We start from the raw sequence: 57,671 nt of genomic DNA, 5'->3' as shown, positions 1-57,671 counted from the left end.
ACCGGGTACGACGATCATGACCAGCAGCATCGGGACGGCGACGGCAAGGGCCGTGATGACCGAGAACGGACCCTTCAGGATGTTCAGGCCGAGGCTGAGGACGTATGCGGCGGCGAAGGTGCCGGCCGCCTTGCCGATTCCGTCGATCCGCCGCCCGGCCGACCAGGCGGCGACCACGACCAGCAGGCTGAGGCCGTCGAACTCGGCCATGCCGGCAGCAGTGATCAGCAGCACGGTTGCGGGGAGGACCCGGCGCAGGAGCGACAGCAGCGCAGCGGCCAGAGCCACGGCGACGACCCGTACGATCCCGGCGCCGGACACCCCCGCCCCCGCCAGGATCTCGGAAGCCGCCGCCAGCAGCCCGAGCACGACGCTCAGCAGCGTTTCGCCCACGATGCGCCCGGGGGTCCACATCCCCGGGGCGAAGAGCGCCCTGCCGGGATCGGTCAGCCGCCGCGGCGCCGAGCGCAGCGCCGCTGCCAGTGCCCGGCGAGCCGCTGCCGAAGAATCCGTACGTTCCACACGCGTCACGCGGCCACGTTAGGCAGCCGCACCCGGACACCGCACTCGCCATTGGTCGCAACGGCCGACGACGAAAGTTGCCCGTACGGCTGCGCCCGGTGCCGGGACGGCTGGGAGTGGCCGCAAGCTCACCCGGGACCTGGCGGTCACCGGCATCGGCGGCCGCGCGCTACTTCCGGGACGTCGTGAATCCGTCCGTGCACGTGTCGAAGAGGGGGCGGTAGGTGTCCCACTGCGCGTCCGGTGCCGAGAGGTAGATGTCGTACTCCCGGCCGCCCGCACGGCCGAAGCCCTGCTCGATGGCGCGGTACTTGCGCGACTTCCCCTGGAAGGTGAACTCCCACACCACGGCCGGCTGTTCCCGGAACGTGGTCTGCTGCATGCGCAGCCTCTGGTAGACGGCGTAGTTGGCCTTCGTGTTCGCCTCCATGTCCGCGAAGTGCGCCATGGGGTTCGAACCCGCGGGTTCCACCATCTTGACCGTGATGCCGACCCGGCCGGACGCATCGGCGTAGGTCACGAATTCGCCCGTCCGTTTGATGGCCTTCCAGCCGTCCGGCACGGGGAAGGAGGCGCCGATGTCGCTCACCTCGTGGAAGCCTTCGGGTACCGGCGGTGGCGTGTACGGGGAGGTGCCGGCACCGGGGCTCTTCCGGGCGCCGGTGCCATGGTCCGATGTCGCGTAGAGGGCGCCTGCGATGGCCGCTGCCGCTACCGCCGCGGCGGCCGTGGTCGTCACGAGGACGCGGCGCTTGCCGCCCCGGCGCCGTGCCCGGCCGCCACCGGCCCGGGTGGCTTTGGCCGTTACCGTCTCTCCGCCCGAGGGCCGGGCCGGGGCCTCCCCGTCCTGCCCGGCGGACGGGCCCGCAACGGAAGCCGAAGGCACGACCACCGTCGGTCCGGCCGGTTCGGTCGATCCACTGGCCTGCGTGGCCTGCGTGGCCTGCTCGGCCTGCTCGGCCTGCTCGGCCCGCGCGGCTCGCAGGGCCCGCTCGGTCTGCTCCGCCGACGGCCGCTCGTCCGGCTCCTTGGACAGCAGTGCTTCGATGAGCGGTGCCAGTGGCCCGGCCTGTCTCATGGGCTCCAGGGGGTCGACGGCGATGGCATACGCGGCCTCTATCGCAGTGTCCCGGTGAAACGGCGTCCGGCCCTCCACCGCCTGGTACAGCGTGGCGCCCAGCGCCCACAGGTCCGAAGCCGGTCCGGGTTTCTGCCCGCGTACGCGTTCCGGCGCCATGTAGGGGAGGGAGCCGACCATCTCGCCGGTCTTGGTCAGGGTCGAGGTGTCGGCGGTCATCGCGATGCCGAAGTCGGTGAGCACCACCCGGCCCTCGGCGCCGAGCATGACGTTGCCGGGCTTGACGTCGCGGTGCAGTACGCCGGCCGCGTGCGCGGCCCGCAGGGCGGCGAGCATGCCCAGGCCGATGCGGGCAGCCTCCCGGGGCGGAATGCTCCCGTGCTGCTTGAGGAGATCGCCGAGCGTTCCCGCCGGAACGTATTCCATGACGACGCAGGGCCGGCCGTCGTCGTCCACGACGTCATGGACCACGACCACATTGGGATGCACGATGCGGGCGGCGCTGCGCGCTTCACGGCGCATGCGCTCGTAGAGCGTGGCGAGCTCGCCGTCGGCCAGGTGCGGCTGCACGTGGAGCCGCTTGAGCGCGACCTGACGGCCCAGGACTTCGTCCTGCACGCGCCATACCGTGCCCATGCCGCCACGGCCGATCTGCTCGGTGAGCCGGTAGCGCCCGGCGACGAGCCGCCCCTCGTCCGTCACACCCTGCCTCCGTCGGCTTCGTCCCTTTCACGTCGAATCGCCACCATAGCTGTCCTCTTCCGACGGCCGAGCGAGCCGAATCCGCTGCCGGTGACAACGTCGAGTTCGCCGTCGTCCGCGTAGCCGAGGTCATGGTGGCCCCCCACCACATGACGTTGCCGAGACGGAGGCCGTTCCTGGTGTGACCTACGTCGCGGCGAGGCGCCTGAGGCCAAGACGGGTCCGTTCTGCCTGCTCAGGGGTCGGGTGTGGGACAGACCCCAGTGGTGCTTCGCGCCGCGCCCAGCGACCTTCTTGTAGGCGCGGCCGGGGGGATCTCGCGGGGGTCATCGTGACTCGTCATACATCTGGGAACCCAAGCCGGCGATCCCTCGTCTGACACGCCGAGCCGAACCGGTCACTACGGGCATGTATCGTCGCGGAGGCGCCCAAACCGTGAGAAATGATCTTCGGTGTCCCTCGCGAGAAGACACGCAACAAGACAAAAGACATGCAAGAAGACATACGCGTGCTCGTCGTCGATGACGAGGAACTGATCCGATCCGGGCTCACCATGATCCTCAATACCGCCCCGGACCTGTGCGTGGTGGCGGCCGTTGCCGGTGAGGCGGCACTGACCGCGATCACAGAACACCGGCCTGACGTAGTCCTGCTTGACATCACGATGCCGCACGTCGACGGCCTGACGATCCTGCGCCGGCTACAGGAGTGGCCGTCTCCCCCGCACGTCGCGATGCTGACCACGTTCGATACGGACGCCTACCTTGGAGAGGCGCTGGCTCTCGGCGCGGGCGGGTTCCTGCTCAAGGACACCGCCCCTGACCAGCTCATACGGTCGGTCAGGGCAGTGGCGACCGGCGCCGGATGTCTCTCCGCTTCGGTGGTCGCACGCCTGCGTCATGCCGACGGCGGCCCGGCCGCTCGCGCAGCGGACGCTGTGCACGGCACCTCTGGGGCCGCCCTCCTGGAGGCCACGGACGCAGTCCTGGTCCTCGACACGCTCTCCCCGCGGGAACGGGACATCCTCGGCTTCGTGGGCTCAGGGATGACCAACCAGGAGATCGCCGCACGTTTGCACCTCGCAGCGGCGACGGTGAAGGACCATCTGAGCGCGGTGTTCACCAAGCTCGATGTGGCCAACCGGGTACAGGCCGCCGTGCTCGCTGAGCGGGCCGGCCTGGTAGGTGACCTCGGTGACGTGGGCAAGTACGGATGATCATGCGGGCCCCACTCGTCAGGCGCCGGCTTCCCGCCCGCGTCCGGCGCGGACTCCTTGATGCCGGTCTGGTCGCGCTCGCAGGCGCCGACTCCTGTCTGGGCCTGTGTCTGGGCCCTCCCACGGTGTGGGACTGCACGTCCGTGCTGTCGCTGGCCGCGTCCGCTGTCCTGCTGCTGCGTCGACGCCACCCACGACTTACGCTCCTGCTGACGCTGCCGGGCCTGTTCGTGGGTACGTCCTTGATCGCTGCCATGGTCGCGCAGGCCACGCTCGCCCGGCGGCGCGGGCCGGACCGGCAGGTATGGGCCGCTTGCACGGCCGTGGTCGCCGGCAGTTTCGTGCCCTGGCCCCCTCGTGCCCTCGCCGGCATGGCGCTGGAAGCCATTGCGGAGCATCTCATCTACTCGGCGATGCTCGGCGTGGGTTCCACGGTCCTGGGGTTGCTTGCGCTCACACGGGCGGAGCTGTCGGCGCGCGTGACAGAGCTGGCCGCCGTCCGGCACGAGGAGCGAAGGCTGTACGCCGAGTCCGTCATCGCCCGGGAGCGGGCCCGGCTCGCGCGGGAGATGCACGACGTGGTCGCCCACCAGGCCGGGCTGATCGCGGTGCAGGCCGGCGCGCTCCAAGTCACCGCAGTCGATGACCGGACCCGGCACACTGCGGGCACCCTGCGGGAGCTTGCCGTGGCGACGCTGGAGGAGCTGCGCACCATGATCCTTCTCCTGCGGTCCTCGGACGCCGGGCCACCGGAGCTCGCGCCGCGGCCCCGCATGCGGGACATCCCCCGCCTGGTCGCCGAGTCAGGTGTGGAGGCGACCGTTGACCTTCGCGGCCTGTCGGGCCGCTCGCTGCCCGAAGCCGTGGAGCGCACCGCCTTCCGCACCGTCCAGGAGGCTCTCACCAACGTCCGCAAGCACGCCCCCGGGGCTCCGACGACGGTGACGGTGGACAGGGCGTCCGACACGCTCCGAGTCAACGTGTCGAACGCCCGGCCGACCGGCACGCCGCTGGAGCTACCCGGCGGCGGCCACGGGCTCGTCGGGCTGCGCGAACGCTCCGCACTGATCGGGGGAACGCTCTCGGCAGGTCCTGACGGCGACGGGGGATTCTCGGTACGCCTCGTGGTACCGCTGTCCCCTTAGGCCGCGTGGTCCGCGACGTCCTTGACGAGTTGGTAGGCGGCCGTGAGCGACAGGCTGGGAACAGCCTGCCGCAGCGACTTCACCGCAGCTTCCAGGTCCCGCTCGACATTGGCCCCCGCGGCCTCGAGGATGCCGCGCACCCAGGCCCGGCGCACCTGCTCATCAGCCAGGGCAGCGGTGGCCTCCGCGATCTCCAGGGCACGTTCCATGCCTGAGCGCTCCGCCGGGTCGGCGGACTCCAGCGCCTGGCGCAGCCGTGCCAGGACCTCCCGGCTGTCACGTACGACGACCACCGGTTCCTGCTGTGCCTTGCCCGAAGAGAACATTGCGCCTCCTTGCCACTCTCAGCTCTTCATGTACCGGATGTACGGGCATCTTGCTCAGAAACAGTTGCTCTCAATGGCCGAGATGCCCAGGATGTCCAAAGCAGCGTTCCCTGCGGCCTGCTTGAACTCGGCCATGCTGCCAGCCTTGACCAGGAGCTTCGCCGCCTGCGCTACTCCACCGAGGCCCTTGATCGCCTTGTAGCCCTTGGTCGCGGGGATGAACGCGGCACCAACCGCCGCGACGCACTTGGTGTACTTCCAGGCATCCCCCCAGAAGCCCTTCGCCTGTATCAGCCGGCCGTCCCCACCCTTGGCTGCCTGAGGGGCGCCGCCGAGGTGCGCCAGGGCCTCGCGCTGAGCCGCCGGATCGTCCGGATACATCGCGGCGACAACCTGTTTGGCCGTTCTGTCGTGCGGGAGTGCGGCGAGCCGCTGGTCAAGACCGTCCTCCTTGATCTGCGGTGCCCCCGTGGCGTCCGCGACCTGGACCGCCGCGGTGTGTTCGGCCGAGATCCGGGCGTGGGTTGCCTCGGTGGCCGACGCCATCGGCCCGGTGACCCCGAGGAAGACGGCGGCGCCGACCGTGACGGCGGCCATGCGAATGCCCTGACGATTCACGTGCGTTTCTCCTTGAAGTGGGGCCGTCGAGGGGCCACACGTCAACGGCCCCGTTCCGTGCCCCGATCGGGCGCGCGCCGTCGTTCGTCGCGCGCTCTTTCAGCGGCGCCGGTCATGCTGCCCCTGCTTGGCAGGACGACGACATCCGCCGACCAGCGGTGATCAGCCCACCGGTCGGAGGTTTTCGGCCACTGCCTGGGGGGCGTACCGGCAGACACCCGGCCGCGTCCTGCTCGGCGATGATCCCGCCGATGCCGGGGGCCGGGGCTAATCGCGGGTCCGCATGCTCGGAACGGGACGGAAACCACGGCCTGTGGACGGAAGGATTGGCACTGGACCGTCACCGGCGTCACTGACAGGCCGAGCCGCACCGCGCGCGAGCCGGTGGCGGGGCGGTCTCGGCCTGATCCAGAAGAAAGCGTCAAGTCCCGCACGGCCATGCCGCCTCCGGGGAGGTCGGTGATCTCGACGTAGTCGTGTCGGGGTCCGCCGGCTTGGCCGGCGCGCCGCGCCGCCTGTGGCTGTTCGTGACGCGGACCACATCGTCAACGTGGGTGGCGTGGCCCAGTACTTGGCACCGCGGTCGCGTCGCGCCGCCAGGAACAGCTGAGATCAAAACTGAGACCGGACTACGAAGCAGGGCCCGACCGGTATCCGGTCGGGCCCTGCGTCTGCCCTACTGGGCGAGTGCGGAGGATACGAGATTCGAACTCGTGAGGGGTTGCCCCCAACACGCTTTCCAAATGTTCGTCTGGGGGTTCGGGAGGGTGCGGGAACGTTCTGACCTGCGGCGGAGTGAGGGGTCGGGCGGGTGCTGGACGGTCATGAACGGGGGTGAATGAGACCAGAACTGAGACCAGACCTTGGGGTCGGTATTTGCTGGTCAGCGTTGCTTTGGCGGCGCATTGGTGGCGCTGTGCCCACGAGCTGTCGGCGCCTTCCGGGGCGATAGTGCTAACGCCTTCGCTCTTGGTAAAAGCGGCCATGCAGTGGCGAAGGCGATCACGTGTCCGCCGAGGGCGGCCGGCCATAACGGTGCCGATCAGTGGGCGGCGGAAGGGCCCCTGCTGCTCAGTTCCCCGAAGCCCCCTTGTAAGGAGGACGACGGGGCCCATGTGCCTGGCGAATCCGGGTTCGGTTCGCCCTTGACGTCCCATTCGCCGGGCGCGAGGAAGAGACTCACTTCATTCACCGCCCATGGATCGTTGTCGCTCACTTATGCCTCCACAGGGCACCTGCCGATCCTGGCTCGCGACATCGACGGCACTGTGCACCGGGCCACCGAGCCCGTCGGACATCGTCGAAGGCGTGGCTGCACTGGAGCGTGCCCTCGCTGGCACCGGGGCACCCCCGACATCATCTACGACCGCCTCATACGGGCCTGGGTGCTGATGCCGACCACGACGACGTCGCAGTGACGGTCCTCCAGCCCCTCATCCGCAGCAGCACGGACGCCGAGCTCTTCCATGACGCAGCGCTGGAACTCCTCGGTGACATGGGACCGCCCCACGAGCCAGGGCTTCGCCCAGAGCGTGCTCTCCTTCATGGCACCTCCCGCTGATGCGTGTGACTTCGGCCTCCTGGCTGCCAGCGAGCTAGTGACGAATGCTCTCCTGCACGGAGCCCCGCCTATGTGCCTCCGGCTGCGCCGCACCGACCGCCGGCTGATTGTCAAGGCAACGGACGGGGACGACCACCTGCCGAGTCGGCGGCAGGCTGGGCCGGCCACCGGGACCAGCCGCGGCATCTTGGTCATCGCCGCGATTTCCTCGTCCTGGGGATCGAGCCGCACACCGGGCGGTGGCAAGGCTGTCTGGTGTGAGCTGTCCTTGGATGACTACTGGAGTGTGCGGCTGGCAGCATCACCAGGGCGAGGGCACCGACCTCGTCCGCCCGTACCTCATCGCGTACGAGCGGATCGACGGGCTGGAGGTCGTCGCGTGAGTGGGTCGCGGTCCGCCACTGCCCGGCCGTTGTCCTGGGCGGGCATCGACGGGAAGCCCTGCTCTTTCCTGGGCGATGGAGGGGAATACGTCTCGCGCATAGCTGATGACATCGAGCGCTTGCAGCTCGGCATGGCGTACGAGCTTCTCGCTCACGTGACCTATCGACTCGACGGGTATAAGGCAACTTCCCGAGAACTACTTGTCCTGGCACGCGGGTTGGCCATCGCCCTGAGGACGTGCGGAGTGTTGCGAAGAGCCGGCTGCGCGGTTGTCGGCAACGGGATGCAGCCGTGGCGCGGACCGTCGTGAGATCAGTGAGAGCGAACAGGGATCCCGCCACTAGACGTACTAATGACCATTTGAGGGGTATATATTTGTGATTTCTTTACGTTCCCTTGAATAATGTCTGATGGGCTGTCGCGAGCGTTGCCGAGGGGGGAGCAGTATGGCGATCGAACTGCCCGGTCAAGTGGTGTCGTTCCTCCAGTTCATCGGGGTGAACTGGCCGGACATCAACGAGGACAAGGTCCGCGAATTCGGGTCCCATGTACGGGATTTCGCGCAGAAGGTGGATGACACCCACAGGGAATCCACCAGCACGATCAAGCAGCTCGAAGACGTCTACCAGGGCGCGTCATACGAGGCGCTGCTGGCCAAATGGGGCCAGATGTCCGACAGCCATATGACCGAGCTAGTCAACGCCTGTCATGTGGTGGCCGATGCGTTGGACATCGCTGCGGACACGATCGTGGCGATGAAGGTGGAGGCGATTGCCGAACTGACCGTTCTGGCCATCACGTTCGTCGCCGACCAGGCCGCGGCCGTCGCCACCCTCGGCCTCGCCGAAGCCGCCGAGGCGCTGGTCATCGAGGCCGCCGAGAAGCTCATGGACTACCTGGTCCAGCAGCTGGAGCAGTACATCATCGGCCAGGTCATCGAGGCGGCCGTCGATCCCCTCATAGAGACGGTGGGCAAGGCGGTGGGTGGTCTGGTCTTCCAGGCCGCGGAGTCCGCCCTCGGCGTCTCCGCAGGCGGCGGGGGCCGTGCTGGGGAGAGCTTCTCCATCCACCCGGAGGCGCTCCAAGCACGCGCGGAGAAGCTGCACGCACATGCACGGACGGTGGCCGGCCACGCCGCCGAATTCCAGACCAAGGCCGCGGGGGCGAGCTTCGAATGAGCAATCCGATCGTCAAGGCGCTGGAGCACGCGGCCGAGAAGCTGGGCAAGACCCTCGGCAAGGACGCGGGAAAGGCGGTCGAGGGCCTGTACCACGGGACAGGCCAGCGGATGAAGAAGGTCGCCACCCACCATGCGGAGAACGACAAGGGCCTTTCTGACCACTTCAAGGGCCTCGGCAAGGACGGGAAGAAGGATCTCAAAGCGCCGAACAACAGCGGTGCTAAGGGGCCAGGCGCGAAGGGCGTCAGCGGGTCCAAGGGGCCGGCTCGTCAAGCAACCGACGGCGATCCTCATGGCAACAGCCGGACCCAGGACAGTGTCTGTTCCAACGGCACCGACCCCATCGACCTGGCGACCGGGAAGATGTACCTGCCTCAGACTGACGTAGAGCTGCCCGGTGCACTCCCACTGGTGTTCCGTCGGCGCGTCGAGTCCGGATACCGCGCTGGCAAATGGTTCGGGCCCTCGTGGACGAGCACGGCAGACCAGCGTCTGGAAATCGACCCGCAGGGCCTTATCTTCGTCCATGAGGACGGCCTGCTGTTGGCCTATCCCCACCCACAAGACGGCACCTCGGTGCTGCCCTCTGAGGGGCCGCGCTGGCCCCTGGAGCGCACGGATGATGACGGCTACGTCATTAGCGATCCAGCCAGCGGAATCACATGGTGCTTCAGCGGTCACAGCGAATCCGTGGCCTTGTTGGATGAGATCTCCGACCGTAACGGGAACTTCCTTGTCTTCGGGTATGCCGCTGACGGCACTCCTACGGATATCCAGCACGGCGCCGGTTGCCACCTGAAGATCGCAACGGAAGGAGGCCGGATAAGTGGCCTCTATCTTGCGGGAGCTTCCCCAGAGGAGGGTGACCAGCTTCTCGCCACTTACGGATACGAGAATGGCAATCTCACCGCGGTTGCCAATTCGTCAGGGTCACCCTTGCAGTTCAGCTATGACCAACTCAACAGAGTCGAATCCTGGACTGATAGCAACAACAGCAGCTACCACTACACTTACGACGATCAGGACCGATGCGTCGCAGAGAGCGGCGAAGCCGGGCACATGAGCCTGCGCATCGACTACGGTGAGCCCGATGAGGCGACAGGGCTGAGGGTCACCACAACGACCAGCGGATCTGGCCACATTCAGCAATTCCATATCAACCGCGCGAACCAGGTAGTCGCAGAGATCGACGCCGCCGGTGGTGTCACACGCACCGAACGCGACCGCTATAATCGCTTGCTGAGCACGACCGACCCGCTTGGGCGAACGACTAGCTTTACCTACGATGAGGCAGGGAACACCGCATCGGCGACGCGCCCCGATGGTTGCACAGCAACCGTGGCGTACAACGATCTCAATCTGCCGGTTCAGATTGTGGGTCCCAACGGTGGTACATGGCGTTACAGCTACGACGAGCACGGCAACCGCACCTCCGTTACCGATCCCAGCGGAGCAAGCACCCAGTACACTTACGACGGTCGCGGAAACCTTTCCGCAGTCACCGACGCGCTGGGAAATGTCACCCGAATAGAATGCAATCGCGCGGGCCTTCCTGTCGTCGAAACGAACCCGCAAGGTGCGACCACCCGATACGAGCGCGATTCATTCGGCCGCATCACGGCTGTCATCGATCCTCTCGGGGCCACCACACAACTTGTATGGACCGTAGAAGGCAAGCTTGCGGCCCGGATCAAGCCGGACGGCGCACGCGAGTCGTGGGCCTACGATGCCGAAGGCAACTGCACATCACACGTTGATGCCATCGGCGGTGTTACTCAGTACACGTATACACACTTCGACAAGCTGGCAACCAAAACCAGTCCTGACGGAGCGCGGATCACGTACTCGTACGACGCCGAACTCCAGCTTGTCAAGGTAACCAATGCTCAAGGCTTCACGTGGACGTACACATATGACCCGGTTGGTCGGCTGATATCGGAGACCGACTTCGACGGCAGCACCATTACTTACTCTTATGACGCCGCCGGGCAATTGTCCAGCCGCACCAATGCACTCGGTCAAACCATTACCTATGGTCACGACGTGCTGGGACAGGTCACCGAAAAGGCGCTCAATGGCGTGCGCACTACCTTTGCGTACGACTCAGCCGGACACCTAGTACACGCAGTCTCGCCTGACGCCACGATGACACTGGAGCGCGACGTGATGGGGCGCGTCGTATCCGAGACCACCAACGGCCGTACCCTTGCGCACACCTACGACATCCTGGGACATCGCACTTCCCGACGTACGCCCATGGGGACAGAGTCGCACTGGCGGTACGACGCCGTGGGTAACCCAATCCAGCTGACCGCCTCCGGCCGGGATATGACCTTCCGGCACGATGCGGCCGGTCATGAGATTGGCCGCCACCTCGGAGACGACATCTCGTTCGATTCCGCCTGGGGCCCCGCCGGTCGCCTAATAAGCCAAACGGTGAAAACCTCTTCGCTGACGCTCCAGCAGCGTCATTACACCTACAGGCCCGACGGCCATCTGACCGCGCTTGAGGACAGCCTGAGCGGCACACATCGCTTCGACGTCGATGAAGTGGGCCGCGTCACAGGAGTCCACGCCCACAACTGGACAGAGTCGTACGCTTACGACGAGGCAGGAAACCAAATCAGCGCCGACTGGCCGGCCAAACACCCCGGTGCGGAGGCACGCGGCCCGCGCACCGTCGCTGGCACCAGGGTCGGCCAAGCCGGCAACGTCCGCTACGAGCACGATGCACAAGGACGCATCACTCTCAGGCAGAAGACTCGTCTATCCCGCCGTCCCGATACCTGGCGCTACGAGTGGGACGGCGAAGACCGCCTCTTCGCGGTTACCACACCCGACGGTACGCGATGGCGCTACGTTTACGATCCTCTCGGCAGGCGCATCGCCAAGCGCCGCTTGACAGCTGCGGGCGAAACAGCCGAGGAGACCGTTTTCACCTGGGATGGCGCCAACCTCGCCGAGCAGACCACCACCTCGCCGACGCACAAGTACCCCGTCACACTCACCTGGGACCACGACGGGCTACGCCCTCTAACACAAACCGAACGCATCACCGCGCCCAATGCCTCTCAAGAAGACGTCGACCAGCGTTTCTTCGCAATTGTCACCGACCTGGTCGGCACGCCGACCGAGCTGGTGGATCTCCGAGGTGAAATCGCCTGGCGAACCCGCAGCACATTGTGGGGAACCACTACTTGGACGAGTAGCAGCACTGCCTACACGCCGCTGAGATTCCCCGGACAGTACTTCGACGCCGAAACCGGGCTTCACTACAACTTCCATCGCTACTACGACCCAGAGACAGCTCGTTACATCACGACGGATCCTTTGGGTCTCACGCCAGCACCCAACCCCGCCACCTACGTCCCCAACCCGCAGACATGGGCCGACCCTCTGGGGCTGGCGCCCGAAGAGGGGTGTTCCGATCGGCTCAAACCCGGCGAGATGTACATTTACCGTGCTGTCCTGCCAGGAGAGTTGGGAGACATCATGGGGCCAGCCAACCGCCGTTACCGCAACGGGATGGGCCAAGAATCCAAATACTTCTCCGAAACCCCGGAAGGAGCGGCAGCCTACGCGCGAGGTGCGTACCGCGATTTCGCAAAATACGACGGCTATCAACCGTATACCCTGACCCGGGCGGTTATCCGACGCGACGTCATTCCGCCGGAGAATTATCTGCACCACCTGGCAGACGAGGGCGTGGAAAGCCCCTTTATCCTCAACTCCGACCAACTCAGGCATGCAGGGCGTGTGAGGGTCATTCCTTCCATGCCGCATCGGTGACTTGAATGAACGTGAACATCATCATTGCATCGGATAATGATTCGACGCTCGCCCTCTGGGAGGCGCATATCTTTCCGCTTGCGGAGGTTTCCTTCACCAAAGAGCGAGCTGCGCATATTGAGGCTGACGCCGTAGTCATCTCTGGGGTCTACGCATTTGAGCGGTATGGTGGGCGCCCGAACACGACCGCAGCGCAGATCGTCGCCAACATGACGGGCGATGGGCTTCCTGGCGTTGTTGTTATTCCGCCGAGTCTGCCTATGATCCTCAATTCAGAGAAAAGGCCCGTTGTTCATCCGGACTACGCGGAAGTGAGCCCGGCCTATCATGCAATTTCACACACGCTCAAGGCGATTGACGCTCTCAACGCGGAAGGTGAACGGGTGATTCGGAGAGTGATCTTTTCTCTTCCGCTGCTCGGTATGAACAGCCCCCGCGACGCGTCCACGCCTTCGTCGGTGAGGCGAGCCATCGAGGAGTACCTCACGGAATCGTGACTGCGCTCGTCTGACGTAGACCTGGGCAACGAGTACCTGAAGCTGCGGAGGAACCGTCTGCGCCCCAAGTACGAGCACGGGTGCCCGGAGGGCTCACCGTGCGGCCGGAAGGCGGGGTACTGCCCGGACAGGGTGCAGGCCCGGCGCGAGACCAAGAACACCAAGTCCCGGGCGGGCCGCCGCGCTGTGCCCCTGCCGGGCCCGGTGGTCGCCATGCTCCGTGCACACGCCAAGACGCAAGAGCGCGAGCGCAAGGCGGCCGGGGACCTGTGGGCCGAGTCGGACTACGTGTTCACCAAGCCGCTGGGTGGCCCACTGAGCCCGAACACGGACTACCACGACTGGAAGCGGCTGCTCGAAGACGCGGGGGTTCGGAGCGCGCGGCTGCACGACGCCCGGCACACGGCCGCCACCGTGCTCATGCTGCTCGGTGTCCCGGCCCGCGTCATTGATCAGATCATGGGGTGGGAGCCGGGCACCTCGGCGAGCATGCGGGCGAGGTACCTGCACGTGCCGGACGCCATGCTCAAGGACGTGGCCCGGAAGATCGCCGAAGCCATCTGGGGACCCCCGGACACACCCGCTGTGGACAAAAACCAGGACAACGGGGGCTGAGGACAACGTCGAAGGGCCCCACCTCACGGTGGGGCCCTTCGACGTATTGCCCGGTGAGAGCAATGGCGGAGGATACGAGATTCGAACTCGTGAGGGGTTGCCCCCAACACGCTTTCCAAGCGTGCGCCCTAGGCCACTAGGCGAATCCTCCGCCGCAAACAATACAAGACGTTGGGGAGTGCTCGCGAACATGATCCGGGGGAGGGGGCCGGGGCGGGGAGTGAAGTGGGGGACGGTTCGTTGCCGGGGTGGGGGATCGGCTAAGGTGGGGCTCAGCCCCTCACGTGGCGCTATCTGACTGAACTCCCCCAGGGCCGGAAGGCAGCAAGGGTAGGTCGGCTCTGGCGGGTGCGTGGGGGGCGCTTGCGTTTGCGGGGTGGGCCGGTTGTCAGTGGGGCCCGATATCGTCGTATGCGTGTCGTCCCTTGCGCTGTACCGCCGCTACCGACCCGAGACCTTCGCCGAGGTCATCGGGCAAGAGCACGTGACCGACCCGCTGCAGCAGGCGTTGCGGAACAACCGGGTCAACCACGCGTATCTGTTCAGCGGGCCGCGCGGCTGTGGCAAGACGACCAGTGCGCGGATCCTGGCGCGGTGCCTGAACTGTGAAAAAGGTCCCACTCCGACGCCCTGCGGGACGTGCCAGTCGTGCGTCGATCTCGCCAGGAACGGGCGGGGCTCGATCGATGTGATCGAGATCGACGCCGCATCGCACGGTGGCGTGGACGACGCCCGTGAGCTGCGGGAGAAGGCGTTCTTCGGGCCGGCGGGCAGCCGGTACAAGATCTACATCATCGACGAGGCGCACATGGTGACCTCGGCGGGGTTCAATGCCCTGCTCAAGGTCGTCGAGGAGCCGCCGGAGCATTTGAAGTTCATCTTCGCGACGACCGAGCCCGAGAAGGTCATCGGGACGATCCGGTCGCGGACGCATCACTACCCCTTCCGGCTGGTGCCGCCGGGGACGCTGCGCGAATACCTGGCCGAGGTGTGCGGGCGGGAGGACATCCCGGTCGAGGACGGTGTGCTGCCGCTGGTCGTACGGGCCGGGGCCGGGTCCGTGCGGGATTCGATGTCGGTGATGGACCAGCTGCTCGCCGGGGCGGGTGCCGACGGTGTGACGTATGCCATGGCGACGGCTCTGCTGGGGTACACCGACGGCTCGCTGCTGGACTCCGTCGTCGAGGCGTTCGCCGCGGGGGACGGGGCGGCGGCCTTCGAGGTGGTCGACCGGGTCATCGAGGGGGGCAACGATCCGCGGCGGTTCGTGGCCGATCTGCTGGAGCGGCTGCGGGATCTGGTGATCCTCGCGGCGGTGCCCGACGCGGGGGAGAAGGGGCTGATCGATGCCCCGGCGGATGTGGTGGAGCGGATGGCGGCGCAGGCGTCCGTCTTCGGGGCGGCGGAGCTGAGCCGGGCCGCCGATCTGGTCAATACGGGCCTGACGGAGATGCGGGGGGCGACCTCGCCGCGGTTGCAGCTGGAGCTGATCTGCGCGCGGGTGCTGCTGCCCGCGGCGTACGACGACGAGCGGTCGGTGCAGGCGCGCCTGGACCGGCTGGAGCGCGGCGCGAGCGCACTGGCCCTGGGCGGCGGTGGCGTGGGCGCGCCGTCGGCCGGTGGCCTCGGGGCCGGGGCGCCGGTGGTGACCTCCGAGGGCGGGCCGTCGGCCGGGTACGTCCCGGGGCCGGAGGCGCACCCGGTGGCGGCACCCGCGGGCCCGTCCGGACCGGCGGCCGCGCGGGCCGCGGTGCGGGGGGCCACGGGCGGCGGGAGCGGTACGGGGCCGGGTCCGGGCACGGGCACCGGGTCGGGCCCGGGTGCTGGGTCTGGTTCCGGTGCGGGCGGCGGTATGGATGCCGGTGCCGGGGCTGCGGCTGGTGCCGGCGTTCCGCGCGCGGGTGCCGATGTCGGTTCCGGGGCCGGTGTCGAGGGTGCCGGTTCCGGTCCGGGTACGGGCGGGCCCGGTGGTCAGGCGCCGCAGGTCCCGGGCCCGGGGCAGGCGTCGCCCGGTGGCGGCCCCGGTGGTGAGGAGCAGGGGTCCGATACGGCGGCCGCGCAGGGCGGTGCGCAGGCGGGTGCGCGGCCCGGGGCGTGGCCCGGTGGTACCGGCGGCGGCGCCGGTGGCGGACGGCAGCCCGGCGGCTGGCCGTCGGCCGTGGCCCCGGGGCAGGGCGGCCAGGGAGTGCAGGGCGCCGCGCGGTCGGTACCGTCCGGGCCGCCCGCCGGTGCGCCCGCGGCTCCTCCCGTACAGCAACCGCAGCAACAGCAACAGCAACAACAGCCGCAGGCCGCCGCCGCGCCCGGCATGGTGCAGGGGGCCGCGCAGGTACGGCAGATGTGGCCGGAGATTCTGGACGCGGTCAAGGGCCGCAGGCGCTTCACCTGGATCCTGCTGAGTCAGAACGCCCAGGTGTCCGGCTTCGACGGCACGACCCTGCAAATCGGCTTCCCCAACGCCGGTGCGCGCGACAGCTTCGCCAACGGCGGCAGCGAGGACGTCCTCAAGGACGTGCTGGCCGAGCGGTTCCATGTGCAGTGGCGGGTCGAGGCCATCGTCGATCCGTCGGGCGGCGCCAGTCCGCCGGCCGGCGGGGCGCCCCGCAGCGGCGGTGGCGGCTACGGCGGCGGAGCGCCCGCCGCTCCGCAGCAGTCCGTACCGCAGCCGGCCCAGCAGAGCGCCCCGGCGGCGCCCGCGGGTCCCGGCGGCCCGTACGGCCAGGGCGGCGGTCAGGGCGGTCCGGGTGGTCAGGGGGGTGCCCAAGGTGGTCAGAGCGCGCCCGGTGGCGGCGGCCAGGGCGCGCGGATGGCGCGGGAGGCGGTGGCCCCGGCGGCGTCGCCCGGTGGCGGCCGCAGCGGGCCCGCGGCGGAGCCCTCGTACACCCCGGAGCCCCCGCCGGTGTCGATCGAGTACGACATGCCGGCCGAGGACGACGCGGACCTGGTCGACTCCGCGCTCAGCGGCCATGAGCTGATCGTCCGCGAGCTGGGCGCAACGGTGCTGGAAGAGTTCAACAACAACGAGTGACGGCACGAGTGACAACGGGCGACCTGCGGCGAGTGCGCCGCGGGGCGGCAGCCCGTACGGGGTGCGGGGGCGCGGGGGCTGAGCAGGGGCGGCGGGCCGTGACGCCCGGTGTTACGGCCCGGTACGGACGGGTCCCGGCGCCCGACGGCGGCGCATATGTGCTCCTCCGTACGGCGTAGGGCGCGCTCGGCGGGAAACACGTAGGCTCGGGCTACCGCACCAATCGTTGTCGTACGGCAGGAGTCACGTCGTGATCCCCGGTGGTCAGCCCAATATGCAGCAGCTGCTCCAGCAGGCCCAGAAGATGCAGCAGGACCTCGCGGCCGCCCAGCAGGAGCTGGCGGAGACGCCCGTCGAGGGCTCCGCGGGCGGCGGTCTGGTCAAGGCCACGGTGACCGGCTCCGGTGAGCTCAAGGGCCTGGTCATCGACCCCAAGGCGGTGGATGTCGAATCCGCCGAGGAGACCGCGGAAACCCTCGCCGACCTCGTCCTCGCCGCGGTCCGGGACGCCAACGCCAGCGCCCAGCAGTTGCAGCAGCAGAAGCTCGGCCCGCTCGCCCAGGGACTGGGCGGCGGCAGTGGGATCCCCGGTCTCCCTTTCTGAGGAGTAGCCAACTAGCGTACGCAGTACGGCAGAAGAGAGAGAAGACGTTCCGTGTATGAAGGCGTGGTTCAGGACCTGATCGACGAGTTGGGCAGACTGCCCGGCGTCGGTCCCAAGAGCGCGCAGCGGATCGCCTTCCACATCCTTCAGGCCGAGCCGACCGATGTCCGCCGGCTCGCGAACGCGCTGATGGAGGTCAAGGCGAAGGTTCGGTTCTGCTCGGTGTGCGGAAACGTCGCACAGGAGGAGCAGTGCCGGGTCTGTCTGGACCCCCGGCGCGATCCGGCGGCCATCTGTGTCGTGGAGGAGCCCAAGGACGTCGTGGCGATCGAGCGGACCCGCGAGTTCCGCGGTCGCTACCACGTCCTCGGCGGGGCGATCAGCCCCATCGAGGGCGTCGGTCCCGACGACCTGCGGATACGGGAACTGCTGGCCAGGCTCGCGGACGGCACCGTCACCGAGCTGATCCTGGCCACCGACCCGAATCTGGAGGGCGAGGCCACGGCCACGTACCTGGCCCGCATGATCAAACCCATGGGGCTGAAAGTGACGCGACTGGCCAGCGGTCTGCCGGTCGGAGGAGATCTGGAGTACGCCGACGAGGTCACGCTCGGGCGGGCCTTCGAAGGGAGGAGACTTCTCGATGTCTGATGCCACGCTGCACAACGCTTCGCAGGACCCGGACGACTTCGCGGTATCCATCGCCGACTCGGTCGAAAGCTTCATCGTCGCCGTGACGGAGGTCGCCAAGGGTGACGAACCGGACAGCGCGGTGCCGTTCCTGCTGCTGGAGGTCTCCCAGCTGCTGCTCACCGGCGGCCGGCTGGGCGCCCACGAGGACATCGTCCCCGTCGAGCGCTACGAGCCCGACAGCGGCCCGGAGCCGGATGTGGACGAGCTGCGGGAACGCTTCGCGGAGCTGCTCGACCCGGTGGACGTCTACTCCGAGGTCTTCGACCCGTATGTGCCGCGTTCCGAGCCGGTGCCGTGCCGGATCTCCGATGATCTGGCGGACATCATCACCGACCTGCGGCACGGGCTCGCGCACTACCGGGCGGGGCGGGTCGTCGAGGCGCTGTGGTGGTGGCAGTTCTCCTACCTCACCAACTGGGGTCCGACCGCCTCGGCCGCGCTGCGGGCGCTCCAGTCGCTGGTCGCCCACGTCCGCCTCGACCAGCCGCTGGACGCGCTGGACGGCCTGGACACCGACAGCGGCTTCAGTGACGGCGACGAGGAGCGGCTCGCCGAGGAGGCCGGCAAGGTCATGGCGGCGGAAATCGCGGCGCCGCTGGGGCTGCGCGAGGGCTGAGTGGCCCTGGGCGGGCGCGGCGAGGGCTTCGTATGCGGTGGAGCGGAAGGCCCGGGGCGTGTGAGCTGGGTTACGTTCCCGTGTGCCCGGCCTCGTAGCGGGAAGGTGCTGGCCGAGCGGGCGTGACGATGCGCCCTGCGGAACCCGCCGCCGGACACGGCGAACGGTGTGATCACTACGTGAGTTTCGTGTCTCACGATGTGGTATGCACCGGGCGGACTCCGCTTGCTCGCTAGACTGAGCCGACCGCAGTACCCCCATTTCCGGGGGTCCGGGAGGAAACTCCCGAAGAGACAGTTGCGAGGAGCGCACGTGGGCCTTGTCGTGCAGAAGTACGGCGGCTCATCCGTTGCGGATGCCGAGGGCATCAAGCGCGTTGCCAAGCGAGTCGTCGAAGCCAAGAAGAACGGCCACCAGGTGGTCGTCGTGGTTTCGGCGATGGGCGACACGACGGACGAGCTGATCGATCTCGCTCAGGAAGTGTCCCCGATCCCGTCGGGGCGCGAGTTCGACATGCTGCTGACCGCCGGAGAGCGGATCTCCATGGCCCTGCTGGCGATGGCGATCAAAAACCTCGGCCATGAAGCGCAGTCCTTCACCGGCAGCCAGGCCGGCGTCATCACCGACTCCGTGCACAACAAGGCACGGATCATCGACGTCACGCCGGGCCGGATCAAGAGCTCGGTGGACGAGGGCAATATCGCCATCGTCGCCGGCTTCCAGGGTGTGTCCCAGGACAAGAAGGACATCACGACGCTCGGCCGCGGCGGCTCGGACACCACCGCCGTCGCGCTGGCGGCCGCGCTGGACGCCGAGGTCTGCGAGATCTACACCGATGTGGACGGTGTCTTCACCGCCGACCCGCGGGTCGTGAAGAAGGCCCGGAAGATCGACTGGATCTCCTTCGAGGACATGCTGGAGCTGGCCAGCTCCGGCTCCAAGGTGCTGCTGCACCGCTGCGTCGAGTACGCACGCCGTTACAACATCCCGATCCACGTCCGGTCCTCGTTCTCGGGGCTCAGGGGCACGTGGGTCAGCAACGAACCGCAAGGGGACCAGCCGATGGAGCAGGCAATCATCTCGGGCGTCGCACATGACACCTCCGAGGCGAAGGTCACGGTCGTCGGAGTCCCGGACAAGCCGGGCGAGGCTGCGCGGATCTTCCGTGCCATTGCGGACTCCGAGGTCAACATCGACATGGTCGTCCAGAACGTGTCGGCGGCCTCGACCGGTCTGACGGACATCTCCTTCACGCTGCCCAAGGACGAGGGCCGCAAGGCCGTCGCCGCGCTGGAGCGCACCCGTGCCGCGGTCGGCTTCGACTCGCTGCGCTACGACGACCAGATCGCCAAGATCTCGCTGGTCGGCGCGGGGATGAAGACCAACCCCGGCGTCACGGCGACGTTCTTCGAGGCGCTGTCGAACGCGGGCGTGAACATCGAGCTCATCTCGACCTCCGAGATCCGCATCTCGGTCGTCACCCGCGCCGATGACGTCAAGGAGGCCGTCCAGGCCGTCCACACCGCCTTCGGTCTCGACAGTGACCGCGACGAGGCCGTGGTCTACGGCGGCACCGGACGCTGAGCGGCGCCGAACGATGATTCCGGCCGAAGCGGGCCGTCCGTCCCTCGCCGATACGGCGGGGGCGGGCGCCCGCACGGCCGTCGCCAGACCGCATCTGGCCGTCGTCGGTGCCAGCGGCGCCGTCGGCTCGGTACTGCGCGGCATCCTGTCCGAGCACGCCGACGTCTGGGGCGAGATCCGGCTGATCGCCTCCCCCCGCTCGGCCGGCCGCAAGCTGACCGTACGGGGCGCGGAGACCGAGGTCGTCGCGCTGAGCGAGGCGGCTTTCGACGGTATCGACGTCGCGATGTTCGCCGTACCGGACGGCATTGCCGCGCGATGGGCGCCGGTCGCGGTGGCCAAGGGCGCGGTGGTGGTGGACAATTCGGGCGCGTTCCGGAGGGATCCGGACGTGCCCCTTGTCGTACCCGAGGTCAATGCGTGCGCGGCGCGGGTGCGGCCGCGCGGGATCATCGCGACCCCGAACTGCACCACCCTGTCGGTGATCGTCGCGCTGGGCGCGCTGCATGCCGAGTACGGGCTGAACGAGCTGATCGTCTCCTCGTACCAGGCCGTCTCGGGCGCGGGGCAGGCCGGTATCGACACGCTGCGGGCGCAGCTGTCCGCGGTGGCCGGTACGGAACTGGGCGCGACTCCCGGCGATGTACGGCGCGCGGTCGGCGACACGCTCGGGCCGTTCCCGGCGCCCGTCGCGCTCAATGTCGTGCCGTGGACGGACCGGGAGTCCGGGCTTTCCCCGTCCAACTCGGCCGAGGCGTCCCCGCCGGACCCGGAGGGCGGCTGGTCCTCGGAAGAACTCATGGTCCGTCTTGAGTCCCGCAAGGTCCTCGGGCTGCCGGATCTGCGGGTGACGGCGACCTGCGTACGGGTGCCGGTCCTCACCGCGCATTCGGCGAGCGTGCATGCGCGGTTCGAGCGTGAGGTGACGGTGGCCGGCGCGCACGAGATTCTGGCCGCGGCGCCGGGCGTTGTGCTCAGTGACGATCCGGCGGCGGGCGAATTCCCTACGCCGTGCGATGTGGTGGGGACGGACCCGACGTGGGTGGGCCGGGTACGGCGGTCGCTGGATGATCCGCGGGCGCTGGAGCTCTTCGTGTGCGCGGACAACCTGCGCAAGGGTGCGGCGTTGAATGTGGCGCAGGTGGGGGAGTTGCTGGCGAGAGAGTGGGAGGCGGGGGAGCAGGGGGCGTGAGGGGGGCCGGGGGCTCGGCGGGGCGCTTGGCGGGGGCTGGAGCCAGGGCCGGTGCCGGGGATCTGTGCCGTGCCCGGGGCGACTTGGCGGGAGGGGGTGTCGCGACCCCGCTCTCTCAGCGATACTTTGTGGACGCCCTGTGTGACGTGTGAAGATCGTGTGAGTGATTATCGGTCGGGAGCGAGTGATCTGGGCTGACGATTCGTTCAACCGTTCGACCCCGTCGCACTGCAACCGGCAGTTGGGCGGGAATCGTCTTTCCGGCCACTCCGCGCGGACCGGCTCGGAGGGGCCGCGGAACATCTCGGGGACCTCGGGCGTTGGGGCGAATGCGTCGGAAATATGGGGCATTGGGGAAGAGCTGGTACGCATGAGGGCATTTGATGCATCGTCACAAGCGGTGCCTTGCGCGTACAACCCTTATGGGGGGAAGCGTGTCCAACAGGCGTGGCAGAGGTACTCGGATTCACCATCGCCCCCGCGGGCGCAGCAGGCGCGGCAGTGCGCCCGCCACGCTCCCGTCTCGCCGGGGGCATGCCGGTGATCGCCCCCTGGCCCACCGCCGGCCCCGCGCAGATTCCTTCTCAGCGTGGGGACACTGACGACGCGATGGCAGCGGGCACCACAGTCGATCACCTCACCGAGACGTATCGCGCGCACTACCGTTCCCTGCTCGGACTCGCCGCGCTGCTCCTCGATGACACCGCCTCGTGCGAGGACGTCGTCCAGGAGGCGTTCATCCGCGTGCACTCCGCGCGCGGCCGGGTGCGCGAGCCCGAGAAGACCCTCGCCTATCTGCGCCAGACCGTCGTCAATCTCTCGCGCTCCGCGCTGCGCCGCCGCATCCTCGGGCTGAAGCTGCTCTCCAAGCCGATGCCGGACATGGCGAGCGCCGAGGAGGGCGCGTACGACCTGCTGGAACGGGATCAGCTGATCCAGGCGATGCGAGGGCTCCAGCGGCGCCAGCGCGAGGTTCTGGTGCTGCGCTATTTCGCCGATATGACCGAGGCGCAGGTCGCCGAGACGCTGGGGATATCGCTCGGCTCGGTCAAGGCGTACGGGTCCCGGGGAATCGCGGCGTTGCGCGTCGCGATGGAGGCTCCGGCATGAGTGGCAAGGTGTTCGGCCCGTACGACGTGAACCGTCGACTTCATGGGTGCGATCTCCCCGATCTCTCCGATTCCTCCCCTCGGCCGGGACGGCTCGGCCGGTGCGGGGTGCCGGGTGATGTGGTGCGTGAGTTGTACGTGGTGCGTGAGGGGCAGGGAGCCGGGGCGTCCGGGGGCGGTGCCGATGGTGGTGCCGAGGCCGGTGGGGGTTCCGAGGTTGGTGACGGCTTCGGGGCTGGTGAAGGTGCTGCGTTCCCTGAGGGGGCGGTGCTCCGCGACGGCCCTGTGCTCGGTGAGGGTTCGGTGCTGGGTGACGGCGTTGTGTTCGTCGAGGGGGGCGAGTCCGCCGATGGTGTGGAGACCGTTGCGGTAGGCGTGCTCGCCGATGGTCCTGGGGGCAGTGGTCCCGGCGGCGGCGGTCACGGGGAGGGGCCCGACGGCGGTTCCGGCGGGGGCTCTGGGGGATTCGGGGGTTTTGGCGGCGGGCTCGGAGACGAGGACGGCCTGCGGCGACTGCTACAGGCCCGCGTCGGCGACCTGGACCCCGCGCCGGATGCCCTGCAACGGCTGCGCCGCGCGGTCCCGGCCCGCCGTCAGCGGCGTCGGCATGTCGTCGTGGGCGCCGCCGCCGCGCTGCTGCTCGGCGGTACGTCGATCCCCGCCATGGTGCACGTAGCCCATCTCAACGATCCCGCCGAGGACCGGTCCGCCAACGCCGCCAGCAGCACGCAGGCCCAGGACGGCAGCGGCAGCGCGCACGGCGAGGGCACCGAGCACGCCTTCCCCCAGCCGACCGGCGAGAACGGCAGGTGGCCGGGCAACGGCACGACCGAGGGCAAGGACGGCCGGTCGAAGGAGAAGAACGGCGCGGACCAGGGCACGAGCGGCGCCATGCCGTCCCCGAACGAGACGATGGACGTCACCTCGCCGGCCTGCAACCGCGATCAGCTCGGCCGCGGCACCAGCTCGGTCGGCCCGGCGGACTCGTCCGGCCGCGTCTACGGCGCGTTCCGGGTGGTCAATACGTCCGGTACGGCCTGCTCGATCGACGGCGGCGGCACGGTCGGCGTCGTCGCACAGGGCAGTACGAATCCCGACCGTATCCATGTCGTCGACCACACCTCGGGAGATGAAGCCACCGGTCTGCCGGACCCGGCGACCACTCCCGACCAGCTGGTTCTCAAGCCGGGCGAGGCGTACGAGGTCAAATTCGCCTGGATCCCGGAAGCCGGCGGCGGCCCGACCGGATGCGCACATCCGGCCCCCTCGCCCACGCCCGATCCCTCGAAGGCGCCCGCGGCGTCGCCGGACTCCGGCACCACCACCACTGACGGCAGCGGGAGCAGCCAGACGGGCAGCACCGACGGTACGGGCGGCAGCGACGGCGGGAACACGGCGTCGGGCGGTGTCGTGCTCAGCCATACGCCGGAGGCCGGCGAGCCCGCCGCGACCGACGCCAAGCTCGCGGATGCCTGCGCGGGGACGGTGTACCGGACCGAGGCACTGGCGGCGAAGTAACGCGGGGCGGCGAGGGGCCTGGAGGGGGCGGTGCGGGGCTGCCGTTCGGGCCCCGTACCGTTGGTGGGGTGTATCGGTTCCTGCTGACCCCGCGGTGGTGGGGGATCAACGTCTTCGCCCTGCTGGCGATTCCCTTCTGCATCTTCATGGGCAGCTGGCAGCTGGGGCGCTTCGAGGACCGCGTCGATACGCACCACCAGCAGGAGGACCGTTCCGCCCGGGCCAGGGTCGCGGCGGCCCGGCCGCTGGAGAGTCTGCTGCCGGTCGGCCAGTCCACCTCCGGCCGTCAGGTCAGCGCCCGCGGCCGCTATGACACCGCTCACCAACTGCTCGTCCCGGACCGCACCTTGGGCGACAAGAGCGAGCGGCGGGGCTTTTATGTGCTGACCCTGCTGCGGACGGACGGCGGCAAGGCTCTTCCGGTCGTACGGGGCTGGCTGCCCGGCGACGCGAACGCCAGGGCCGACCGCGCGAAGGTGCCGGCGCCGCCGCGCGGCGAGGTGACGGTCAAGGGGGCGCTCCAGGCGTCCGAGAACGAGGGCACGGACGGGGTGCACGCCGGCGGCGGGCTGCCGGACGGGCAGCTCGGCATGATCAGCGCGGCATCGCTGGTCAACATCGTGCCGTACAAGATCTACGACGCCTGGATCACGCTCGGCAACGCCCCTGCACCGCTGCGCGCGGTCCCGCCGGCCGCCGCGGAGGGCAGCGGTCTGGACCTCAAGGCGTTCCAGAACCTCGGCTACACCGGCGAGTGGTTCGTCTTTGCGGGCTTTGTCGTCTTCATGTGGTTCCGCCTCGTCCGCCGCGAGGCGGAAACGGCCAAGGACGCGGCGCTCGGCATCCTCCCCGATGCCACCCCGGAGCCGAAGCGGGATGGCGAGGATGCCGAACACCACAGCGTTACCGCGTCACGGCCTCACGGCCTCACGGACGCTCCCCCGGGCACATAGCGCTGCGCGAATTCGAGCTCCAGGCGGATCTGCTTGATGCGCTCCTCCACGACCAGCGAGCCGTGTCCGGCGTCGTAGCGGTAGACCTCGTGCGGATGGCCGCGCCGTTCCAGCCGCTGGACGTAGTTCTCCACCTGGCGGATGGGGCACCGCGGGTCGTTGACGCCCGCGGAGATGTAGACCGGCGCCCGCACCTCGTCCACATACGTCAGCGGTGACGACGCCGTGAAGCGCTCGGGGACCTCCTCCGGCGTGCCGCCGAGCAGCGTGCGGTCCAGCGCCTTGAGCCCTTCCATCTCGTCGTTGTACGCGGTGACATAGTCGGCGACGGGGACCGCCGCCAGGCCCACCGCCCACACCTCCGGCTGCGTCCCGAGGCCGAGCAGCGTCAGATAGCCGCCCCACGAGCCGCCGGACAGGACCAGGCGCTTCGGGTCGGCGAGCCCCGACGAGACCGCCCACCTGCGGACCGCATCGATGTCCTCCAGCTCGATCAGCCCGACGCGGTGCTTGAGCGCATCGGTCCAGGCCCGGCCGTATCCGGTCGACCCCCGGTAGTTGACGCGGACGACCGCGAAGCCATGGTCCACCCAGGCCGCCGGGGACGAGGCGAACGCGTCGCTGTCGTGCCAGGTCGGGCCGCCGTGTACCTCGAAGATCGTCGGGAACGGTCCCTCGCCCGCAGGCCGCTGCACCAGGGCGTGGATACGGCCGCCGGGGCCGTCCACCCAGGCATCGGTCACCGGCACCGACCCGGGCGCCGTTATCCCGGGCGGGTCCAGCACGACCGCGCCGCTCGTCGACCGCACCTCCGGCGGCAGCGCCGCGGAGGACCACAGGAACTCCACCGTGCCGTCCGGCCGTGCCGTCGCGCCCGAGACCGTACCCGCCGGGGTCTCGACCCGGGTCAGCGGCGTACGCCCCGCTCCGCCCCCGGTGGCCGTACCGGCATCGCCACCACCCCCGGGCGCACCGAGGTCATAGCGCCACAGTTCGCTTCGCGCCTGGTACTCGTGCTCCACCAGCAATGCCGAGCCGTCCGGATACCAGTCCGCGCCCACATCGCCGGGCAGATCTATCTCCAGAGCCGTCTCCACCCCGGTCAGCGGATCCCAGATCATCGGCTCCCAGCGGCCCCGCCGCTGATGCCCCACCAGCAGCCGGGAGTCGCCGTCCACCGGCGCGAAGCCCATCACCGACAGGCCCAGCTCCTCCGTCCCGCCGTTGGTGTCGTCGAGCTCGGCGACCGTCGAGCCGTCCGCCCGTACGACCCGGATCGCGGAGTGCATCGCATCGGCGTGCTCGGTGTGCTCGATCGCGATCAGCGAGCCGTCGTGCGAGAGGTCGCCGACGCCCGCCGATTCGTGGTGGCGGTAGATCTCCACCGGCGGTTTTCCGGGCCGTGCGACATGAATGGTCGAGCCCTCGTCATCCGTCGAGCGCCCGACGACCGCCGTGCCGTCGCGGCCGATCGACAGCCCCCGGGGGAAGGACGCGGCCAGACCCGGGGTGGCCGGCTCGTCCGGGCCGCCGGCGAACGGCTGGCGCATCCATACGCCGAACTCGTCCCCGTCGGTGTCCGAGAACCACCAGATCCACTCGCCGTCCGGCGACAGGGTGCCGTCCGTCGTGCCGTTCGGCCGGTCCGTGGCCTGCCGCTGGCTGCCCGTCGCGCGGTCCCAGGCGTACAGCTCGAAGGTGCCGGTCGCGTTCGAGACGAACAGGGAGCGGTCCGGGGCGTCCTCGGCCCAGTCCGGCAGGCTTATCCGCGGTGCGCGGAACCGCTTCTCCCAGTCCGGCATGTCCGCGGCGACGGACGGGAGGGAGGGGGCGGGGGACGCGGGGGCTGAGGGGGAAGAAGGGGCCGAATGGTCGGGACGATGCGGGTCGGGTGCCTCGGCGGAACCTGTGGTCTCGTTCGTCATGCGCCCATTCTGCGCCCGGCGCCACAAATGCGTTGGCGGAGGCCGTCAGCCTGTGGATAACTTCGCCGTATGTGCTGCCCGACGGACCCCACAGACCCCACGCACCCCACGCACCCGACGGACCCTGTGGACCCCACGGCCTCTGCGGACCGACCGCCCGGCCCCGACGACTGGCGCGAGGCCAACCGCGCGCGGTGGGACGAGCGCGTGGCCATCCACACCGCCAGCGATTATTACGACCAGGACGGATTCCGCCGGGCCAAGGACGTGATCCGCGCCTTCGAGAGCGCGGAGGTCGGCGACGTCACCGGCCGCAGTCTGCTGCACCTCCAGTGCCACTTCGGCCAGGACACCCTCTCCTGGCTCCATCGCGGCGCGGCCCATGTCGTCGGCCTGGATTTCTCCGAACCGGCCGTCGAGACCGCCCGCGAACTGGCCGCCGAACTCGGCTATGGCCCCGACCGCGCCTCCTTCGTCGCCGCCGACGTCTACGACGCGGCCGAAGCCGTCCCCGACCCGTCGTACGACATCGTCTACACCGGCATCGGCGCCCTGAACTGGCTCCCGGATCTGGTCCGTTGGGCCGAGACGGCCGCCTCCCTCATCACCCCCGGCGGCTTTCTCTACCTCGCCGAATTCCACCCGCTGGGTGACGTTCTGGACGAGGAGACGGGCTCGCGGATCGCCTACGACTATTTCCGCCGTGACGCGTGGGTGGAGGAAACCCCGGGCACCTAAACGGACTTCGGCGCGCCGACGGTCAACAACCGCAGCGTCGAATGGCAGCATCCGCTCGGCGAGGTCATTTCCGCCCTGGCCGGCGCCGGGTTGCGCATCGACTTTCTGCACGAGCACGACATGACGATGTTCGAGCGCTTTCGCGTGTTGCGGCGTGGCGGCGACGGGTTCTACCGATTCCCCGAGGGGCGCCCGCGCATTCCCCTGATGTATTCGGTGAAGGCGAGCCGACCGCGGTGAGGAGGGGCGCGCCGCCCCGCCGGACCGGACCGGACCGGACCGGGCCGAGGCAGGCAGCCCGACGGCTGTGCGACGAGCCTGCCCGCTCCCCGGCCGCGGCCGTGCGGACGGGGCTCTAACCTGCGGTCGCGTAGACCCGGCTGGTGAATTCCGCGATCTGTTTGTCGCTGAGGTTCTTTGCGAGATTGGCCTCGGTGATCATTCCGACCAGTTGGTGTCCGCCCTTGACGTCGATCACCGGAAGGCGCTTGATCTGGTGCGTCTCCATGGTCTCCAGGACCTCGTTGGCAGTCGCTTCCGTGTCGATCCAGTGCAGCGTCTTGTCGAGCGTGCCGGCCTGCACCGTCGCCGGATCGATTCCCTCGGCGCAACACTGAACGACGATGTCACGGTCGGTGATCAGACCCATGAGCCTGTTGTTGTCGCCACAGATGGGCAGGCAACCGACATTCATGTCGCGCATCATTTTCGAGGCGTCCCGCAGCGTCTGGTGTGCGCCCACGCATTGCACCCCGGCGGACATGATGTCTCGGGCCCGTAGCGTCGTAGCCATGATTCCTCCCGCCTTCGGAGCTTGAATTCCCCCGCTTTCGATGACACCACGATTGGCTCTGGGCCGCTCCCTGAGGTATGGCCGGGGCGGGACGGCCGTGGCCAGGGGCCTTCGTAGCGAGTAGTCAGAAGCCTTCGTGGTCAGGGATTTTTCTTCGCTCCCGGCGTCGGTTCACGGTGTCGGCTCACGAGATGTCCGCCGCATCATCGGGCGCCCACGCTCTCTATGCGCCGCCGTCGGACGCGGTGTTACACCGCTCGCGTACGGCCCGACGCCTGCCGGCCGGTGGCGCATACCCCGGAGAGGCCATGAGTACACTCGCCCACCATGTGTGAGGCCAGAGGGTATACAAAACGGCAGAAAATACGCGATGACCGACCATGCACCAACGCTTTCGCCCGGTGCGGGAGGACTCCGCGGAACCCGCTCGTCACCGTCGCGAAAGCCCCGTGCATCCCGCACACCGCGCATGCCCGGTACACGCCTTACGCGCCCCTTTCCGTCGTCCGGAAGATCGGACGGCCGCCCGGCGACGGCAGCAGCAGACGCGCCGTAGCGGCCATGGCCACCGGCGCCCCGGAGGCGATGTGAGACGGCGCGCGAACCGGGCCCGGCACCGGCAGTCCCGTGACCCGCGCGGCCACTGGCTGCTGCTGCTCCTGGTCCTCCCGGTGATGATCGGCGCCCTGCTCTTCGAGGGCTGGACCACCCACGAGGTCGACGCCGCCAAGACGCGCAAGGACTGCACCAGCCCGGTGCCCCGGTCCGTCGACAAGGGCGGTCCGGTGCTGCGCTTCCACGACGGCAAGGTGACCTCGTCCGCGGTGCCGCCCCGTACGGTGGCGCTCACCTACGACGGTGGGCCCGACCCCGTATGGACACCCCGGCTGCTCGACCTGCTGCGCAAGCACCACGCGCACGCCACGTTCTTCCTCCGCGGTGCCCAGGCGGCCCAGTACCCGGATCTGGTGCGGCGGATCCGCGCCGAGGGTCATGAGATCGGCTCGAACACCTACACCGGCGCCGCAATGGGCGAGGCCTCCCCGCTGCGCGCCTCACGGGAACTGTCCCTCACCCAGAAGGCGCTGGCCGGCACCGCGGGCATCCACACCAAGCTGCTGCGCCTGCCGCAGACCACCGCGGTGGACACCATGTGCGGCCCCGAATGGAAGGCCGCCCAGAAAGCCGGCGCCGAGGGCTACACCCTGGTCGCCGCCGACCAGTGGTTCCGCAATCCGTCGCAGGGTGTGATCCGGCAGTTCAGCCAGAACGATCTCGCCTACCACGGCACCGAGGAGCTGCTCGCCGACCCGAAGGTCAGCAAGTTCACCACCGTGACGGCCGGCACCGGACTGGGCTCGCCCGATGAGCCGGTCTCCACCCTCGAACGCTGGTCGGGCACGGCCCTGATCTGGGCAAAGGCCCTCGGACACGCCTTCGTCAGCGGCATGGCCTGGGTACTCGCCGTCGCGGGCGGGCTGGGAGTGCTGCGGCTGCTGATGCTGGTCGTCTTCGCGCGCACCCACGTCCGCCGGCTGACCCGTTTCCGCCCCGGATCGCCCTGGCTGCGCGAGGTCACCGACCCGGTGACGGTCCTCGTCCCCGCCTACAACGAAGAGGCGGGCATCGAGTCCACCGTCCGTTCGCTGCTCGCCTCCACCCACCGGCAGTTGCAGATCATCGTGATCGACGACGGATCGACGGACCAGACGGCGGACATCGCCACCTGGATCGACGACCCCCGGGTGAGGGTGATCCGGCAGTCCAACGCGGGCAAGGCGGCCGCCCTCAACACCGGTCTGGCCCACGCCCAGTACGACATCGTCGTCATGGTCGACGCCGACACCGTCTTCGAACGGGACGCCATCCAGCGCCTCATCCAGCCGCTCGCCCACCCGGCCATCGGCGCGGTCAGCGGCAACACCAAGGTCGGCAACCGCCGCCGCCTGCTGGGCAGATGGCAGCACCTGGAGTACGTCTTCGGGTTCAACCTCGACCGGCGGATGTTCGAGGTGCTGGAGTGCATGCCGACCGTCCCCGGGGCCATCGGCGCCTTTCGCCGGGATGCGCTGATGGGCGTCGGCGGGGTCAGCGAGGACACCCTCGCCGAGGACACCGACCTGACCATGGCCCTGTGGCAGGCGGGCTGGCGGGTGGTCTACGAGGAGTCCGCGGTCGCCTGGACCGAGGTCCCCACCTCGCTGCGGCAGCTGTGGCGGCAGCGCTACCGCTGGTGCTACGGCACGATCCAGGCGATGTGGAAGCACCGCCGGGCCGTCATCGAAGTGGGCCCGTCCGGACGCTTCGGACGCCGTGGGCTGAGCTATCTCGCGCTCTTCCAGGTCGCCCTGCCGCTGCTTGCGCCGATCGTCGACATCTTCGCGCTGTACGGGCTGCTCTTCCTCGGCCCTGTGCAGTCGGCCGGCGTCTGGTTCGGCTTCCTGTCGCTCCAGCTGGTCTGTGCCGGATACGCGCTGCGGCTGGACGGGGAGAAGGTGCGGGCGCTGTGGGCGATGCCGTTCCAGCTGCTGGTCTACCGGCAGTTGATGTATCTCGTCGTCATCCAGTCCGTGGTCGCCTTCCTGCTCGGCACCCGCCTGAAGTGGCACCGGATGCACCGCTCGGGAACCGCGGCGCAGCAGTTGGGGCAGCCGGTGGCGTACCAGAGCCTGTCGTCCAGGTGACGGAACCGGGCCGGAAGACCGGTCCGCGTCGGGCGCCCGCCCGCCTTTGGGCGGGCGGGCGCCTTCGGGGGGACCGGCCCCCTGATCTCCGCCCGATCGCCGCCAGATCTCCGCCGGCGTAATCGCCCTTACCGCACGTAAATCCCCCTTTCCCTCCCCGAATCCCACTCCTCTGGTGCAGAATTGCGGACCATTTGGTGAAGGGCTCGTGAGCGTGCAGACTGTCCGCCCATGAGTGACTGGCTGGACGGGTCCCCCGGCATGAACCGTTACGGCGGCGGAGCGGAGGCAACGCATGCCGTCACGGGGCAGATATGGCAGCCCAGCGCCCACTCGCCGCAGCCGGTCAGGTACGAGCAATCTGGCTCCTACGAGCAACCCGGCGCCTACGAGGACCCCGGCTCGTACGAGGCTCCCGGCTCGTACGAGGACCCCGGCCCCTACGAGGCCCCCGGCTCGTACGACACCCCCCACTCGTATGCGGGGCCCGGCGAGCAGGTCCGCAGAAGTACCCGGCCCCCCGCCGTCCGCCCCACTCGCCGCCGCCGGATCCTGCGGCTGGCGGGGCTGCTGATCGCTGTGGTCCTGCTGGCCTCCGGCGGTACCTACGTGTGGGCCGACACCAAGCTCGAGCGCCAGGTCGACCTCGGCAAGCTCGCCGACCGGCCTCCCCTGGGCCGGGGCACCAACTATCTGATCGTGGGCTCCGACAGCCGCGTGGGCCTGTCCGAAAAGGACCTGAAGGACCTGCACACCGGCGGGTCGGCGGACGCGGGCCGGCGCACCGACTCGATGATCGTGCTGCACACCGGGGCCCACGGCACCACGATGCTGAGCCTGCCGCGCGACTCCTGGGTGACCATCCCGCCGTACATCCGCCCCGAAACCGGCAAGCACTACCCCGCGTCGAAGAACAAGCTCAACGCGGCGTTCTCGCTCGGCGGACCCGGTCTGCTCATCCGGACCATCGAACGCAACACGGGCCTGCGCATCGGGCATTACACGGAGATCGGCTTCTCGGGTTTCGTCAGCATCGTCGACGCCGTCGGAGGGGTGCCGATCTGCCTGGACAAGGCCGTCAAGGACGAGAAGTCCGGCGAGAACCTGACCAAGGGCTGCCACACGCTCGACGGCCGTACCGCGCTCGCGTTCGTCCGCCAGCGTCACCAAGAGGCACAGGGCGACCTCGGCCGCAGCAGGAACCAGCAGAAATTCCTCGCCGCGCTCGCCCACAAGACCGCCACCCCCGGCGTCCTGCTCGACCCGTCCAAGGTGTACCCGACGATGAGCGCCGGCCTCGGCACGCTCATCGTTGACAACGACATGAGCCTGTGGAACCTCGCCTCGCTGTTCGAGGCGATGAAGAAGGTCTCGGCCGGCAACGGCAAACGCCTCAACGTCCCCGTCTCCAGCGTGGGTTTCGCCACCTCGAAGGGCAGCGCCATCAAGTGGGACGTGTCCCGGGCCAGGCAACTCTTCGCCGAACTACGGGACGACCGGCCGGTGACGGCCAAGGGGAAGACCTAGGGGGCTTCTGATGGATCTCCGCGGCGTCGCGACGCCCGGCACGCCCTCTCGCCGCACCGCGCGAAAGCCCAAGTAGCGCCGCTACGAGGACTTCCGCGCGTCACGCCGAGAGCACGCACCAGACGCCGCTCCTTCTTCCACGGAGATCCATCAGAAGCCCCCTAGCCGCGTACGGCCGACGTCCCGCCCGCCATGGGCAGGCTGAACCGGCCTGCAAGCGCGGGCAGTTGGAGGGCCTGGGCCGGCTGCCACCCTGGCCTCTTCGTGCCCGGTGTGGCACTCTGCCGGGCGTCGCGGCCGCGACGTTGCCCGAAGAGGTCCGGACGACGTCCCGGCCGGAAGCCGGCCAGTACCCGGCCAGAATCCGGAGAGACAAGGAGAGAGCGATGAGCGCCTCCCCCGGCGGTGAGCACCTGACCGCGGCACCGGCTCCTGACGCAACGATCTCCCTCGACGAAGCGCTCCGGAAGGGGCATACGGCCCGCGGTCGGAGCGCGCTCGACCGCGCCGCGGCCATGTGCCGCTACGTCGGCATCGAGGACGATGACGCCGAGTCGGTGCCGACGAGCCCCGCCGCGAAGGCCGCCAACGCCGTCCGGCTGTCGGGCCGGGCGCTCGCCCAGCTTGCCGACGGCTCCCCGGACCCTGCGGCGGGCGCCCGCTGCGCCAGAAATGCCGCGGCCGCGGCGGCCGTTGTGGCCGATCTGGCCCGGTCCCGCGGTGGTGACGGCGCACCGGCCGACGCCGCCCATCGCGCTGCCGTCACGGCTTCCATGGCCGCGGGAGATGCCGCGGGGCGGGCGGGCATGGGCCGGGACGTGGCGCTGAACGCCAAAGCCGATGCGGCAGAGGCGGCGGCCGTCTCCGCGGCCGAGAACGTGGGCTGGGTGTAGAGCCTGGTGCAGCGCCTGACGGAGGGCCTGACGGAGGACCTGGTGGAGGGCCTGTCCGTGGGTCCCCGACGGGCCTCCGACGAGTCACGGCCGGGCCCGCCGCTCCCCCCGATCACACCGGCCGGCACTCCTCCAGCCACCGCCGCAGCGCGATGCGGTCCACCTTGCCGTTCGCGTTGACCGGCATGGTCTCGACGGCATGCACCGACCTGGGCGCCATATAGGGCGGCAGTGTGTCCGCGGACGCGGCGGCCACGGCGGACGGATCCGCCGCGCCCGAGATCACGGCGGTGATCGTCCCCGGGTCCGGCCACATCAGGCATACGGCCTCCACCGCCCCGGACCGGCGCAGCGCCGCTTCGATCTCGCCCAGTTCGATCCGGTAACCATCGATCTTGACCTGCTGGTCGTTGCGGCCCAGGCAGATCAGCTGGCCGTGGTGCCGGCGCACCAGGTCGCCGGTGCGGTAGTACGTCCTGCCGCCGCGTGCGAAGAAGCGCTCGGCGGTCAGCTCGGGCGCCTGCCAGTAGCCGGGCGTGGTCTGGGGGCCGGCCACGCACAGCTCGCCGGTGGACCCGTCCGCGACCGGGGTCAGGTCCTCGTCCACGATCAGCGTGTGCAGGCCCGGGTACGGCCGTCCGATCGGCACGTTGTCGTGCACACAGTGCGCCGGGCTCGTGCGCGGGTCCCAGCGGTAGACCGTGCAGGCGATGGTCAGCTCGGTCGGGCCGTACAGGTTCTCCACGGTCGATCCGGGCGCGGCGGCCTGCCATGCCTCGGCGGTGGCCCTGGGCAGCGCCTCGCCGCAGAACAGGCTCCAGCGCAGGGTCGGCATCGATCCGGGGGTGAGCACGCCCCGCTTGCGCAGTACGGCGGCCACAGTAGGCACCGAGAACCAGACGGTGATGCCGTTGCGTTCCAGGTAGGGCAGGGGCGCCAGCAGCTCCTGGGGGTCCGTCGCGCAGACCCGTGCCCCGTTCTCCCAGGCCATGAAGAGGTCGAAGACCGACAGGTCGAAGGTCTGGTCGCCGATCTGCGTGAGCCTGTCGTCGGGTGTCAGCCGATAGCGGTCCTGGTTCGTGTCGAGAAAGGACCGGACGTTGGCGTGGGTGACCGGGACGCCCTTCGGCTCCCCGGTGCTGCCCGAGGTGAACAGCACATAGGCGACGTCATCGGGGCCCACGCCGAGCGGCTGTGGCAGCGGGGCGGCGGCCGCGAGATCGGCCGCGTCCAGGACCGGCCCGTCGCCGAGGTCCGGGACGTCGGCGCGCAGGCTGTCGGGCAGCAGCACCGCCGGACGCCGCGGCAGGCCGCGCAGGAGTTCCGGCAGGTGGGGCAGCGACGCCGCATCGACGATCAGTGCATCGACCGCCGACCGCTCCAGCATGGTCCGGGTCCGCCGTACGGGCAGCTCCCGGTTCAGCGGGACGAAGGCCGCCCCGGCGAACAGCGCGGCGGCCACCCCCAGGTACGCGGGCGCGCTGCGCGAGGCCAGGACGCCGACCCGCCGCGGCCGGGGTCCGGCCGCCTCGACGACCGCGGCCGCCCACTGCCGGGCGGTGTGGACGACCTCCTGGTAGGTGTACTCGCGTGCGCCGATGGTCAGCGCGGTGTGGTCGGGAAGGGTGTCCGCATGGTGCAGCAGCCCGTCGCCCAAGGGCCGGGCCGGCGCCGTTCCCGTCTCCGTCATGCCTCCACCCTGCCGACCACGGGCGCCCGGCGCCTGTTGGCGGGCTGCGGTCGGGGGATGCCGGCGGGCCGGTGCGCGGCCCCACGGACAGGCCCTGGAGCCCACGCCGACCTCTCGTAGAGGCCCGGCCCCGACCCATCAGAAAGGCCCTAGCCCGGAAACAGCCCCAAGGCGCTGTCGAGCGACCAGGTCTGCCAGCTCATGGCGAACAGTCCCGTGGCGGATATCAGCGCCATCATCAGGTTCTGCCCCTGCTCTCCCCAGTCGTGGATCATCAGCACGAGATAGAGCAGGTTGAGCACGAGACCGCAGGCCAGGGCGACGGGCGTCAGGAATCCGACGGTCAGGCCCAGGCCGAGGGCCAGCTCTGCGTGGGCGACGACATACGCCATCAGCCGGGGGCGGGGCTTCACGATGCGGTCGAAGCCGGTGCGGACCACGGACCAGCGGTGCCGGTCCGCCACGCCCGCCGCCCAGGCGATGCCGCCGCCGGCGAACCAGTCCTTCTTGTCCTTGTGGCGCCAGCTTTCCAGCCACCACAGGCCGAGGCCGATACGGAGGACCGCTAGCCACTCGGGCCCGTCGAGCCAGATCGTTTGCATGCCGTTCCTTCCGGTCGCGCGCATAACTGACGGAGCGTCAGTTCAGCGGAAGGCGTCCGCTCTGGCAAGAGGTGCAGTTGCCGATTGCGCCTTGTTGTCGCGAGGGCTGGCTCATACCCTCGGAGCCGAGGAATCTGATGGGGCGTCAGATCGTGAGCGTAAGGGGTACGGCGTGATCCGCAACGAGAGCAGTGCAGGGGAAATCCCCAAGGTCATCAGCGTGGACGACCACGTGATCGAGCCCGCGCACCTCTTCGCGACATGGCTTCCGAAGAAGTACCGGGACCGGGGGCCCAAGCCGTTCACGGCCGGCATCGGGGAACTGGAGTACATCGGCGGGAAGTACCGCTTCACCACCGATCCGAAAGGCCAGATCACCGACTGGTGGGAGTACGAAGGGCTGGTGTTCCCGTACAAACGCATCATCGCGGCCGTCGGCTTCTCCCGTGACGAGATGACGCTGGACGGCATCACGCGGGAGCAGATGCGGCGCGGGTGCTGGGACCCCACGGCCCGCCTGGCGGACATGGACGTCAATCACGTCGAGGCATCCCTCTGCTTCCCGACGTTCCCGCGCTTTTGCGGGCAGACCTTCGCGGAGGCCGAGGACAAGGAGGTCGCGCTGGCGTGCGTGCGGGCCTACAACGACTGGATGGTGGAGGAGTGGTGCGGCGACAGCGGCGGCCGGCTGATCCCGCTCTGCCTCATCCCGCTGTGGGACGTCGATCTCGCGGTCGCCGAGATCAGGCGCAATGCCGCGCGGGGCGTCCGGGCGGTGACCTTCAGCGAGATTCCCACCTATCTGGGGCTGCCGTCGATCCACTCCGGCTACTGGGACCCGTTCTTCGCGGCGTGCGAGGAGACCGGGACCGTCGTGAACATGCACATCGGCTCGTCGTCCCAGATGCCGGCCGCATCGCCGGACGCGCCGCCCGCCGTGCAGGCATCCTTGAGCTTCAACAACGCGATGGCCTCGATGATGGACTTCCTCTTCAGCGGCGTGCTGGTGAAATTCCCGCGGCTCAAGCTGGCGTACAGCGAAGGCCAGATGGGGTGGATCCCGTACGCGCTGGAGCGGGCGGACGACGTATGGGAGGAGCACCGGGCCTGGGGCGGGGTGAAGGACCTGATCCCCGAGCCGCCGTCGACGTACTACTACCGGCAGATCTTCTGCTGCTTCTTCCGCGACAAGCACGGCGTCGCCTCGATCGAGACGGTCGGGGTGAACAACGCGACGTTCGAGACCGACTATCCCCACGTCGATTCGACCTGGCCGCGGACGAAGCAGGTGGCGGCCGAGCACGTCGGCGGGCTGCCCGCCGAAGTGGCCTACAAGCTGTTGCGCGGGAACGCCATTCGTATGCTGGACCTACCATTTGACCAAGATCGGGCGGCGGTCATCGCCTGACGGTTCGCGCCGGTGCCGCGGAGAGGTGAGCGGATGAGCAATCCCGTAAGCGAAGCCCTGGTGACCCTGGGGCGCGGATACGTACGGGATGCCCCCGGCAGTCTCGGCAAGGCGCTGCTGGCCAAGCGGTTCCTCAACCCCCGGCTGCGGGACCGTCCTCGGCGCAGGGTCGTCCGCACCGCATTCGGCTCCGCCATGGCCGTCGATACGCGGGATCTCATCCAGCGCTACATCTATCTGTTCGGCCTGTGGGAACCCCATATGACGCACTGGCTGGAGCGTCGGCTGCGGCCCGGCGACACCTTCGTCGACGTCGGGGCCAACATCGGCTACTACAGCCTGCTCGCCGCACGGCTCGTCGGAGGGGAGGGCAAGGTGGTGGCCGTCGAGGCCACCCCGGCCTTCCACCGCCGGGTGCTGCTGCACGCCGGGATGAACGGGTGCGACAGCATCCGTGCGGTCAATGCCGCGGTCTCCGACGAGCCCGGGAAACTGACCTTCATCCTGGCCAGCTCCAGCAATATGGGCGCCGCCAGCATCGTCCCCTACGACGGCCCCGCCGAGGCCACGTTCGAGGTGGAGGCGTATCCGCTGCCGGATCTGCTCACCTCGGAGGAGATCGCCTCGGCCCGGGTGATCAAGATCGATGTGGAGGGCGCGGAGGGCGGTGTCGTACGGGGCATGGAGCCGATGCTCGGCGCGCTGCGGCCGGATGCGGAGATCACCATCGAGGTGACTCCCGAACGGATGGAGCGCCTGGGGGAATCGGCCGACGAACTGCTGGAGATCATGCGCGACCACGGATTCCATGTGTACCGCCTGCCCAACGACTACGCGGCCGGGAGCTACCCGGCGGCGCTGCGGTCGGTGGCCGTACCGGTGCGCTGGCGGGGCCCGGTGGTCGAGGAGAGCGACCTGATCTTCTCGCGGGTCGATGCCGAAGCGCTTCCGTGAAGGAGGGGTTGGCCGTGCCGGCGGTCAATCGGCAGCCGTGTAGCACCAGTTGAAGGAGGCGAGCTCCCGGGCGCGGGCCTCCACCACCGCCATACGGGCGTCGCGCTCCGCGGCGTCGGTGTGGGATGCCTGGCCGGTGGCCTGGCCGGGCCACTTGCGGTAGAGCAGCCCGACCTCGGACGAGAACCAGCCGCGGCTGGTCGCGTTCAGCGCGAGCAGCAGGCCGGTGTCCTCCGAGGCCGGGAGCGCCATCCAGCCGCCGAGGGCGAGCAGCAGGCCGCGGCGGACGAAGAGGGTCGCCGGGTGGACCTGCGCGCGGTAGTCGTTCGCCTTCCAGAAGTCGAGCACGGCGCCCCGCTCGACCGGCCCCGGCGCGGGGTCTCGGGGAAAACCGACGGTGGAGCCGTCGGGCAGCAGGTCCAGGGCGCGCGAGGTGGCCCAGCCCAGGGTCCGGTCGGCTTCGAGGGCGGCCAGGTCGCGGGCGAGCGTGCCCGGCGGCAGCTGATCGTCGGCGTCCAGGATTTTGACGTAGGCGCCGTCCGCATGCGCCAGGGCCATGGTGCGGGCGACACCGGGGCCGCCCGGCCGTCCCTGCCGGAAGGTCACCCGCGCGTCGTCCGGGACATGCGGGGCGACCTCGTCGCCGTGTCCGTCCTCCTGCACGACCCAGTGCCAGTCCCACCCCGCGGGCAGCTCCTGTCGGCACAGCGAGGCGTACGCCTCCGGCAGGAAGCGGGCCGACGGGGCGTGCACGGCGGTGACGACGATGATGCGCCGGCGCACGGCACTCACCACCTTTCCAGGGGAGTGGTGAACCGCAGTTCCGTGCGGTCGCCCGGCAGGACGATGTCGGAGACCCCCACGGCGCGGTCCCGGATGTCGTACGAGGTCTTGCGGAGCACCAGCACCGACGTGCCCGGCGGCAGCTCCAGCTCGTCCGCTTCCCCGGGCGTCGGCGGACGGGCGGTGACGCGCTCCTCGATGCGGTCCAGCTCGATGCCCACGGTGTGCAGCTGGCTCTGCGAGCCCCCGGGCCAGGGTTCCCTGGTCTCGTCCAGCAGGTCGGGGTTCGGTGCGATCAGATCGCGCACGAGATACGAGGTCACCAGGCCGAAGGGCGCGGTCTCGGCCGCGTGCCGGGTGCGGTAGGAGCGCTCCAGCAGCATGGTGCCCTCGGGGAGGGCGAAGGCCCTCGCGAGGTCCTCGGTCGCCGGGATCTCGCGATACGACGCGGAAAAGACCAGGTCATCGACGTGAAGTCCGGTGTCCTGCTCGGTGGCGCCCGTCGTGCTGCGCTGTTCGACGGGCTTGTGCACCCGGTCCTTCTCCCACTGGTGCCGGAGATTGGACCGCACCACCGGGGTGCGCGGCCGCCGGGCGATCCGCTCGTACGCCGCTGCCATCGCCGCTCACCGTTCCGTCGCCGTGCGCCCCGGCGGGGCCGGCCGGGCGAGATCAGCTTACGACTCCCCAAGAGGAGCCGAGAGGCGGAACATGCGGCGGAAAAATGACAGCGCCCGACCGCTGGCGACGGGGGATGCACCAGCGATCGGGCTACCGCCAAGACTAACAAGGCTGCCCCCGCTGCGGGAGCCGACTGCCCAGCTCCATGGGGGAGTTGTGGCCGGGATCACGCGATGGGGTCAACCTTGCCCGGATGTCCGACGGGGCCGGGCCCCGGTCTGTTACTCGCCGCACGGGGGCGCGTACGAGAGGCGGGGCAGGTACTCGTGCCATTTCTTCGGCGTCAGCACACCCCGGGTGCTGGCGCAGATCCGGCGGATGGCCTCGTCGGCGGACAGATCCCAGAGCCGGACGGTATCGGCGCCGCTGGACACCCCGAGCAGATGGCTGCCGGGGCTGAAGGTCAGGAAGTTGCCCGTCTTGGCGGTGGGGCTCAGCGACTGGCCGATGGGGGTGGCCCGGGAGGGATGGGCCACGTTCCACAGGCGGACCGTGTCGTCGTTGCCGCCGCTCGCGAGGGTGCGGCCGTCCCGGCTGAAGGTCAGCGACACGACGGCTTCGGTGTGGCCGGTGAGCGTCGAGTCGGGCCGGGTCGCTTCGAGCGGATCGGTCACGTTCCACAGGCGGACCGTGCCGTCGTCGCTGCCGCTGGCCAGCGTACGGCCGTTGGGGCTGTAGGCGAGCGTGTTGACGGGGCCCAGGTGGCCCTTGAGGGGCGCGCCGAGCGGGGTGGTGTGACGAGGGTCGGTCACGTTCCAGAGGCGGACGGTGTTGTCCGCGCTGCCGCTGGCCAGGGTGTGGCCGTCCGGGCTGAACACGAGGGTGTTGACGTAGCCGGTGTGGCCGGTGAGGGGTTTGCCCAGGCGTCTGGGGCGGGCCGGGTCGGTGATGTCCAGCAGCTGGATGGTCCGGTCGTCGTAGTCGACGGCCAGGGTGTGTCCGTCGGGGCTGAGCGCCAACTCGTCGGGGCCCGCGTAGCGGGTGTGCAGCGGGACGGCCGGGCCGTGGGCGACGGGGTGGGCGGGATCGGCGACGTTCCACAGCTGGACCGTGTTGCTGGTGCCCGTCAGGACGGCGAGGGTGCGGCCGTTGGGCGAGAACACCAGCGACCGCAGGTCCCGCTCCCCGGTCTCGACGGGCTTGCCCAGCGCCGTGGGCCGCGCGGGATCCGTCACGTTCCACAGCCGGATCCTGCCGTCGCCGCTGCCGGTGGCGAGGAGCTTGCCGTCCGGCCGGAACATTCCGATCCGGCCGATCATGTCCGACGAAGGAATCGACCACAGCCGGATCTTGCTGTCGCCGCTGCCGGTGGCCAGGGTCCGCCCGTCGGGGCTGAAGCCCACCGCGTACATCTCGCCGCTGCTGCCCGCGAGGGGCTCGCCGACCTGCGACGGGTACGCCGGATTGCTGACGTTCCACAGGCTCGCGGTGCTGTCCGCGCTGCCGGCCGCGAGCATGCTTCCGTCGTGGTTGAAGGCGACCGACCACACGGGGCCGGTGTGGCCGGTCAGCGGCGCGCCGATCTGGACCGCGCGGCGCGGGTCGGCGACGTTCCACAGCCGGATGGTGTCGTCCTTGCTGCCACTGGCGAGCGTGCGGCCGTCGGGGCTGAAGGCGACGGAGTGCACGGTGTGGGTGTGGCCGGTCAGCGGCGGACCGAGCCGGTTCGGGTGCCGCGGGTCGGCGACGTCCCACAGCCTGATCGTGCTGTCGTCGCCGCCGGCCGCCAGCGTCCGTCCGTCGGGGCTGAACGCCACGGAGCGCACGGCGGCGGTGGGGCCGGTCAGGACGCCGAGATCCCTGGGCCGGTGCGGTGTCCGCACGTCCCACAGGCGGACGGTGCGGTCCTCGTCCGCGGACGCCAGGGTGTGGCCGTCCGGGCTGAAGGCGAGCAGGGAGATCGTGCCGTCATGCCCGGTCAGCGGCGCGCCGAGCGGGCGCGGGTGGCCGGGGTCGCGGACGTCCCACAGCCGGATCGTGCCGTCGTCCGAAGCGCTGGCGAGGGTGTGGCCGTCCGGGCTGAAGACCGCGGTGCTCACCCAGCTCGTGTGGCCGGTGAGGGGTTTGCCCAGCGGGCGCGGGCGGGTGCGGTCCGCCACGTCCCACAGCCGGACGGAGCGGTCGTAGCTGGCGGTGGCCAGGACCCGTCCGTTCGGGCTGAAGGAGGTGAGGTAGACGGCGCCGGTGTGCCCGAGCAGCGGCGTGGCCAGCGGTGCGTTCACGATCGAGATCAGCCGGTTGTCGGTGTCCTCGTCGTCCGGCCGCAAGTGGTGGGCCACCAGGTCGAGCTGGGCGGACAGCGACGGATCGGTGTGCTGGACGCGGTCGGCCTCGGCGAGCACCTGCGCGAACACCGCGTCGTCCCGCTGCTGCCAGGCGACCACCGCCGACCCGACGGCCAGCAGCGCCAGCACGGCCAGGGCCGCCACCGCACCACGGCCGATCCACACGGTGCGCTTGCGCAGCCGGACCGAGGCGGCCAGGAATTCCACCGCGCTGCGGGTCAGATAGGTGTCACCGGCCGAACGCGCCCAGGTGCGGGCCTGGTCGAGACGGGAACCCCGGTAGAGCAGCGAGGTGTCGCGGTGCGAGGTCTCCCAGGCCCGGCCGTCCTCCTCCAGCCGCTGGCGCAGCAGATTGCCGTTGCGGTCCTCGTCGATCCAGTCGCGCAGCCGCGGCCAGGCGTGCAGCAGCGCCTCATGGGTGATCTCCACGGCCTCCGCGTCGAGCGTCACCAGCCGGGCGTGCACCAGCGCTTCGAGCGATTCCTCCGTTTTGTTCGGGTCGGTCGATTCGTCCGCCAGCTGGCGCCGCGTCCCCCGACGGCGGGTGGCCTGGGTGTCCTCGCCCAGCCGGACCAGCCGGAGCAGCAGCAGCCGGGCGGCCGTACGGGCCGCCGGGTCGAGGCCGGACCAGGCCCGCTCGGCGGTCGCCGCCACCGCTCCCTGGATGCCGCCCGCCGCGCGGTAGCCGGCCAGCGTCAGCCGTCCCGCCTTCCGCCGCTGCCAGGTGGCGAGCAGGGCGTGGGACAGGAGCGGCAGCACGCCCGCGTCGTGCGTCCCGCTGGGCCCGTCGGCGCTCACCTCCCGGACGATCAGCTCCGCCAGCCCCGGTTCGAGTTCCAGACCCACGGCCTTGGCCGGTCCGGCCACCGCCTCGCGCAGCTCCGCGCTGGTCAGCGGACCGAGCACCATGTGCCGGTGTTGCAGCGCATCGGCCAGTTCCGGATGGCCCAGGCACTGCTCGTAGAAGTCGGCCCGTATGCCGAGGAGGACGAGGACGGGGGCCGGGTCATCTGCGTCGGACGGCGTGCACGCGGCGTGCAGGACCTCGATGAAGGCGCGCCGGTTGGCCTCGTCGGAGCAGAGGGTGAACGTCTCCTCGAACTGGTCCACGATGACGACCGGACGGGCGGCGGACGTCCCGCGCCCCGCCCATGCCCCGACGGCTTCCCGCACCGCCCGCGCGAAATGCGCGGTACCGGGCGCCGTCGCCGCCGAATTCTGCGCGGTGGCGACGACGTCGGCGAGCTCGGGGATCCGGCGGGTCAGCTCGGCGAGCGGATCGGCTCCCGGTACGAGCTGCACCGCCTCCCCGTCCCGGCCGTCCTCGTCGCCCAGCGCGCCGCCGTGCAGCGCCGGCACCAGGCCGGCGTTCAGCAGGGAGGACTTTCCCGCCCCGGAGGCGCCCACGAGCATGACCAGGCCGCCCGTCTGCTCCGCCGCGCGGAGCTGAGCGACGAGGGCCTCGGTGCTCCGCTCCCGGCCGAAGAACCACCGGGCGTCCTGCGGGCGGTACGACGCCAGCCCGCGGTAGGGGCAGACACCGGGGACGGACGGGGCTTCGGCCGCGGCCTGCTCCTCCTCGTCCGCGGCGGCCGCGGGCCGGTCGCCGACCGGGTCGGCCACCGCGCGCTCCCACAGGAGCTGCCACTGGGCCAGGTCGTACAGGCCCTCGGACACCGGAACGGGCCGCAGCCGCCGCGCCTCGGGGATCAGGACGTGCAGCACCGCGGCGAGGGCGGCGAACTGGGCGGGCGCATTCCTGGCCCGTCGCCAGTCGCTGATCCGCTGCGCGGACACCCGCACGGGCCGCCCGCGTTCGTCGACCCGGCGACTCCCGACGACGGATTCGGCCACACGCTTGAGGGGAGGATTACCGGCCTCCTTGTACAGCAGTGCGAGACGTTCCGCGAAGGCCGCGCGTGCCCCTGAGTCGGAACTCAAGGTCTCCACTCCTTACTTCCCCCGCACTGGACATCCGGACCGGAAAACTCACCCTATCGGGCTGACCTGCGACAACGCCGTCCGTCCGGCTCCGGAACCCCCTCGGTCCGAGCCCTGGCTGGCAGGATCACGAAGCAGCAGCGCAGCAACGGTACGCCGCCTGGACAGACCACCAGCACGGCGACCGGAGAGGCAACCATGGGCTCCCCATGACGCCGCATGGTCTCGGTCACTTTCCGCCGGGAGGACACCTTCCGCCGGAGGACACCTTCCGCCGGGAGGACGGGACGGCGACGGAGTCTCGCCGCGCGTGCTCAAGAGGCCCGCGAGCCGGTCCCGTCGGACCTCGCCCGCGTAGACCAAGGGTTCGCCCTTTTCGCGATCCGCGCCTGTACGGGGGGCGCGGATCGACACCGCCCGCGCCGTTCGGCACCGGTCCCCACGAGGGGAGGGACCGGTGCCGGAGGGCGCGGAGTCGTGCGCCGGGGCTGCCGGCGGGCCGGGCAGACGGCAAGCTGGCCGCACAGGCCGCCGCCGAACGGAACAGGGGACACCGCCGTGGACCACCCCGACCAGGACGCACGCACCCGGGCGATCTGGGCCCGGACCGCACCCCGCTACGACACCTGGATGCGCCGCTTCGACCGCTGGATGCTCTGCGACGGCCGCCGGTGGCTGTGCTCCCAGGCCCGCGGGCGCGTCCTCGAAGTCGCCCTCGGCACCGGCCTGACCCTGCCCCACTACCCCGAGGACGCCGACCTCACCGGGGTGGACCTGTCCCCGGACATGCTCGCCCGAGCCCGGCGGCGGGCCGACGACCTCGGCATCGGGATCACCCTCGCCGAGGCGTCCGCCACCCGCCTGCCCTTCCCCGACGGCCACTTCGACACCGTGGTGTGCGTCCTGGCCCTGTGCTGCATTCCCGACGACCGTGCCGCCGTCGCCGAGATGCACCGCGTCCTCGCGCCCGGCGGCACGCTGCTGCTGGTGGATCACGTCATCAGCCACCGCTTCGCCGTCCGGCTGCTCCAGCGCGCGCTCGACCCCCTGATGGTCACCCTCGCCGACGACCACCAGCTGCGCCGCCCGTTCCACCTCGTCCGCGAGGCCGGCTTCACCGTCCGCCACCGCGACCGCTACAGCCTCGGCATCATCGAACGCCTCGCCGCCGTCAAACCGGCCGCCTGACCCTTCGGCCCTTCGGCCCTTCGGCCCTTCGGCCCTGTGGGCCCTGTGGGCCCTGTGGGCCCTTTCGGCCCCGTGAGGAAGGCCGGTCCGACGTCCCGGCCCCTCGGCCCATGAGCAGCCCCGACGGGAGACGCCATGCCGCACGACCCCGGCGACCTCGCCGCCACCCAGAAGGAACAGCGGGAACAGTGGCAGCGCACCTACGCCGCCCACCCCGGCATGTACGGCGAGCGGCCCTCGGCCCCCGCCGTGCACGCCGCGGAGGTCTTCCACACGCGCGGGGCCGCGGACGTCCTGGAACTCGGCGCCGGCCACGGCCGCGACGCGCTCTACTTCGCCCGGGAGGGCTTTGCCGTCCGGGCCACCGACTTCAGCGCCACCGGTCTGCGGCAGCTCCGGGAAGCCGCCCGTGCCCAGGACATCGCCGCCCGCGTGACCACCGCGGTCCACGACGTACGCGACCCGCTGCCGCTGCCCGGTGCCTCGGTGGACGCGGTCTTCGCGCACATGCTGCTGTGCATGGCCCTGTCCACCGGCGAGATCCACGCGCTCGTCCGCGAGGTCCGGCGCGTGCTGCGGCCCGGCGGCACCTTCGTCTACACGGTCCGCCACACGGCGGACGCCCACTTCCGTGCGGGCATCCCCCGCGGCGACGGCATCTTCGAGCACGGCGGCTTCGCCGTGCACTTCTTCGACCGCGCGCTGGTCGAGGCGCTCGCCGAGGGGTGGCGCCTCGACGAGGTCCATGCCTTCGAGGAGGGCGAGCTGCCGCGCCGCCTGTGGCGTGTGACGCAGACCCGGCGTTGACGACCGCACCGCGGCTCCCGCAGCCGGGTGTGACACTTTCGTCCGGCGCGCCGCAGTGGGGGGTGCCGATGGTTATCGGCCGCGCGGTGTCTTGAAGTATGCGGTCCCCCCGCCTCAAGGCGCCGCGTGTGGCGCGGGCGGTCCCCAGCCGGCCGCCCGCGCCACCAGACCGCCGACTGCGAAGTGGCGGTCCGAGGACATTGATGTGAAATAGCGGTGAAGGGAGTTTCGGATTCGTTCAACGGGAAATGCGGGGCACCGTGAGATACCCCAATGACGGCATACCGCAAAATCGCCCATACGGCTCCAGGTCAAACTCTCCTTACCGTGGCGGATCAAACTCGCCGGATGCCGGTGATACGGCTCCGCTGCCGAATTCCGGGGCGCACGCCCCGCACCGCAGCAATGCGCCTTCGCCCTACGACCCAGCCCCGTACCAAGCCGTTCCGAACGCCCCCTCCAACGCCAGGAGCAGCCGGCAGGGAAACCGGCAAGGCATCGGAACGTACCGGCTCGCCTTGATCATCCACAGCCTCGCGGATGTCGCCGCGGTAATTCTCGGGCTGTGGATCCTGCTGTATCTGCTCGACGCGAATCAGGCGAATGCCTTCGTCGGCTTCGTGCGCGGTGTGGCCGACTGGCTCGCCGGGTGGTCGCAGGACATCTTCATCATGAAGCCGGAAGGGCTGCGGGTATTCTTCAACTATGCCCTTCCCGCACTGATTTACCTCGGGGTCGGCCATGGTGCAGCCGCCTGGCTACGACGCCTCTGAACTGCGCTTTCCCCGAACTCAGGGGGCGCAGACCGGCCGTGCCCCCTGAGCGCCCGCCGACCGGCGCCGCAGCAGTGAAGGCGCAGGTGCGAAGGCGCCGGTTTCCGCGTGCCTTCGCGAGCCCTCGCATGCCCGAATTCCCGTAATCGGCCATGACTGCCCGCTCGGTCGCCCCTTGTGCATTCGGCGGGACAACGCAGCCGGTCCCCTCGGGCACTGTGGATCAGGTCGGAAACAGTCTTCCCCGAGTCGCTCCCTGGGTTTGCGTTCGAGGCAACCTTCCGAGGCGACCTTCGAGGTAACCGGAGAATGCACACTTCCGGGCATGAATCAGAGGCCCCACGGCAGGTACGCCGACTTCCCGGAACCGTATGGGCCCGCATATGCCGCACGTCCGCCGAATTCCGCCCGTGTCCTCCCCTCAAGCGGATTCTGATATCCGTCCTCGTCGTTCTGCTCGTGATGGCGGCCGGCAGGCATTTCTGGGCGCCCTCCAAGCTGCGCAAGGAAGTCGACCTCGGAAAGGCCATCGACCGCCCGGCCGAGGGCGCGGGCACCAACTACCTGATCGTCGGCTCCGACAGCCGTAGGGGCATGTCGGTCTCGGGCAGCGTCGCAGCGGCAGCAGCTGACCGGCCGCGAGCGGTCCGTGTGGGACGGCGCGGGCGGTGCCCAGAGGGGGGAGGGCACCGCCCGCGCCGTGTGCACGGATCCGTCGGCACGGGGGGAACCGTCGGATCCGTGTGTGCCGATGACCAGTCGGCTACTTCTTCTGCGTCACCGGTCGACCGGCTGTCACACCCGCACGACAAGGCGTCCGGAAAAGCGCATAGGGCCGCATGTATCGGACATATCTCCGGGCGGGGTAACGCGACGGCACCCCACGACGCAGAAGTGCATACGGGCGCACGAGTGCCCCGTTTGTGATCGCGGCCAGGGTGACTCCCGTGGGGGGTGGCCACCCTGGCCGCCATCGCTCTCCCCCCGTCCCCTTCCCCGTACTATTCCCCGTCGTCGAGGCGCTGTGTACGCCAGATTGCGACTCCCACGAGCCACCGGCCCGAATTCCTGCCCGCAGACGACCGGTACGACGGGGGGCCGTCGCGGTACCGCCGCACAGCGGACGGCCCTGATCATCCATACGATCGCCGACATGGCCGCCGCGTTCCTGGGGCTCTGGATCGTGCTCTACCTGCTCGACGCGAACCAGGGCAATGTCTTCGTGCAGTCCGTGCAGTCCGTGCAGGGTCTTGACGGACTCGCTCGCCTGGTGGGCGCGGGACATCTTCACCGTGGACACCGAGGGGCTGCGCGTCGCCCTCAACTACGGCCTGCCTGCCGCGATCTATCTGCTCGCCGGACATCTGGTCGCCGGGCGGGTATGCCGCCTCTGACGACATCCGGTGTCCCGCTCCGGGCCTCCCCCTGCGATGCCTGCGTCAAGACGCCTGCGTCAAGCAGGGACGCCGCCCGCCACCCGCACCTCCCCGTGCAGGTGCACGACGCGCCACACGGCGGCGCTCCTGCGCAGCTCGGCCGTGTTGCGCACCAGTTCCGGGCGCAAGGGGGTCCCGAGGCGGCGCGTTCGGCGCGCCGGCCGCACCGCGGGTGAGTGTGAGGTTGCCGCTGCCGCCCGCGCCGTCGTCCTGCTTCACGATGGCCGTGCCGGTACGGGGCAGTTGGCGCTCGATGGCCCGGGTCAGCTCCAGCGGGGTGCGCGCGACGGAGCCGTCGGGCACCGGCACGCCCGCGCCGGCCGCAAGCTGCCGGAAGTGGGTCTTCCGATTCAGCAGGTCGGAACCGCGCTGTGCCGCGAAACCGAGGCCGCCGCGGGGTGCGAGGCCCAGGACAGCGGCCAGCTCGGCGACGCCCTGCGTCCAGAAGCACGGCATCAGCTCCCATACGGCATCCCGTGCGGCATCCCGTGCTGTCAACTCCCGCAGTTCCTTGAGGAGTTCCTCGGGCAGAAGCAGTTCGTCGGTGACCGTCCGCTCCCGGGTGAGGCCATCACGGTGTCGGGTGCAAAGCCCATCGCCCCGCCCGGATACCGCAGGAAGTTGTCGTCGACGCCGACCTGGTCCGGCGTGCCCGCGAACGTTCCCTCGCCGACCATGATGGTGCCGAGCTCAGTGGAGCGGATGACCGTGACGTTCGTACCCGGGCACAGGCGAAGGAGGGCGGTGGCGGCCATCAAACCCGCCGTTCCACCGCCGACAACAGTGATTTCGCGCTTCACACTCAAGCCTTTCCGATGGCGGCTTCTTTCCCGTGACGAGCAGGTCCTCCCACCCGCAGAAGCACTGTCACCGTTCTGAGCCGGCCTGATCCGGACCTGGCCTAAGCAGTCCACGGAGCCCGTGGCGCACGGCCCCGCCGCCTTCCGTAGCGCCGGCGCCCGCGGTGCGGAAGTCTTGGCCGACAAGCGGTCGTCGGGGGCGAGTTGGCAGCCGGGTTCGTGAACGCACAGGGCCGGGCCGCTGCGTGAGACGCGCGCCACACCGTCCCGGCGATCGCATGCGGGGGAGACCCGATCAAGATCGCCTCCCGGATTTCTCCCCAACGATCTCCGGAAACGCGTCAGGGGCCCGACCCGCTAAGCGGATCAGGCCCCTGACCTGGTGTTCCTTCAGTCGGGGTGGCGGGATTTGAACCCACGACCTCTTCGTCCCGAATGAGGTTCGGGCACCGATCTTGCCTGCGTGGATGCAGTTTGCCCAGGTCAGGGGCGTGGTGCCGGTTGGTCTCGGGTGGTGTCGAAGGGTTTTCGGGAGCGGGTCGGCTCCCAGATGGCTCCCAGGGGGAGGATGCGCCCCTATTGCCAGCAGGTATCTGTTGTTACGCCCCGGCCAGTGCGTGGCCGACCAACTGCAGGAAGTCTCCGGTTGCGTCGATGGCGCCGAAGGCCGGGAGGGCCGCGAGGGCGAGGGCCGCTGCAATTACCCACGGGCGTTCCCGCGCCGGTGCGGCGGCGTGGTGGACAGTGGCGCTGCCACTGTCCGGGCTGGTCGCCGCCAGCCGCGTCTACCTCGGCGTCCATTGGGCCACCGACGTCACCGCCGGGTTCGCCCTCGGCGCCGACGGCCGCCCTCACCCTGGGGCACCGCCGACCTCGGGTACGGCATCTGGGACCGCGGCCGGAACCGGAACGGACTTGTCCTCTCATCCAGAGGAGCCCAGCCTCCGGCGAAGGTCTGGGGGAAGGGGGTAGTGCACCTCTGCAGGGACTGCGGCGTCGGCTCTGTCTCGTCTTCCGGCCCGCACGTCCTCGTGGATGGCGTGTACCAGGGGTGTGATGTCGCGGAGTTCGATGATCCACCGGTCCACATACAGATCGACGGCCTCGCCGGACAATCCCACTTGGATCGCGCGGTCGGCCAGAGGTGCGAGGTCGGTGGCGCGCTCAGGGTCCCATTGCACTCGTACCGGGCTGGTCGACTTCAGAGACCGCCAGGCGGATTCACTGTCGTGTAGCCCCGGCTCGAAGTGACTCAGACAGGCATGGCGCAGGGCCCATTCGAACCCGGTTCGGCTGATCTGAATTGCCAGAACTCGTTCCTGGCCGGGTTTGGTTGCCCAGCCGGAGCGGTACATCATCCACCGAAATGAGGGCTTGATCCAGGTCATGCGGTCGCGTTTGAAGGGTGCCACGAACGTGCCGGCGTTGACTGCCGGCAGTGCGATCTGCGGCGGGTACGCCTGGTACACGGTGATTGTCTCTTCCGTGTAGTGGGCGCGGACAAACCGACTGCCGACAACTTTCACGGGCTGCTCTGTTGATCCCATGCTCACTGCCCAGTGATTTCCTGCGCCCATTCCGGAGTGTCCGCCAGAAAGGGGCCTGATACCTCTTCTGCGCCAGCTGTGTAAAGGAGCCAGCGCAGTTCGTCACAGGCGAAGAACGATTCACCCCAGCTATCGGTCCATACGCGCACTCGTCCGTCCCCCGACTGCGTGACGTCCCACCATGCCCAGCCTCGGGACTCGTTGTCGGGGTCGAATTCGAAAAGCCACCACTGGAGGTCCCAGGATTTCTCGTTGATTGCCGCGTGGTAGCGATCCATACCGCGACGGGAGAACTCCGCGATCGCACTCCCAGTGGCGCCGCTCACCGCCGCGAACCAGTCGGGAATGCCCTCGGTCGGCAGGTTGTCATCCTCGAAAGACTCGGTAATGGCGAGATCGAGCGCGACAGACAGCACCGTCCGTACCCGACGGATGTAGTCCTGCGGGTCGACCGCTGGAACCACATCGAAGACGGTGAGTACGGGTGGAGCTCCCTCGGTCGGGGGCCGGGCCTCCACTCGCTGCCGTTCCTGACGCAGGTCATCAATCTCGTGAAGCATCCACACTCCCATTACATAGTCTTGATCATCCTACCGGAGTTGGGTTTGATTTCCCCCATAAATTCGTCGAGCAGCTTGGCTGGAATTCCATACAGATCTGGCCCCTGGGTCGGGTCTGATATCTCTGGCTTATCGCTCTTGAGCTTCTTCCAGTCTTGCTTGGTGCCCTCCCAGCCGTCCGGGGCGCCCTGCGGAACGGCGGTTTCGCGCACTTTTTCAAGATAGGACTTGGGCATATCGAAGGCGAGGATTTCGTCGGGCCTTGATTGTCCCTTCCGATATTCTGTGGTGTGCTTGATGTCGTTGCTCATGTTCACGTACAGGTGCTGCTTCCCTCGCAGGGTGACCTCGCCGTTCGGGCCGATCTTGAGCCGCTGGCTCCCTGGGTGGTCGCTCTGCTTCCGGTAGACGGTGATGTAGTCGGGGGAGAGGCCGAGGGGGTCCGCCCAGGTGTGCGGATTGTGCACGTAGGTGGCGGGGTTGGGTGCCGGTGCGAGGCCCAGCGGATCGGGCGCGGTGTACCGCGCGGTCTCCGGGTCGTAATAACGGTGCAGGTTGTAGTGGAGCTGGGTCTCCGCGTCGAAGTACTGGCCGGGGAAGCGGATCGGCGTGTATGCGGTGTCCTCGTTGCGCCACGTGGTGGCGCAACAGAGGGTGGACCTGGCACGCCAGGCGATGTCGCCCGTTTCGTCGACGAGTTCCCGCGGCGCGCCGACCAGGTCGGTGACGATGGCGTAGAAGCGCCGATCGATCTCCTCTTGGGGTGCGGTGCCGGCCGGCGACTTGTGTTCGCTCTGTGCTATCGGGCCCTGGCCGTCGTAATCCCAGGTCAGAGTGACGGTATCGGGGCGGCCGACGACATGTTGGGTCTCTTCGACGAGGGTGGAGCCGTCCCAGGCGAAGTCCGTCCGCTGGAGAACGGTGCAGCCGTCGGCGCCCAGCCTTTCCTTGGCTGTTCGGCGGCCCAGCGGGTCGTAGCGGTAGCGCCAGCGAGCACCGTCGGGAGTGGCCACCGAGGTGAGCCGGTCCTGGGCGTCCCACTCGTAGGACCAGACATCGGGTTTGCGGGACAGTCGGGTCTTGACGCGGGTGGTGATGCGGCCCTGGGCGTCATAGGAGTAGCGGATGCGCCCGGCCGTGATCAGCCGGTTGCGGTCATAGGTCCGCTCACCCTGCGCGTCCTTGCCTGGGTGCCGGTCGGGCCACTGTCCTGCGGTCTGGTTGCCCGCTTCGTCGTAGGCATACCGCTCCGACCACCCCTGCGCCTGTACGGCGACGACCCGTCCGCCGGCATCCAGCTCGTAGGCGCGGTCACCGTTCAACTGGTCGGTGGTCGCGGTGAGATGGTCATCGGGGCCGTAGGCGTACGTACGCGCTTGGAGCTGCCGACCGCGTCCCGTGAGGGTCTGCGCGGTCATGCGGCCCCGTGGGTCCCAACCCTGGGTGAGGGTGATCGCGTCACCGAAGTGAGGCGCCGGCGATGCCGCAGACGCCGTCGAGGAGGCGGGCGGAGAAGTCGTGGGCGGTGCCCTTGAGGTGGCGGCCGGTGTCTTCGTCGAGCTCTGTCGGGGCACAGCGGGCGGCCAGTTCGGGTGGCAGCGGGCCGAAGCGGGTGCGGGTCATGCCCAGCGGCTGCCAGACGCGGGTGTGGGCGAGTTGGTCCAAACCCTGGCCGGAGAGGTGCTCGGCGAGGTAGCCGAGGATGAGGGCGGCTCGGTCGGTGTATTCGACGGCCTCGCCGGGCGGCCGGTGCAAGGCTTCGCGAAGGACGCCAGTGCGGATGGCGGTCGGGTCGGTGCCGTAGAGGTTCTTCAGCTGGGCCCGCAGCGGTACGCCGGCGGTGTGGGTGAGCAGGTGGCGGGCGGTGACCTGGCCGAGAGGGTGGGCTGTGACCTCGGGCCAGAAGGTGCCGAGGGGTTCGTCGAGCGGGAGGGAGCCGTTTTCCCAGAGGGCGCCGATCGCGGACCAGACGGCCAGGATTTTGGTCAGGCTGGCGACGTCGAAGATCGTGTCCGGCTGCATGGGTCGGTCAGGGCCTTGGCGGTGGCGCTGAGCGGGTAGCGGGCGGCGTTGCTTCGCCCGGCCCGTCGTCAACCGGCCGGGAGCAACCCCGCCCCAACAGGCCGCGTTTCCGGCATTGCAGACGGTCAGTTTCCTCAGTTCCGTTGAACTCTTCTCAGGGTGATCGTAAATTCCATTGAATGATTGACTGGGATCTGCGGAAGTTCCGAATGCTGCGGGAGTTGGAGCGACAGGGCACCGTGACCGCTGCTGCGGAGGCACTGTCCATGACTCCTTCCGCCGTGTCGCAGGCGCTTGCCGCGCTCGGCCGACAAGTCGGCGGACCGGTGGTCGAGCCGGTGGGCCGCCGGGTCCGGCTGACCGAGCTGGCGCACATCCTGCTCGAACACGGGCGTACGGTCTTTGCACAGTTGGAGCAGGCGGAGGCCGACGTCGAGGCGTACCTCGGCGGCGCGGCGGGCGTCGTAAGGGTGGGCTCCTTCGCCACAGGGGTGGAAGCGCTGCTTGTCCCGTCGCTCGACCTGCTACGTGAGTCGCGCCCCACCTTGCGGGTGGAGATCCGCGAGGCGGAGGCGTCGGATGTCTTTTCGCTGCTGGAACAGGGGGACATCGACCTGGGGTTGTCGCTCGCGGCCCAGGCGCACACCGATCCCGACGCGAGGTTCACCCGCTTCCCGCTGCTGGCCGACCCCCTCGACGTGGCCCTGCCGGCGGGGCACCGGCTCGCCGACAAGACAGGACTCCGGCTGGCGGACCTGGCGGACGAGCCGTGGGTGTACGGAGCTTCCGGCCCATGGCGCGAGATCACACTGGCGGTCTGCGCGAGTGCCGGTTTCGTCCCGCGCCCGGCCCATCACGCGGCGGACTGGGGGGTCATTTTGTCCTTGGTGCAGGCGGGGATGGGAGTGGCGCTGATCCCTCGTCTGGTGGACTCGCGGCGGCCCGGCGTGCGGGTGCGCGTCCTGGCGGCCGACCGGCCGCGCAGGCATGTGACCGGCGCCGTGCGCCGGGGCGCCGAAGTGGCGCCGCGGTTTCAGGAAGTGATGCGGTGCCTGCGCGCAGTCGCCGAGGAGCGGCGCAGGCTGCATCCCGCCATGTGAGACATCGTGCAGTGCAACTGAACTATTGAGGTGGCTATATGAGATGGACCTAATGGTTGTGCTCGGTCGAAGCTGAGGGCGTTCCGAGCGGCGGGCAGCACCGCCCACCGCCTTCGCCGCACGACCGAGGAGAACCCGTGACCACCCCTGTCTCGCTGCTGGACCTGGGCGCCGAGCCGCTCGACAGCGGAGGAACGGACGACGCTGCGCACGACGGCTGCACGACGGTCCGCCTGGCCCGCGCCGGCACGGTGCACCGGGTGGCACTGGATCTGCCGACGAACGCGGCCGGGTCGGCGGCCGTAGTGACGACCCAGGGCGCGTCCCTCGCGGCGGCCCGCCCGGCCGACCTGCACGGCGCCGGCACCACGCTGTGGTCGGCGCTGACGCAGGGCGTACGGCTCGGAGACCGCCCTACCGGGGTGCTCGATGTCGCGGCCCCGGAGCGCTGGACCCACGTACGCGTTCTGCTCAGCCCACCGGAGCCGGTCTCGAAGGTGCGGGTGCTGGGAGAGGTCGTCCCCGACCCGTCCAGGCTGGAAGGTCGCACCGTCGACGTGCTGGCGCAGGATTCCGGTGCCGTCCTGCTCGACTACTCAGGCGCCCCCTGGGAGGCGCCGGTCCCTCCGACGCCACTCGGGACGGGGCCGCAGACGCTCACCGGGACCGGATCATCCGGTACGGGCTGGGAGCCTCCGTCGACGGCATGGAGCAGCGGCAGCGCCTGGGCTCAATGGCGGCTCGCCGCCCACTCGGTCGTCGAGCACATCGAGGTGGACACCCGCGGGCTGCGCCATCCGCCCGCCGGACATGCGTCCGTGTCCGCAATGGACGCCACGACCGCGGATGCCCACGCTGCGGACACCTGGTTCCCGCTGCTGGAGGCGGTGTCTCTGCGGGCCGACCGCCGGTACCGGTTCTCCGTGGCGCGGCCGCGGCCTGCCACCCATGTCCGGCTGGACCTGTCCGGGCCCGGCGGCCTGGCGCGGTTGCGCATATGGGGCCGGATCACCGGCCATGGCGTGGAGCAGATGCGGCTGCGATGGCTCAACACGCTTCCCCGAAGTGATGTCGCCGCGCTCCTGCTGCCCCACGGCCTGGCGGGTCACGCCGTCGATGCCTTCGTGACCGCACGTCCCTACCCGACCTTGGACGCCGCTCAGGCCGCGGCCCATCGGGTCGATCTCTTCACCCACCACACTCCGTACTTTCGAAGGACTGCCGCATGAGCACCCTCACCGCGGAATCTGCGTCCGCCTCCGCCGCCTGCACACCGACCACCGATCGGCCCCGGCGCCGGTCCCTGTTCCCCGCCGCGGCCAAGGGCATGATCCTGGCCACGGTCGCCACCGTCATCTGGTCGGGAAACTTCGTGCTCGCCGATGGCATGGCGCATGCCATCCGGCCCGTCCAACTGGCCTTCTGGCGCTGGGTCATCGCCATGCTGGCCGTAGCGCCTTTCGCGATACCGCACATACGGCGCGACTGGCCCGCCGTCCGCCGCCATCTGGGCTTCCTGTCGATCGTTGCGCTGCTCGGCGTCACGCTCTTCAACACGCTGATCTACACAGCCGGACAGACCAGTCCGGCAACCAACATGGCCCTCCTCGCGGCTGCCTCGCCTCTTGTGATCATGGTTGGCGCCCGGCTGCTGTGGCGGGAGAAGCCCGGAGCTGTCGGCTGGGCGGGAGCCGCTCTGTCCCTGATCGGCATCGTCGTACTGATCACCAAAGGGTCCATGGCGATGCTGCTGGGGCTCAGTTTCTCCGCCGGTGACCTGTGGATGGTCGCCGCCATGACCACCTTCGCGGGGTACAGCCTCATGCTGCGCCGCACGCCCCGGGGCATCTCCGGCCTCAGCCTGCTGCTGTCCACATTCGTGCTTGGCACGGCCTTCCTCACGCCGGCCTACGCCTGGGACGTGACCGCCCACGGCAGCTTCCCGGTCCACACCGGCACGGTCGCCGCCCTGCTCTACGTGGGTGTGCTGTCCTCCGCCGTGGCGTACTTCGCCTGGAACAAGGCCATCGCCACCGTCGGGGTCGCCCGGGCCGGCATCGTCTACTACCTCGAACCCGCGATCGTCGCCGTCCTCGCCTACTTCACTCTCGGCGACGGGCTCAACCTGGCCCAGCTGATCAGCATGGGGCTGATCATCATCGGCGTCGCGCTCAGTTCTCGCGCCATGCAGCGCACCTGACGGACCGCCACCACTGTGCACAGCACCGCTCCGGAGACCGGAGTGCCCGGTTCCACGGACCAGCAACGTCAGCACCACCGCAGTACCGCACCTCACTCACCGAACTCGTCTCAGGGGGAACAGTTATGAACAACCCGGCTATCTCCGCTCCGCGCCTGCTCACCGAGCTGACCCACCTCGCCCAGATCGGGCAGGGCCCCACCGGCGGCATCCATCGCGTCGCCGGGTCCAAGGCCGATCTGGCGGCGCGGGACTGGCTGAGCAAGACCATGAAGGTGGCGGGGCTCACCGGACACCGGGACGAGATCGGCAACGTGTTCGGCCGTACACCGGACAGCGAGGGTCCTCGGCTGCTGCTCGGCTCGCATGCGGACACCGTGCCCGGAGCGGGGCACCTGGATGGCGCGTACGGCGTCGTCGCGGCAATCGAAGTGCTGCGCACACTCGTTGAGGCCGGCCACCCCGCTGCCGACCACATAGAGATCGTGGCCTTCTGGGACGAGGAAGGCGTCGCCGCCGACTCCAACGGCGGCCTGGGCGGTTCGACCGCACTGTGCGACAGCCCGCACATCCGCGATATCAGCGCCTACCTCGAACTCCACGTCGAACAGGGGCCGCGTATGGAAGCGGCGGGCCTGGACCTGTCCGCCGTCACCGGCATCGTGGGCGTGGAACGCTACGAGGTCGTCATGAAGGGCCAGGAGAACCACGCCGGCGCCGCACCATTCCACCTGCGCGCCGACGCCGGACGTGCCGCGACCCGGGCCGCCGCCGCACTGATGCCCCTGTGCCAGGAGATCGACCGCGAGGGGCTCATCGCCAACGTCGGCTCCTGCTCCTTCAGTCCCGGCGCCGCCAACGTTGTCCCCGGCCACGCCAGCCTTCAGGTGGAGATCCGCGGTATCTCCGACGACCTGCTGGAGGCCACGAGAAGCACGATGCGTCAGCAGTTCGAGCGCATCGCCGAGGAGGAGAACTGCTCCTGCGAGATCGCACAGGTATCGGCCAAGCCTGTCGCCTCCTTCGATCCGGAGATCGTTCGCACGGTCGAGCAGACCTGCCTGAAGAGCAGTGACAAGGTCACGCGGATGGCAAGCTACGCGGGCCATGACGCCAGCGTCATGAGCTCCCACGTCCCCACCGGGATGATCTTCGTGCCCAGCACCTCCGGGATCAGTCACAACGTCCTGGAGCACACCCCCGACCACCAACTCGTCCTGGGCGCCCAGGCGCTCTTGGACGCCGCCGTAACCCTGGCTGAGGAACGGGCACGTCAGCCGCGACTCGCCGTCGCCGCCTGACGACCAGCCGCGCTGCGCAAGCGGAAAGCCAGGTCAGAATCCCTCTGACCTGGCTTTCCGGCCGGAACCGCCTTCGGGAATCGAACCCGCGCTCTGAGCTTGG

43 protein-coding genes, 1 tRNA gene, 1 other RNA gene and 5 pseudogenes (1 of these 50 running past the window's edge) are annotated in these 57,671 nt (G+C 69.5%); 32 read left to right on the top strand and 18 right to left on the bottom strand.

The window, feature by feature from the left end; genetic code table 11:
• Positions 1–531, bottom strand: partial view of a sensor histidine kinase gene (locus SNA_RS01240; RefSeq protein WP_241779510.1) — the 5' end (the start) only. The gene continues 1,092 nt to the left of window position 1, outside the view; the window shows 531 of its 1,623 coding nt (coding positions 1–531); the start codon lies at positions 529–531; its stop codon lies beyond the left edge, outside the window.
• Between the two features lie 160 nt (positions 532–691).
• Positions 692–2,302 carry a serine/threonine-protein kinase gene (locus SNA_RS01235; protein ID WP_030068312.1) on the bottom strand — a complete coding sequence of 537 codons (1,611 nt, stop codon included), beginning with the start codon at positions 2,300–2,302 and terminating at the stop codon, positions 692–694.
• A 490-nt stretch (positions 2,303–2,792) separates the two neighbouring features.
• On the opposite strand from SNA_RS01235, the gene SNA_RS01230 reads away from it, so the two are divergent.
• Both SNA_RS01230 and SNA_RS01225 read left to right on the top strand, forming a co-directional pair.
• Positions 2,793–3,518 (top strand): response regulator, encoded by a 726-nt coding sequence (locus tag SNA_RS01230; RefSeq protein WP_030068311.1) that lies wholly within the window; start codon positions 2,793–2,795, stop codon positions 3,516–3,518.
• Between the two features lie 2 nt (positions 3,519–3,520).
• Positions 3,521–4,663, top strand: a complete 1,143-nt coding sequence (locus SNA_RS01225; RefSeq protein ID WP_037791879.1) for a sensor histidine kinase — start codon at positions 3,521–3,523, stop codon at positions 4,661–4,663.
• Here SNA_RS01225 and SNA_RS01220 read toward each other — a convergent pair.
• Positions 4,660–4,989 (bottom strand): hypothetical protein, encoded by a 330-nt coding sequence (locus SNA_RS01220; protein ID WP_030068309.1) that lies wholly within the window; start codon positions 4,987–4,989, stop codon positions 4,660–4,662. The genes SNA_RS01225 and SNA_RS01220 overlap by 4 nt on opposite strands.
• Positions 4,990–5,043: 54 nt before the next feature.
• Positions 5,044–5,607, bottom strand: coding sequence for a hypothetical protein (locus tag SNA_RS38125; protein WP_157879850.1), 564 nt, complete (start codon positions 5,605–5,607; stop codon positions 5,044–5,046).
• 1,211 nt (positions 5,608–6,818) lie between these two features.
• Here SNA_RS38125 and SNA_RS43575 point away from each other — a divergent pair.
• The 5 genes and pseudogenes from SNA_RS43575 to SNA_RS01195 all read left to right on the top strand — a co-directional run.
• Positions 6,819–7,439, top strand: a pseudogene (locus SNA_RS43575) (ATP-binding protein); the annotation flags it as partial.
• A 559-nt stretch (positions 7,440–7,998) separates the two neighbouring features.
• Positions 7,999–8,730, top strand: coding sequence for a WXG100-like domain-containing protein (locus SNA_RS01205; RefSeq protein ID WP_044362613.1), 732 nt, complete (start codon positions 7,999–8,001; stop codon positions 8,728–8,730).
• Entirely contained in the window at positions 8,727–12,521 is a 3,795-nt protein-coding gene (locus SNA_RS01200) for a DUF6531 domain-containing protein (RefSeq protein WP_051877416.1), read from the top strand. The genes SNA_RS01205 and SNA_RS01200 overlap by 4 nt, the downstream gene beginning before the upstream one ends.
• Positions 12,522–12,526: 5 nt before the next feature.
• Complete coding sequence (locus tag SNA_RS42060) at positions 12,527–13,018, top strand: hypothetical protein (RefSeq protein WP_157879849.1); 492 nt, start codon at positions 12,527–12,529, stop codon at positions 13,016–13,018.
• Positions 13,019–13,633, top strand: a pseudogene (locus SNA_RS01195) (tyrosine-type recombinase/integrase); the annotation flags it as partial.
• 63 nt (positions 13,634–13,696) lie between these two features.
• On the opposite strand, the gene SNA_RS01190 reads toward SNA_RS01195, so the two are convergent.
• Positions 13,697–13,784: transfer RNA gene (locus tag SNA_RS01190), tRNA-Ser, on the bottom strand.
• A 120-nt stretch (positions 13,785–13,904) separates the two neighbouring features.
• On the opposite strand from SNA_RS01190, the gene ffs reads away from it, so the two are divergent.
• The 10 genes from ffs (at position 13,905) to SNA_RS01145 (ending at position 24,930) form a co-directional block, all read left to right on the top strand.
• Positions 13,905–14,003: signal recognition particle sRNA small type (gene ffs, locus SNA_RS38790), an RNA gene on the top strand.
• 45 nt (positions 14,004–14,048) lie between these two features.
• On the top strand, positions 14,049–16,661 hold the full coding sequence (locus SNA_RS01185; RefSeq protein ID WP_044362612.1) for a DNA polymerase III subunit gamma and tau: 2,613 nt from the start codon (positions 14,049–14,051) through the stop codon (positions 16,659–16,661).
• Between the two features lie 250 nt (positions 16,662–16,911).
• Positions 16,912–17,265 carry a YbaB/EbfC family nucleoid-associated protein gene (locus SNA_RS01180; protein ID WP_078969598.1) on the top strand — a complete coding sequence of 118 codons (354 nt, stop codon included), beginning with the start codon at positions 16,912–16,914 and terminating at the stop codon, positions 17,263–17,265.
• 51 nt (positions 17,266–17,316) lie between these two features.
• Entirely contained in the window at positions 17,317–17,916 is a 600-nt protein-coding gene (gene recR / locus SNA_RS01175) for a recombination mediator RecR (protein ID WP_030068301.1), read from the top strand.
• Complete coding sequence (locus SNA_RS01170) at positions 17,909–18,574, top strand: DUF5063 domain-containing protein (RefSeq protein WP_030068300.1); 666 nt, start codon at positions 17,909–17,911, stop codon at positions 18,572–18,574. Before recR ends, SNA_RS01170 begins: the two co-directional genes overlap by 8 nt.
• Positions 18,575–18,886: 312 nt before the next feature.
• Positions 18,887–20,158 (top strand): aspartate kinase, encoded by a 1,272-nt coding sequence (locus tag SNA_RS01165; RefSeq protein WP_030068299.1) that lies wholly within the window; start codon positions 18,887–18,889, stop codon positions 20,156–20,158.
• 13 nt (positions 20,159–20,171) lie between these two features.
• Positions 20,172–21,350, top strand: coding sequence for an aspartate-semialdehyde dehydrogenase (locus SNA_RS01160; RefSeq protein WP_044362609.1), 1,179 nt, complete (start codon positions 20,172–20,174; stop codon positions 21,348–21,350).
• Between the two features lie 447 nt (positions 21,351–21,797).
• The gene (locus tag SNA_RS01155; protein WP_198534961.1) at positions 21,798–22,460 is read left to right on the top strand and encodes a SigE family RNA polymerase sigma factor; all 663 of its coding nucleotides are present in this window, start codon (positions 21,798–21,800) and stop codon (positions 22,458–22,460) included.
• A 320-nt stretch (positions 22,461–22,780) separates the two neighbouring features.
• Positions 22,781–23,977 (top strand): hypothetical protein, encoded by a 1,197-nt coding sequence (locus SNA_RS01150; protein WP_241779509.1) that lies wholly within the window; start codon positions 22,781–22,783, stop codon positions 23,975–23,977.
• Between the two features lie 68 nt (positions 23,978–24,045).
• Positions 24,046–24,930 (top strand): SURF1 family protein, encoded by an 885-nt coding sequence (locus SNA_RS01145; protein ID WP_044362607.1) that lies wholly within the window; start codon positions 24,046–24,048, stop codon positions 24,928–24,930.
• Here SNA_RS01145 and SNA_RS01140 read toward each other — a convergent pair.
• Complete coding sequence (locus tag SNA_RS01140) at positions 24,897–26,732, bottom strand: S9 family peptidase (RefSeq protein ID WP_030068613.1); 1,836 nt, start codon at positions 26,730–26,732, stop codon at positions 24,897–24,899. The genes SNA_RS01145 and SNA_RS01140 overlap by 34 nt on opposite strands.
• Positions 26,733–27,062: 330 nt before the next feature.
• On the opposite strand from SNA_RS01140, the pseudogene SNA_RS01135 reads away from it, so the two are divergent.
• Positions 27,063–27,833, top strand: a pseudogene (locus SNA_RS01135) (class I SAM-dependent methyltransferase).
• Between the two features lie 115 nt (positions 27,834–27,948).
• Here SNA_RS01135 and SNA_RS01130 read toward each other — a convergent pair.
• On the bottom strand, positions 27,949–28,386 hold the full coding sequence (locus SNA_RS01130) for a CBS domain-containing protein (protein WP_030068611.1): 438 nt from the start codon (positions 28,384–28,386) through the stop codon (positions 27,949–27,951).
• 587 nt (positions 28,387–28,973) lie between these two features.
• Here SNA_RS01130 and SNA_RS01125 point away from each other — a divergent pair.
• From SNA_RS01125 to SNA_RS38120, 3 genes are all read left to right on the top strand, one after another.
• Positions 28,974–31,070 (top strand): bifunctional polysaccharide deacetylase/glycosyltransferase family 2 protein, encoded by a 2,097-nt coding sequence (locus SNA_RS01125; protein WP_030068610.1) that lies wholly within the window; start codon positions 28,974–28,976, stop codon positions 31,068–31,070.
• Between the two features lie 231 nt (positions 31,071–31,301).
• On the top strand, positions 31,302–32,597 hold the full coding sequence (locus SNA_RS01120) for an LCP family protein (RefSeq protein ID WP_037792099.1): 1,296 nt from the start codon (positions 31,302–31,304) through the stop codon (positions 32,595–32,597).
• 386 nt (positions 32,598–32,983) lie between these two features.
• Positions 32,984–33,490: a hypothetical protein gene (locus tag SNA_RS38120; protein ID WP_052808857.1), complete on the top strand. Its 507-nt coding sequence runs from the start codon at positions 32,984–32,986 to the stop codon at positions 33,488–33,490.
• A gap of 112 nt (positions 33,491–33,602) precedes the next feature.
• On the opposite strand, the gene SNA_RS01110 is transcribed toward SNA_RS38120, so the two are convergent.
• Entirely contained in the window at positions 33,603–35,180 is a 1,578-nt protein-coding gene (locus SNA_RS01110; RefSeq protein WP_051877427.1) for an amino acid adenylation domain-containing protein, read from the bottom strand.
• Between the two features lie 149 nt (positions 35,181–35,329).
• The gene (locus SNA_RS01105; RefSeq protein WP_030068605.1) at positions 35,330–35,782 is read right to left on the bottom strand and encodes a DoxX family membrane protein; all 453 of its coding nucleotides are present in this window, start codon (positions 35,780–35,782) and stop codon (positions 35,330–35,332) included.
• A gap of 172 nt (positions 35,783–35,954) precedes the next feature.
• On the opposite strand from SNA_RS01105, the gene SNA_RS01100 reads away from it, so the two are divergent.
• Complete coding sequence (locus SNA_RS01100; RefSeq protein WP_030068604.1) at positions 35,955–37,190, top strand: amidohydrolase family protein; 1,236 nt, start codon at positions 35,955–35,957, stop codon at positions 37,188–37,190.
• A 33-nt stretch (positions 37,191–37,223) separates the two neighbouring features.
• The gene (locus SNA_RS01095) at positions 37,224–38,144 is read left to right on the top strand and encodes an FkbM family methyltransferase (protein WP_030068603.1); all 921 of its coding nucleotides are present in this window, start codon (positions 37,224–37,226) and stop codon (positions 38,142–38,144) included.
• A 24-nt stretch (positions 38,145–38,168) separates the two neighbouring features.
• Here SNA_RS01095 and SNA_RS01090 read toward each other — a convergent pair whose 3' ends face one another.
• The 3 genes from SNA_RS01090 to SNA_RS01080 all read right to left on the bottom strand — a co-directional run bounded on the left by SNA_RS01090 (position 38,169) and on the right by SNA_RS01080 (position 43,843).
• Positions 38,169–38,927, bottom strand: a complete 759-nt coding sequence (locus SNA_RS01090; RefSeq protein WP_078969646.1) for a glycosyltransferase family 2 protein — start codon at positions 38,925–38,927, stop codon at positions 38,169–38,171.
• Between the two features lie 5 nt (positions 38,928–38,932).
• A complete protein-coding gene (locus tag SNA_RS01085; protein WP_030068600.1) occupies positions 38,933–39,547 on the bottom strand; it encodes a UTRA domain-containing protein in 615 nt (204 codons plus the stop codon).
• 282 nt (positions 39,548–39,829) lie between these two features.
• Positions 39,830–43,843 (bottom strand): nSTAND1 domain-containing NTPase, encoded by a 4,014-nt coding sequence (locus SNA_RS01080; protein ID WP_044362601.1) that lies wholly within the window; start codon positions 43,841–43,843, stop codon positions 39,830–39,832.
• Between the two features lie 549 nt (positions 43,844–44,392).
• Between SNA_RS01080 and SNA_RS01075 the strand changes: the two genes are divergently transcribed.
• From SNA_RS01075 to SNA_RS44930, 4 genes are all read left to right on the top strand, one after another.
• A complete protein-coding gene (locus tag SNA_RS01075; RefSeq protein ID WP_030068594.1) occupies positions 44,393–45,022 on the top strand; it encodes a class I SAM-dependent methyltransferase in 630 nt (209 codons plus the stop codon).
• Between the two features lie 135 nt (positions 45,023–45,157).
• Positions 45,158–45,829 (top strand): class I SAM-dependent methyltransferase, encoded by a 672-nt coding sequence (locus tag SNA_RS01070; protein ID WP_030068593.1) that lies wholly within the window; start codon positions 45,158–45,160, stop codon positions 45,827–45,829.
• Between the two features lie 497 nt (positions 45,830–46,326).
• Complete coding sequence (locus tag SNA_RS01065; RefSeq protein WP_241779524.1) at positions 46,327–46,602, top strand: hypothetical protein; 276 nt, start codon at positions 46,327–46,329, stop codon at positions 46,600–46,602.
• Between the two features lie 1,250 nt (positions 46,603–47,852).
• Positions 47,853–47,996: a hypothetical protein gene (locus SNA_RS44930; RefSeq protein WP_338059794.1), complete on the top strand. Its 144-nt coding sequence runs from the start codon at positions 47,853–47,855 to the stop codon at positions 47,994–47,996.
• A 45-nt stretch (positions 47,997–48,041) separates the two neighbouring features.
• Here SNA_RS44930 and SNA_RS43565 read toward each other — a convergent pair whose 3' ends face one another.
• Both SNA_RS43565 and SNA_RS01050 read right to left on the bottom strand, forming a co-directional pair.
• Positions 48,042–48,536 (bottom strand): ATP-grasp domain-containing protein, encoded by a 495-nt coding sequence (locus tag SNA_RS43565; RefSeq protein WP_030068590.1) that lies wholly within the window; start codon positions 48,534–48,536, stop codon positions 48,042–48,044.
• On the bottom strand, positions 48,533–48,838 hold the full coding sequence (locus SNA_RS01050) for a tryptophan 7-halogenase (protein WP_275041976.1): 306 nt from the start codon (positions 48,836–48,838) through the stop codon (positions 48,533–48,535). Before SNA_RS01050 ends, SNA_RS43565 begins: the two co-directional genes overlap by 4 nt.
• A 435-nt stretch (positions 48,839–49,273) precedes the next feature.
• On the opposite strand from SNA_RS01050, the gene SNA_RS44925 reads away from it, so the two are divergent.
• Positions 49,274–49,810: a phosphatase PAP2 family protein gene (locus SNA_RS44925; RefSeq protein WP_078969596.1), complete on the top strand. Its 537-nt coding sequence runs from the start codon at positions 49,274–49,276 to the stop codon at positions 49,808–49,810.
• On the opposite strand, the gene SNA_RS01045 is transcribed toward SNA_RS44925, so the two are convergent.
• From SNA_RS01045 to SNA_RS01030, 4 genes and pseudogenes are all read right to left on the bottom strand, one after another.
• The gene (locus SNA_RS01045; RefSeq protein WP_044363058.1) at positions 49,762–50,385 is read right to left on the bottom strand and encodes a DUF4291 domain-containing protein; all 624 of its coding nucleotides are present in this window, start codon (positions 50,383–50,385) and stop codon (positions 49,762–49,764) included. The two genes, SNA_RS44925 and SNA_RS01045, sit on opposite strands and share 49 nt — an antisense overlap.
• 2 nt (positions 50,386–50,387) lie before the next feature.
• On the bottom strand, positions 50,388–50,945 hold the full coding sequence (locus SNA_RS01040; protein ID WP_030068586.1) for a hypothetical protein: 558 nt from the start codon (positions 50,943–50,945) through the stop codon (positions 50,388–50,390).
• Between the two features lie 11 nt (positions 50,946–50,956).
• Positions 50,957–52,414: pseudogene (locus tag SNA_RS01035) on the bottom strand (RHS repeat domain-containing protein); the annotation flags it as partial.
• Between the two features lies 1 nt (position 52,415).
• Positions 52,416–53,105: pseudogene (locus SNA_RS01030) on the bottom strand (serine hydrolase domain-containing protein); the annotation flags it as partial.
• A gap of 41 nt (positions 53,106–53,146) precedes the next feature.
• Here SNA_RS01030 and SNA_RS01025 point away from each other — a divergent pair.
• The 4 genes from SNA_RS01025 (at position 53,147) to SNA_RS01010 (ending at position 57,568) form a co-directional block, all read left to right on the top strand.
• A complete protein-coding gene (locus SNA_RS01025; RefSeq protein ID WP_044362599.1) occupies positions 53,147–54,067 on the top strand; it encodes a LysR family transcriptional regulator in 921 nt (306 codons plus the stop codon).
• Positions 54,068–54,204: 137 nt separating this feature from the next.
• A complete protein-coding gene (locus SNA_RS01020) occupies positions 54,205–55,296 on the top strand; it encodes a hypothetical protein (protein ID WP_030068579.1) in 1,092 nt (363 codons plus the stop codon).
• A complete protein-coding gene (locus SNA_RS01015) occupies positions 55,293–56,267 on the top strand; it encodes a DMT family transporter (protein ID WP_044362595.1) in 975 nt (324 codons plus the stop codon). Before SNA_RS01020 ends, SNA_RS01015 begins: the two co-directional genes overlap by 4 nt.
• A gap of 125 nt (positions 56,268–56,392) precedes the next feature.
• Positions 56,393–57,568, top strand: a complete 1,176-nt coding sequence (locus SNA_RS01010; RefSeq protein WP_030068577.1) for a Zn-dependent hydrolase — start codon at positions 56,393–56,395, stop codon at positions 57,566–57,568.
• Positions 57,569–57,671: the final 103 nt, after the last annotated feature.

Origin of the sequence: Streptomyces natalensis ATCC 27448 (genome assembly GCF_000935125.1) — a bacterium.
Classification (GTDB): Bacteria; Actinomycetota; Actinomycetes; order Streptomycetales; family Streptomycetaceae; genus Streptomyces; species Streptomyces natalensis.
This window is presented reverse-complemented; position numbering and strand designations above follow the sequence as displayed.

Bases quoted from the DNA above. Each gene is read 5' to 3' on its own strand.
- SNA_RS01225 (WP_037791879.1), top strand. From the start codon at position 3,521: ATGCGGGCCCCACTCGTCAGGCGCCGGCTTCCCGCCCGCGTCCGGCGC.
- SNA_RS44925 (WP_078969596.1), top strand. From the start codon at position 49,274: ATGAGGTTCGGGCACCGATCTTGCCTGCGTGGATGCAGTTTGCCCAGG.
- SNA_RS01025 (WP_044362599.1), top strand. From the start codon at position 53,147: ATGATTGACTGGGATCTGCGGAAGTTCCGAATGCTGCGGGAGTTGGAG.
- SNA_RS01200 (WP_051877416.1), top strand. From the start codon at position 8,727: ATGAGCAATCCGATCGTCAAGGCGCTGGAGCACGCGGCCGAGAAGCTG.
- SNA_RS42060 (WP_157879849.1), top strand. From the start codon at position 12,527: ATGAACGTGAACATCATCATTGCATCGGATAATGATTCGACGCTCGCC.
- SNA_RS01085 (WP_030068600.1), bottom strand. From the start codon at position 39,547: ATGGCAGCGGCGTACGAGCGGATCGCCCGGCGGCCGCGCACCCCGGTG.
- SNA_RS01110 (WP_051877427.1), bottom strand. From the start codon at position 35,180: ATGACGGAGACGGGAACGGCGCCGGCCCGGCCCTTGGGCGACGGGCTG.
- SNA_RS01045 (WP_044363058.1), bottom strand. From the start codon at position 50,385: ATGGGATCAACAGAGCAGCCCGTGAAAGTTGTCGGCAGTCGGTTTGTC.
- SNA_RS01230 (WP_030068311.1), top strand. From the start codon at position 2,793: ATGCAAGAAGACATACGCGTGCTCGTCGTCGATGACGAGGAACTGATC.
- SNA_RS01220 (WP_030068309.1), bottom strand. From the start codon at position 4,989: ATGTTCTCTTCGGGCAAGGCACAGCAGGAACCGGTGGTCGTCGTACGT.
- SNA_RS01095 (WP_030068603.1), top strand. From the start codon at position 37,224: ATGAGCAATCCCGTAAGCGAAGCCCTGGTGACCCTGGGGCGCGGATAC.
- SNA_RS01015 (WP_044362595.1), top strand. From the start codon at position 55,293: ATGAGCACCCTCACCGCGGAATCTGCGTCCGCCTCCGCCGCCTGCACA.
- SNA_RS01160 (WP_044362609.1), top strand. From the start codon at position 20,172: ATGATTCCGGCCGAAGCGGGCCGTCCGTCCCTCGCCGATACGGCGGGG.
- SNA_RS01010 (WP_030068577.1), top strand. From the start codon at position 56,393: ATGAACAACCCGGCTATCTCCGCTCCGCGCCTGCTCACCGAGCTGACC.
- SNA_RS01070 (WP_030068593.1), top strand. From the start codon at position 45,158: ATGCCGCACGACCCCGGCGACCTCGCCGCCACCCAGAAGGAACAGCGG.
- SNA_RS01120 (WP_037792099.1), top strand. From the start codon at position 31,302: ATGAGTGACTGGCTGGACGGGTCCCCCGGCATGAACCGTTACGGCGGC.
- SNA_RS01040 (WP_030068586.1), bottom strand. From the start codon at position 50,945: ATGCTTCACGAGATTGATGACCTGCGTCAGGAACGGCAGCGAGTGGAG.
- SNA_RS01130 (WP_030068611.1), bottom strand. From the start codon at position 28,386: ATGGCTACGACGCTACGGGCCCGAGACATCATGTCCGCCGGGGTGCAA.
- SNA_RS01205 (WP_044362613.1), top strand. From the start codon at position 7,999: ATGGCGATCGAACTGCCCGGTCAAGTGGTGTCGTTCCTCCAGTTCATC.
- SNA_RS01140 (WP_030068613.1), bottom strand. From the start codon at position 26,732: ATGCCGGACTGGGAGAAGCGGTTCCGCGCACCGCGGATAAGCCTGCCG.
- SNA_RS01105 (WP_030068605.1), bottom strand. From the start codon at position 35,782: ATGCAAACGATCTGGCTCGACGGGCCCGAGTGGCTAGCGGTCCTCCGT.
- SNA_RS01170 (WP_030068300.1), top strand. From the start codon at position 17,909: ATGTCTGATGCCACGCTGCACAACGCTTCGCAGGACCCGGACGACTTC.
- SNA_RS38120 (WP_052808857.1), top strand. From the start codon at position 32,984: ATGAGCGCCTCCCCCGGCGGTGAGCACCTGACCGCGGCACCGGCTCCT.